Source organism: Brachybacterium tyrofermentans, from assembly GCF_039526165.1.
GTDB classification, from domain to species: Bacteria; Actinomycetota; Actinomycetes; order Actinomycetales; family Dermabacteraceae; genus Brachybacterium; species Brachybacterium tyrofermentans.
In genome coordinates, this window is record NZ_BAAAIR010000046.1 from 343,422 (window position 1) to 387,583 (window position 44,162).

The 44,162-nt window shown below is 70.6% G+C and carries 45 protein-coding genes and 1 riboswitch (1 of these 46 only partly in view); of the genes, 17 read left to right on the forward strand and 28 right to left on the reverse strand.

Translation table 11 applies throughout. The features are described 5' to 3' along the window. Positions 1-275, reverse strand: partial view of an ABC transporter ATP-binding protein gene (locus tag ABD093_RS15625; RefSeq protein ID WP_319021483.1) — the start only. Its footprint begins 1,528 nt before the window's first position; the window shows 275 of its 1,803 coding nt (coding positions 1-275); it begins with the start codon at positions 273-275; its stop codon lies beyond the left edge, outside the window. A 100-nt stretch (positions 276-375) separates the two neighbouring features. On the opposite strand from ABD093_RS15625, the gene ABD093_RS15630 reads away from it, so the two are divergent. The 5 genes from ABD093_RS15630 (at position 376) to ABD093_RS15650 (ending at position 4,290) form a co-directional block, all read left to right on the forward strand. Then, entirely contained in the window at positions 376-999 is a 624-nt protein-coding gene (locus ABD093_RS15630) for a mycothiol-dependent nitroreductase Rv2466c family protein (protein ID WP_193116183.1), read from the forward strand. 80 nt (positions 1,000-1,079) lie between these two features. After that, complete coding sequence (locus tag ABD093_RS15635) at positions 1,080-1,568, forward strand: ribose-5-phosphate isomerase (protein ID WP_193116182.1); 489 nt, start codon at positions 1,080-1,082, stop codon at positions 1,566-1,568. Continuing rightward, positions 1,568-2,623: an Fpg/Nei family DNA glycosylase gene (locus tag ABD093_RS15640; protein WP_193116181.1), complete on the forward strand. Its 1,056-nt coding sequence runs from the start codon at positions 1,568-1,570 to the stop codon at positions 2,621-2,623. Before ABD093_RS15635 ends, ABD093_RS15640 begins: the two co-directional genes overlap by 1 nt. Positions 2,624-2,632: 9 nt before the next feature. After that, positions 2,633-3,673 carry an alpha/beta fold hydrolase gene (locus ABD093_RS15645; protein WP_193116180.1) on the forward strand — a complete coding sequence of 347 codons (1,041 nt, stop codon included), beginning with the start codon at positions 2,633-2,635 and terminating at the stop codon, positions 3,671-3,673. A 101-nt stretch (positions 3,674-3,774) separates the two neighbouring features. Beyond that, positions 3,775-4,290, forward strand: a complete 516-nt coding sequence (locus ABD093_RS15650) for a GNAT family N-acetyltransferase (protein ID WP_193116179.1) — start codon at positions 3,775-3,777, stop codon at positions 4,288-4,290. Between the two features lie 28 nt (positions 4,291-4,318). On the opposite strand, the gene ABD093_RS15655 is transcribed toward ABD093_RS15650, so the two are convergent. The 6 genes from ABD093_RS15655 to ABD093_RS15680 form a co-directional block, all read right to left on the reverse strand. Then, the gene (locus ABD093_RS15655; RefSeq protein ID WP_193116178.1) at positions 4,319-4,732 is read right to left on the reverse strand and encodes an ankyrin repeat domain-containing protein; all 414 of its coding nucleotides are present in this window, start codon (positions 4,730-4,732) and stop codon (positions 4,319-4,321) included. 36 nt (positions 4,733-4,768) lie between these two features. Then, positions 4,769-6,901, reverse strand: coding sequence for an ATP-binding cassette domain-containing protein (locus ABD093_RS15660; RefSeq protein WP_343925646.1), 2,133 nt, complete (start codon positions 6,899-6,901; stop codon positions 4,769-4,771). Further along, a complete protein-coding gene (locus tag ABD093_RS15665; RefSeq protein WP_193116176.1) occupies positions 6,879-7,460 on the reverse strand; it encodes an ECF transporter S component in 582 nt (193 codons plus the stop codon). Before ABD093_RS15665 ends, ABD093_RS15660 begins: the two co-directional genes overlap by 23 nt. 48 nt (positions 7,461-7,508) lie before the next feature. Beyond that, a riboswitch (TPP riboswitch) is annotated at positions 7,509-7,616 on the reverse strand. Between the two features lie 65 nt (positions 7,617-7,681). After that, positions 7,682-8,248 (reverse strand): hypothetical protein, encoded by a 567-nt coding sequence (locus tag ABD093_RS15670; RefSeq protein ID WP_343925649.1) that lies wholly within the window; start codon positions 8,246-8,248, stop codon positions 7,682-7,684. 25 nt (positions 8,249-8,273) lie between these two features. Beyond that, positions 8,274-10,283: a M13 family metallopeptidase gene (locus ABD093_RS15675; protein ID WP_343925651.1), complete on the reverse strand. Its 2,010-nt coding sequence runs from the start codon at positions 10,281-10,283 to the stop codon at positions 8,274-8,276. Positions 10,284-10,364: 81 nt separating this feature from the next. After that, positions 10,365-11,216, reverse strand: coding sequence for a hypothetical protein (locus tag ABD093_RS15680; RefSeq protein WP_343925653.1), 852 nt, complete (start codon positions 11,214-11,216; stop codon positions 10,365-10,367). A 74-nt stretch (positions 11,217-11,290) separates the two neighbouring features. Between ABD093_RS15680 and ABD093_RS15685 the strand changes: the two genes are divergently transcribed. After that, positions 11,291-12,346, forward strand: coding sequence for an ADP-ribosylglycohydrolase family protein (locus tag ABD093_RS15685; protein WP_343925655.1), 1,056 nt, complete (start codon positions 11,291-11,293; stop codon positions 12,344-12,346). 50 nt (positions 12,347-12,396) lie between these two features. Continuing rightward, positions 12,397-13,119 carry an endonuclease/exonuclease/phosphatase family protein gene (locus ABD093_RS15690; RefSeq protein WP_343925657.1) on the forward strand — a complete coding sequence of 241 codons (723 nt, stop codon included), beginning with the start codon at positions 12,397-12,399 and terminating at the stop codon, positions 13,117-13,119. Positions 13,120-13,182: 63 nt separating this feature from the next. Here the strand turns inward: ABD093_RS15690 and ABD093_RS15695 are convergent, their stop codons facing one another. Next, positions 13,183-14,046 carry a PIG-L deacetylase family protein gene (locus ABD093_RS15695; RefSeq protein ID WP_343925659.1) on the reverse strand — a complete coding sequence of 288 codons (864 nt, stop codon included), beginning with the start codon at positions 14,044-14,046 and terminating at the stop codon, positions 13,183-13,185. Then, positions 14,043-15,269: a glycosyltransferase gene (locus tag ABD093_RS15700; RefSeq protein WP_343925661.1), complete on the reverse strand. Its 1,227-nt coding sequence runs from the start codon at positions 15,267-15,269 to the stop codon at positions 14,043-14,045. Before ABD093_RS15700 ends, ABD093_RS15695 begins: the two co-directional genes overlap by 4 nt. 136 nt (positions 15,270-15,405) lie before the next feature. Between ABD093_RS15700 and ABD093_RS15705 the strand changes: the two genes are divergently transcribed. After that, positions 15,406-16,005 (forward strand): class I SAM-dependent methyltransferase, encoded by a 600-nt coding sequence (locus tag ABD093_RS15705; protein WP_343925663.1) that lies wholly within the window; start codon positions 15,406-15,408, stop codon positions 16,003-16,005. Here the strand turns inward: ABD093_RS15705 and ABD093_RS15710 are convergent. The 6 genes from ABD093_RS15710 to ABD093_RS15735 all read right to left on the reverse strand — a co-directional run bounded on the left by ABD093_RS15710 (position 15,977) and on the right by ABD093_RS15735 (position 22,762). After that, positions 15,977-17,842, reverse strand: a complete 1,866-nt coding sequence (locus ABD093_RS15710; protein WP_343925665.1) for an HNH endonuclease — start codon at positions 17,840-17,842, stop codon at positions 15,977-15,979. The two genes, ABD093_RS15705 and ABD093_RS15710, sit on opposite strands and share 29 nt — an antisense overlap. A gap of 437 nt (positions 17,843-18,279) precedes the next feature. Then, positions 18,280-18,921 (reverse strand): response regulator, encoded by a 642-nt coding sequence (locus ABD093_RS15715; protein ID WP_343925667.1) that lies wholly within the window; start codon positions 18,919-18,921, stop codon positions 18,280-18,282. Next, entirely contained in the window at positions 18,909-20,228 is a 1,320-nt protein-coding gene (locus ABD093_RS15720) for a sensor histidine kinase (protein WP_343925669.1), read from the reverse strand. The genes ABD093_RS15715 and ABD093_RS15720 overlap by 13 nt, the downstream gene beginning before the upstream one ends. A 181-nt stretch (positions 20,229-20,409) precedes the next feature. After that, positions 20,410-21,135, reverse strand: a complete 726-nt coding sequence (locus tag ABD093_RS15725) for a DUF899 family protein (protein ID WP_343925671.1) — start codon at positions 21,133-21,135, stop codon at positions 20,410-20,412. Positions 21,136-21,235: 100 nt separating this feature from the next. After that, positions 21,236-21,736, reverse strand: a complete 501-nt coding sequence (locus ABD093_RS15730; protein WP_343925673.1) for an SRPBCC family protein — start codon at positions 21,734-21,736, stop codon at positions 21,236-21,238. A gap of 39 nt (positions 21,737-21,775) precedes the next feature. Continuing rightward, positions 21,776-22,762, reverse strand: a complete 987-nt coding sequence (locus ABD093_RS15735) for an NAD-dependent epimerase/dehydratase family protein (RefSeq protein WP_343925675.1) — start codon at positions 22,760-22,762, stop codon at positions 21,776-21,778. 108 nt (positions 22,763-22,870) lie between these two features. Between ABD093_RS15735 and ABD093_RS15740 the strand changes: the two genes are divergently transcribed. Continuing rightward, on the forward strand, positions 22,871-23,683 hold the full coding sequence (locus tag ABD093_RS15740) for a TetR/AcrR family transcriptional regulator (RefSeq protein WP_343925677.1): 813 nt from the start codon (positions 22,871-22,873) through the stop codon (positions 23,681-23,683). Here the strand turns inward: ABD093_RS15740 and ABD093_RS15745 are convergent. Continuing rightward, the gene (locus tag ABD093_RS15745; protein WP_343925679.1) at positions 23,670-24,002 is read right to left on the reverse strand and encodes a hypothetical protein; all 333 of its coding nucleotides are present in this window, start codon (positions 24,000-24,002) and stop codon (positions 23,670-23,672) included. The genes ABD093_RS15740 and ABD093_RS15745 overlap by 14 nt on opposite strands. 205 nt (positions 24,003-24,207) lie before the next feature. Here ABD093_RS15745 and ABD093_RS15750 point away from each other — a divergent pair, with 205 nt between their 5' ends. Together ABD093_RS15750 and fmdA are read left to right on the forward strand one after the other, a co-directional pair. Further along, a complete protein-coding gene (locus tag ABD093_RS15750) occupies positions 24,208-24,495 on the forward strand; it encodes an FmdB family zinc ribbon protein (protein ID WP_193116160.1) in 288 nt (95 codons plus the stop codon). Between the two features lie 57 nt (positions 24,496-24,552). After that, the gene (gene fmdA / locus ABD093_RS15755; protein ID WP_343925682.1) at positions 24,553-25,809 is read left to right on the forward strand and encodes a formamidase; all 1,257 of its coding nucleotides are present in this window, start codon (positions 24,553-24,555) and stop codon (positions 25,807-25,809) included. Between the two features lie 46 nt (positions 25,810-25,855). Here fmdA and ABD093_RS15760 read toward each other — a convergent pair whose 3' ends face one another. After that, the gene (locus ABD093_RS15760) at positions 25,856-26,617 is read right to left on the reverse strand and encodes a phosphotransferase (RefSeq protein WP_343925684.1); all 762 of its coding nucleotides are present in this window, start codon (positions 26,615-26,617) and stop codon (positions 25,856-25,858) included. Positions 26,618-26,650: 33 nt separating this feature from the next. Between ABD093_RS15760 and ABD093_RS15765 the strand changes: the two genes are divergently transcribed. From ABD093_RS15765 to ABD093_RS15775, 3 genes are read left to right on the forward strand one after another with little or no spacing between them, the layout of a single operon-like run. Then, the gene (locus tag ABD093_RS15765) at positions 26,651-27,259 is read left to right on the forward strand and encodes a class I SAM-dependent DNA methyltransferase (protein WP_343925686.1); all 609 of its coding nucleotides are present in this window, start codon (positions 26,651-26,653) and stop codon (positions 27,257-27,259) included. 32 nt (positions 27,260-27,291) lie between these two features. Continuing rightward, on the forward strand, positions 27,292-28,068 hold the full coding sequence (locus tag ABD093_RS15770; RefSeq protein WP_343925687.1) for a class I SAM-dependent methyltransferase: 777 nt from the start codon (positions 27,292-27,294) through the stop codon (positions 28,066-28,068). A gap of 1 nt (position 28,069) precedes the next feature. Further along, on the forward strand, positions 28,070-28,651 hold the full coding sequence (locus tag ABD093_RS15775) for a P-loop nucleotide/nucleoside kinase family protein (RefSeq protein ID WP_343925688.1): 582 nt from the start codon (positions 28,070-28,072) through the stop codon (positions 28,649-28,651). On the opposite strand, the gene ABD093_RS15780 is transcribed toward ABD093_RS15775, so the two are convergent. The 4 genes from ABD093_RS15780 to ABD093_RS15795 all read right to left on the reverse strand — a co-directional run bounded on the left by ABD093_RS15780 (position 28,638) and on the right by ABD093_RS15795 (position 34,389). Next, positions 28,638-29,375 (reverse strand): alpha/beta fold hydrolase, encoded by a 738-nt coding sequence (locus ABD093_RS15780; protein ID WP_193116156.1) that lies wholly within the window; start codon positions 29,373-29,375, stop codon positions 28,638-28,640. The genes ABD093_RS15775 and ABD093_RS15780 overlap by 14 nt on opposite strands. Positions 29,376-29,427: 52 nt before the next feature. Continuing rightward, positions 29,428-31,197 carry a dihydroxy-acid dehydratase gene (gene ilvD, locus ABD093_RS15785; protein WP_343925690.1) on the reverse strand — a complete coding sequence of 590 codons (1,770 nt, stop codon included), beginning with the start codon at positions 31,195-31,197 and terminating at the stop codon, positions 29,428-29,430. A 151-nt stretch (positions 31,198-31,348) separates the two neighbouring features. Next, a complete protein-coding gene (locus tag ABD093_RS15790) occupies positions 31,349-32,599 on the reverse strand; it encodes an alpha-hydroxy acid oxidase (protein WP_343925692.1) in 1,251 nt (416 codons plus the stop codon). A gap of 104 nt (positions 32,600-32,703) precedes the next feature. Next, a complete protein-coding gene (locus tag ABD093_RS15795; protein ID WP_343925694.1) occupies positions 32,704-34,389 on the reverse strand; it encodes an L-lactate permease in 1,686 nt (561 codons plus the stop codon). A gap of 206 nt (positions 34,390-34,595) precedes the next feature. Between ABD093_RS15795 and ABD093_RS15800 the strand changes: the two genes are divergently transcribed. Next, a complete protein-coding gene (locus tag ABD093_RS15800) occupies positions 34,596-35,372 on the forward strand; it encodes a FadR/GntR family transcriptional regulator (protein WP_343925696.1) in 777 nt (258 codons plus the stop codon). A 167-nt stretch (positions 35,373-35,539) separates the two neighbouring features. On the opposite strand, the gene ABD093_RS15805 is transcribed toward ABD093_RS15800, so the two are convergent. The 7 genes from ABD093_RS15805 to ABD093_RS15835 all read right to left on the reverse strand — a co-directional run bounded on the left by ABD093_RS15805 (position 35,540) and on the right by ABD093_RS15835 (position 42,719). Continuing rightward, the gene (locus tag ABD093_RS15805; protein WP_343925698.1) at positions 35,540-36,697 is read right to left on the reverse strand and encodes a bifunctional 2-methylcitrate synthase/citrate synthase; all 1,158 of its coding nucleotides are present in this window, start codon (positions 36,695-36,697) and stop codon (positions 35,540-35,542) included. A 52-nt stretch (positions 36,698-36,749) separates the two neighbouring features. Next, the gene (gene prpB, locus ABD093_RS15810; RefSeq protein ID WP_193116151.1) at positions 36,750-37,658 is read right to left on the reverse strand and encodes a methylisocitrate lyase; all 909 of its coding nucleotides are present in this window, start codon (positions 37,656-37,658) and stop codon (positions 36,750-36,752) included. Next, on the reverse strand, positions 37,658-39,175 hold the full coding sequence (locus ABD093_RS15815) for an MmgE/PrpD family protein (RefSeq protein WP_343925700.1): 1,518 nt from the start codon (positions 39,173-39,175) through the stop codon (positions 37,658-37,660). Before ABD093_RS15815 ends, prpB begins: the two co-directional genes overlap by 1 nt. Next, on the reverse strand, positions 39,172-39,894 hold the full coding sequence (locus ABD093_RS15820) for a GntR family transcriptional regulator (RefSeq protein WP_343925702.1): 723 nt from the start codon (positions 39,892-39,894) through the stop codon (positions 39,172-39,174). The genes ABD093_RS15815 and ABD093_RS15820 overlap by 4 nt, the downstream gene beginning before the upstream one ends. 121 nt (positions 39,895-40,015) lie before the next feature. Continuing rightward, positions 40,016-40,510 carry a PKD domain-containing protein gene (locus tag ABD093_RS15825; RefSeq protein ID WP_343925704.1) on the reverse strand — a complete coding sequence of 165 codons (495 nt, stop codon included), beginning with the start codon at positions 40,508-40,510 and terminating at the stop codon, positions 40,016-40,018. 649 nt (positions 40,511-41,159) lie between these two features. After that, positions 41,160-41,810 (reverse strand): DUF6318 family protein, encoded by a 651-nt coding sequence (locus ABD093_RS15830; RefSeq protein ID WP_343925706.1) that lies wholly within the window; start codon positions 41,808-41,810, stop codon positions 41,160-41,162. A gap of 69 nt (positions 41,811-41,879) precedes the next feature. After that, a complete protein-coding gene (locus ABD093_RS15835) occupies positions 41,880-42,719 on the reverse strand; it encodes a spermidine synthase (RefSeq protein WP_343925708.1) in 840 nt (279 codons plus the stop codon). A 77-nt stretch (positions 42,720-42,796) separates the two neighbouring features. Between ABD093_RS15835 and ABD093_RS15840 the strand changes: the two genes are divergently transcribed. Beyond that, positions 42,797-43,270, forward strand: a complete 474-nt coding sequence (locus tag ABD093_RS15840) for a GNAT family N-acetyltransferase (protein WP_343925709.1) — start codon at positions 42,797-42,799, stop codon at positions 43,268-43,270. A gap of 117 nt (positions 43,271-43,387) precedes the next feature. After that, positions 43,388-44,008, forward strand: a complete 621-nt coding sequence (locus tag ABD093_RS15845) for a TetR/AcrR family transcriptional regulator (protein ID WP_343925711.1) — start codon at positions 43,388-43,390, stop codon at positions 44,006-44,008. Positions 44,009-44,162 lie beyond the last annotated feature (154 nt).

Sequence of the window (44,162 nt, forward strand, 5' to 3'; positions counted from 1 at the left end):
GCCTCGAACATGACGGTCCAGGCCCAGGTGCTCAGCAGGCGCAGCGCGAAGATGCCGATCGCCCCGCCCACCGTGACCAGCAGGCTGCCCTGCACGATGCCGGCGTCGATGATCAGGCCCATGAGGACCGGGACGAGCATGTCCACGCCCTCGACGACGAAGGAGAGCGCCATGATCCAGGGGATCGAGCGGCGGTGGTTGCGGACGATCGAGCGCATCACCCCGCGCGAGGGAACGGGGGTGGTGGAGGGGGTGGGGGACGACGCGAGGAGCACCTGATGAATCCAACAGCCACGGGGCGGAAGGCGCAACAGCATTTCTCCGAGGGCGGTGAGAGAATGGTCCCGTCATTGCCCCGAGGGAAGGAAACCTGCCGTGAGTGCACGTGCTGTCGAGCTGTTCGTCGATCCCGTCTGCCCCTTCGCCTGGATGACCAGCCGGTGGCTGCTCGAGGCCGCGACGGTGCGCGATATCGCTCCGACCTACTCGGTCATGTCGCTCTCGGTGCTCAACGAGGGCCGCGACCTGGACGCGGGCTATCGCCGGATGCTCGATGATTCCTGGGGTCCGGCACGGCTCGCGGTCGAGATCGTGAGCACCCAGGGCTCCGACGCCTTCGCGCGCTGGTACACCGCCTGGGGTGAGCGGTATCACGTCGGCGGTCAGCAGGACGACCGCCGCGCGGTCGCCGTCGCCGCCCTCGAGGCCGCGGAGCTCCCCGCCGAGCTCATCGGCGCCTACGAGCCGGTCGCCGGCGACGCGACCGATGTGGCCCTGCGCGCCTCGCACGACGGCGCGATCTCCCGCGTCGGCGACGAGGTCGGCACCCCGGTGATCTCCTTCGGCGATGCGGGAACAGCTTATTTCGGCCCCGTCGTGTCCCCGGCGCCCAAGGGAGAGGACGCCGGCCGCCTCCTCGACGCCCTGGAGACCCTGTCGTCCCTCGAGGGCTTCTACGAGCTCAAGCGTTCCCGCACCGGCGGCGTCGACTTCAGCTGAACCTGCTGATCCCATCGCCGGCTGATCCCGCCGCCTGCTGATCCCGCCCGAATCCTCCCCAGAGAAAGAGACCTCTCCTGATGCATGTGCACATCGGTACCGACCACGCCGGCTTTGAGCTGAAGAACCGCCTGGTCGCAGCCCTGCAGAACAAGGGCCACGAGGTCACCGACCACGGTGCCCACGCCTATGACGCCCTCGACGACTACCCGCCGTTCTGCACCGATGTGGGCGAGGCGGTCGTGGCGGATGCCGGCTCCCTGGGGGTCGTCATCGGCGGCTCCGGCAACGGCGAGCAGATCGCTGCGAACAAGGTGACCGGGGTGCGCGCCGCCCTGGTCTGGAACGAGGACACCGCCCGCCTGGCCCGTCAGCACAACGACGCCAACGTGATCTCCGTGGGCGCCCGCCAGCACTCCGAGGACGAGCTGGAGTCGCTCATCGACCTCTTCCTCGCCGAGCCGTTCACCGGCGAGGAGCGCCATCAGCGCCGCATCGACCTCATGGCCCGCTACGAGGAGACCGGCGGCTACGGGTCCGACTCCGCAGCCGCGCCCACCGGCGCCTGATGCCCGAGGGGCACACCGTCCACCGGCTCGCAGCGGCGCTGCGGGCCGGTTTCGGTGATCAGAGGGTCCGCACGTCCAGCCCGCAGGGCAGGTTCTCCGAGGCGGCGGACCTCGACGGCTGGGTGCTCGCGGATGCCGAGGCCGTGGGGAAGCACCTCTTCCTCGCCTTCGTCCCGGACGCCTCCGTCGATCCCGGCGCCCCGGTGACCCGCTATGTGCGCGTGCACCTGGGTCTGTACGGCTCGTGGACCTTCGCCGGCGACGAGGGGTTCTCCTCGGCGCATGCGATCGGCGCCCCGCGGGTGCGGGTCGGGGAGCGCGAGGAGGGGCTCGACGGCGGGGCCGACGGCGATGGCGTTGGCGGCGATTCGGACTGGCGCCGGATCGTGCCGCGGCCGACGACTCGCCTGCGGCTCGCCGGCGCCCACGGGATCGCCGATCTCACCGGCCCCACCGCCTGCGAGGTCGTCGACGCCGCCGGCAGGCAGGCGGTGATCGACCGGCTGGGACCGGATCCGCTGCGGGCCGACGCGGACCCCCGCCGCTTCGTGGACCGGGTGCTCGCCTCCCGCACCGCGATCGGGGTCCTGCTGATGAACCAGGACGTCGTCGCGGGGATCGGCAACATCTACCGCGCCGAGGTGCTGTTCCGCGCCCGGCTGGACCCGACGGTCCCCGGCCGCGACCTGACCCGCGGGATGGTCGACGGGATCTGGGAGGATCTCGTGCCGCTCATGGAGTACGGGGCGCGCACCGGCCGCATCGTCACCACGCAGCCCGAGCACCGCGACATCGAGGCGCGGATCCTCGAGCGCTCCCGCGGCACCCGCCAGAACGGCGACGAGGACCCCGACGTGGTCCCGCGCGAGAAGTCGTTCTACGTCTACCACCGCCAGACCCTGCCCTGCCGTGCGTGCGGCACGGTGATCCGCAGCGCCGACATGGCCGCCCGCACCGTGTTCTGGTGCCCCCGCTGCCAGAGCGTCCGCACGCGCCGGGCCACCTGGACCCGGGAGCATCCGGCGGCGACCTGGGCGTTGCCCGCGCGTCCGTAGACTCCTCGGATGAGCTCCTCGGGCACCGACCCCCTTCCCGTCCTCGCAGAGGGTCTGCTCGCCGTCGGCGACGGCCACGAGATCTTCTGGGAGGAGAGCGGGAACCGCGACGGCGTGCCCGTCCTCTACCTCCACGGCGGCCCCGGCGGCCGCCTGAGCCCCGGCTACCGGCGCAGCGCCCCGGCGGACCGCTCTTGGATCATCGGTCTCTCCCAGCGGAGCGCGGGGCGCTCCACCCCGTCGGCCGGGATATCGGGGGCGGTGGACCTCGGGGCGAACACCACTGCGCACCTCGTCGCCGATCTCGAGCTGCTGCGTGAGCACCTCGGGATCTCCGCCTGGATCGTCGAGGGCGTCTCCTGGGGGAGCACCCTGGCGCTGGCCTACTCCCAGGCGCATCCGGAGCGGGTGCTCGGCGTGGTGCTGTTCGCGGTCACCAGCACCAGCCGTCGTGAGGTGGACTGGATCACCGAGGGGATCGGGGCCGTCTTCCCGGAGGGCTGGGACGCCCTGGCGACGTTCGCCGAGCGGCACGGCCCCTATCGTCGGGGCACGGAGCAGCGCCTGGTCGAGGCCTATCGTCAGCTGCTCTGCGCAGACGGTCCTGACGCTGACCCCGCACTCGTCGACGCCGCCGCGGAGGCCTGGATGACCTGGGAGGACGAGCACATCCGGATCGGCACCGGCGCGCTCGAGCGCTCGAGCCCCCAGACGCCTGCCGACGAGCAGCAGCGCATCGAGCGTCGTGCCTTCGCCCGGCTGGTCACCCACTACTGGGCGCACGACGGCTTCGTCGCCGACTGGGCGGTGCGCTGGGGCGCGGAGCCGGGCTCCGGACTCCTGGGCGGGATGTCCCGTCTGGCCGGGATCCCGGGCGTGCTGATCCACGGACGACGGGACGTCTCCGGCCCGGCGCTCACCGCCTGGGAGCTGCACCGGGCATGGCCGGGCAGCGAGCTGGTGATGATCGAGGATGAGGGCCATGGGGGTCCGCGCATGGTGGAGGAGTGGCGCGCGGCGATGACACGACTGGTCGCGCAGAACGCCTGAGCGGGAGCAGCGTGCCCACCTGCTGTCACGAGCATCTCGATGCTTCTTCCCGAGACCGCTACGAGACCGCTCCGTGACCGTCCGTCCCGTAGCGTGTCGCCATGACCGCAGCATCTCGCACCCCCGATACCCGCCTCCGGCTCCAGCAGTCCGCAGTCGCCGGCATCGACCCCCGCACCCTGTACCTCCTGGCCAAGCTGCGCCAGGACGTCTTCTCGATCGAGCAGAAGGCCACCGACCCGGACCTCGACGGTCGGGACCTGGAGCCCACCACCGCCCTGCTGTGGATCGAGGTGCCGGGCCCCGACGCCGACGCCGCGGGACTGGAGGGGGAGCCGGTCGCCCACGTGCGGGTGCTGCGCGAGGATGATGGGTCGATGCGTATCGGCCGGATGGCGGTGCGGGCGCAGGAGAGGCGCGCGGGATTCGGGCGCCGCATCATGCGCGCCGCCCTCGACCTCACCGCGCAGCTCGCCCCGGAGCAGCCTGTGCACATCGACGGCCAGGCCTACCTCGAGACCTGGTACCAGGGGATGGGCTTCGAGACCGTCGGCCCCGTGTTCCTCGAGGCCGGCATCGAGCACGTGCCGATGGTGTTCCGCCACCCGCACGACTGAGGGCGTTCCGCCACCGAACGGCTGAGCGTCAGCCGGCCTGCTCGAGCAGCGCGATGATCTCCGCGCGCTGGAAGTACTGCGCGGTCTCACGGGCGCTCGGGGCACCGAGGTCGGCGTCGGCCCCGGCCTGCAGCAGCACCTGCGCGACGGCGGTATGGCCCTTGAAGGCGACGCCCGCCAGCGGTGACTGACCGCGGTCGTTGGCCAGGTCCACGTCGGCGCCGCGGGCTGCGAGCTCGCGCACGAGCTCCGCATGCCCGTGATAGGCCGCGAGCATGAGCGGGGTGTTGCCGTCGCCGTCGCGCAGATCCACCGGGGCACCCTGGTCGATCACCGGCAGCAGCTGCGCGGAGTCCCCGTTCCGGGCGGCATCGAGCATCGACTGGGCGAGGGCCACGACGGCTTCGTCCTCGGGCATGGCGTCCTCTGAGTTCTCGGTCATCGTCCCAGGTTACGGCGAGCAAAGGGCCGTGTCGCCTCAGCGGGTGACGAGCAGCTCGGCCAGCAGCGGCCACGCCAGAAGTCCGATCGCGAGCAGCAGACCGAGCACGTCGGCCCGGCCGAACCGGCTGGGCTCCGCCCAGGTGCGATGCGTCGCCGTCGCGAAGCCGCGGGCGTCCATCGCGAGCGCCTGCTGCTCCGCGCCGCGCAGCGTGACCACCAGCAGGGCGAGGGTCGCGCTCGCGAGCAGCCGCGGGGAGGCCGCGGAGCCGAGCCCGCGCTGGATGCGGGTGCGCAGGATGATCTCCCACTGCCGGCCCAGGTGCCCCGCGCGGACCAGCGCGACCACGGCGGCGGCGACCGGCCGGGCGGGGAGTCGCAGGCGGCCGCCGAGGGCGTCCCCGAGGGCGGTCGCCTCGACGCTGCCCAGCGCCAGCACTCCCGGGGCGACGAACACCGTGATCCGCGCCGCCTCCCGCAGGCCCAGCAGCCAGGCCGGTCCGGACAGCGCGGGGGCATCACCGAGGAGGGCCGTGGTCCAGGCGAGGCCCGCGGCGGAGAGCAGGATCGGGGTGAGCCGGAGCGCCGCGCCTCGCACCGAGCGCACGGCCAGCGGCGCCAGCAGCACGATCGGCACGAGGGAGAGCAGCCCGCCCTGCCAGCTGTGCACGGCGAAGGAGCCGATCGCGGCGAGGATCCCGATCAGGCTCAGCGTCAGCGGGTTCAGGGCGTCGGCCGGGATCCGTCGGCGGGGGACCGGGGGCAGCTCATCCTGCGCGGAGCCCGGCAGCTCGAGGTGGTCATCGGCCCGCGCGATCAGCTCGGCGTCGTGGGTGGCGACCAGCACGGCGCAGCCTCGGCGGCTCGCCTCGTCCAGCAGGTCCAGCACGGCGCGTCGGCGGCGGGCGTCGAGCCCCACCGTCGGTTCGTCGAGCACCAGCAGGGACGGCTGCTGAGCCAGGGCTGCGGCGATCGCGACGCGGCGCTGCTCTCCGCCGGAGAGCCGGGAGGGATGGGCCCGGGCGAGATGGGCGAGGTCGGCGCGTTCGAGCAGCTCGTCGGCCAGCTTCTCGTCGTTCGCCCAGGGGGAGGCCAGCAGCTCGCCGCGCACAGCGGTGGCGACGAAGGAGTGCTCGGGGTCCTGGGGGACCGACGCGATCTTCTCGCGCGGCGGGCGGGCCACGGTGCCGCTCTCCGGGGCACCTGCCCCGAGCAGCGTGCGCAGGAGAGTCGTCTTGCCCGCCCCGCTGGGACCGGTGAGCACGGTCAACCGCCCGGCGTGGACCGCTAGATCGACCGGCGTGCGGAGGCCGTGCTGCGGCACCGTCACCCCGTGCAGTGACGCCACCGGAGCACCGTCTGGAGCCTCTGCCGGGGCCCCGTGCTGCGGTGCAGCCGACGTCGCGACGTCCTCCAGCGCCTCCGTCTCGACCAGCACCCCCGCCTCGACGAGCACCTCCCGCCGCTCCCGCAGCACCTCCTCCGGGTCCCCGTCGGCGAGGATCCGGGCCTGGTCGCCGAGCACCACCAGCCGGTCGACGTGGGGCAGCCAGGGCTCGATGCGGTGCTCGGCGAGCACGAGGGTGCGGCCCTCGGCGGCCTCGAGGATCGCCGTGCGCACCTCCTGTGCGGTCGCGGGGTCGAGCATGCTCGTCGGCTCGTCGAGCAGCAGCAGATCGGGACCCAGCGCGAGCGACCCGGCCAGGGCGATGCGCTGCTGCTGTCCGCCGCTGACATCCAGCGGGGCGCGGGAGGGATCCAGATCGACCCGGGCCGACGCGAGGGCGTCCTCGGCGCGGTGGTGGATCTCCGGGCGGTCCAGGGCGGCGTTCTCCGGTCCGAAGGCGGCATCCCTCGTGATGGTCGCGGCCACGAGCGCATGGGTGGGGTTCTGCAGCAGCAGTCCGCGCTCGCCGGGCCGTCGCGGGGGCGGGACCAGCTCGCTGCCCTCGCCGGTCTCCTCGTCCAGCAGACCCGCGAGGGCGCGCAGCACCGTCGACTTGCCGCTCCCGCTCGCCCCGGCCAGCAGCACGCGCTGGCCGGCAGGGATCACGAGATCCAGCCCAGCGATCGTCGGCTCCCGCCGGGTGAGCGGGCGCCAGGTGAGGCCGTCCAGCGCTGCCGGGGACGACTGCGCAGAGATCGTCTCAGGCCTCGGCGATGCGGGCATGCTCACGACCGGAGGGCAGGGAGTCCACCGCGCCGGTCGCCGCCAGGGCGCGGGATGCCGCCCAGCCCAGCACACCGCACAGCAGCGCCCCGGAGACCAGGAACGCCCCCAGCATGGCCAGGGAGAACGGCCAGCTCATCTCGGGGTAGTAGATGACCTTCTCCCAGCCCCATTCCAGGACGGCGGCGAGCAGCCCGCCGAGGATCGCGACCGGGAGCGTGAAGCGCCGATAGCGGGTGAGCAGGAACGCGAGCTCGACGCCGCCGCCCTGCATCAGCCCGGAGATCGCGGTGCCCCAGCCCCACGGGCTGCCCAGCAGCATCGAGAGCACCGCGGCCAGCAGCCCGGCGAACAGAGCGGCGCCCGGCTTGCGCACGAGCAGCGCGGCGAGGATGCCCGGCAGGAACCAGATCCCGGCGAGCAGCCCCTCGGCCGGCTTGAAGGCGGCGGTGAACGGACCGATCAGCGTGTACAGCTGCCCGTATCCCAGATAGGCGACCCCGAAGGCCGCCCCGATCAGCACGGTGACCATCAGGTCGAGGGTGCGGAAACGCGTCATCACTTCTCCTTCCATCTGCACGGAAGGGGCGCACAGGACCGGTGGCCCCGCGCGGATGTCCCGACTCCCTACGCCGGCGCGAGCCGGATCAGGTTCGAGGGTCTGCGCAGGTTCGCGCACTCTCAGCACCGTGGAGGTGCTCCCCTGTCAGTGGATGACCCCGCCAGTCTAGCCGTCTCACCGACGGGCGCGGTTCGCGTCACCGACGGGCGCGGTTCGCGTCACCGTCGGGCGCGGATCGCCTGGTCGATCGCGGCGGCGGTCGCCTCGGTGTCCTCGGGGGAGATCACATAGTTCGTCCCCGAGCGCCCGACGATCTCGACCATCTTCCCTGCGCGGGTCACCAGCAGCCGGTACGGCTGCTGCGCCTGGCCGGTCGTGTAGATCTTCCGGCTGCCGACGGGGGTGAGCTCCGCGGCCGTGGACGCGGAGGCCCGGCCCCGACGCCAGCCGTACCCGCCGAGCGTCACCCCGACCGTGGAGGCCCCCAGCGTGCGGTACTGCACGGTGCGGAAGTCCGCCAGCGGCCAGGGCTTGCGCGGCAGGAAGCCGCCGAGGCTCACCGTGAGGCCGCGCTCGTCGACCACGAACCGCGCATGCTGACCCATCCAGGTCCACAGCGTGAGCAGGACGAACAGGAACGCGATCAGCAGGCCGGCGGCCACGCTGCTGCGCGAGGACATCAGCAGCGTGGCGATCACGCCGGCCAGCACCGTCAGGCCGATGCGGGTCCAGCCGATCCGGGAGGGCCGGGTGGTGCCGACGTAGAACGGGGCGTCGGGCCTCACAGCACGCCCGTCGAGAGGTCGATGATCACCAGATCGTCACCCGGTCCTCGGGGGCGCGGTACATCCCGTCGCCCTCGCGCACGTCGAAGGCCTCATGGAACTCGGCGAGGTGGCCCACCACCGTGTTGCAGCGGAACTCCATCGGGGCGTGCGGGTCCACGGCGAGGCGACGGATGCCCTCCTGCGGGCGGTTCATGCCGCGCCACACGGTGGCCCAGGACAGGAACACCCGCTGCAGGCCGGTGAAGCCGTCGAGCTCCGGGGCGTCGGCGCCGGTGGTCGCGAGGTACGCCTTCACGGCGATGGACAGCCCGCCCAGATCGCCGATGTTCTCGCCGATGGTGAGCGCACCGTTGACACGATGGGAGTCGTCGAGCTCGCGCGGGGAGAGCTCGGAGTACTGCGCGATGAGGGTCGCGGCGCGCTCGTCGAACGCCTCGCGGTCCTCCGGGGTCCACCAGGAGGCGAGGTTGCCGTCGCCGTCGTACTTCGAGCCCTGGTCGTCGAAGCCGTGTCCCACCTCGTGGCCGATCACGGCGCCGATGCCGCCGAAGTTCACGGCGTCCTCGGCCTCGGCGTCGAAGAAGGGCGGCTGCAGGATCGCGGCGGGGAACACGATCTCGTTGCGGCCGGGGTTGTAGTACGCGTTGACCGTCTGCGGGGTCATGTGCCACTCGGTCTCGTCGATCGGGCCGCCCACCTTGGCGTACTCGAACTCGGCGTCGAAGCGGCGCGAGGCGCGCACCGTCGCGACCAGATCGCCGGGGACGATCTCGAAGCCGTCGTAGTCGCGCCAGGAGTCGGGGTAGCCGATCTTCGGGGTGAACTTCTCGAGCTTCGTGAGCGCCTTCTCGCGGGTCGCCGGGGTCATCCACTCCAGCTGCTGGATCGAGCTGCGGTAGGCGTCCATGAGGGCGTCGACCAGCACGCTCATGCGCTCCTTGTGGGCGGGCGGGAAGTGACGGCTCACGTACTCCTTGCCCACGGCGAAGCCGACGGCGCCCTCCACGAAGGAGACGCCGCGCTTCCAGCGCTCGCGCAGCTCCTCGGCGCCGGAGAGCACCCGCCCGGCGAAGGCGAAGTCCTCCTCGACCAGAGCGGCGGGAAGGTAGGGGGCGTAGCCGGAGACCGTGTGGACGGCGAGCCAGGTGCGCAGCACGTCGAGGTCCTCGCCGGCGAGCAGCTCGGCCGCGGCGGAGACGAACTCCGGCTGGCCGACGGAGACGACCTCGAAGGCCGTCGTCGGGGCGCCGGTGCCCTCGACGAACGCGTCCCACTCGAAGGAGGGGGCGAGCTCGCGGCGCTGGGCGGCGTCCATCGGGTTGTAGGACTTCTCGCTGTCGCGCAGGCGCACCACGTCGACGTGGCAGGCGGCCAGGCGGGTCTCGAAGTCCATCACCGCGGCGGCGAGGGCGGCGGCGTCCCCGGCGAGCAGCCCCTCGCGGCCCGGCAGGCCGCCGAGAGCGGCGAGGTTCGCGAGATGGGCGACGTAGGCCTCCCGGATCTCGGCGTAGTGCTCCTCGCGGTAGTAGGACTCGTCCGGCAGGCCCAGGCCGCCCTGGTGGAGCTTCACCTGGTAGCTGGTGGAGTCGTGGTCGTCGGTCCAGACGTAGGCGAGCAGGGCGCTGGCACCGGAATCCGGGGCGGCCATGGTGCGGGTGATGGCCGCGAGGTCCCCGCTCGCGCCGATCGTGGCCAGCAGCTCCTCGAGCGGCGCGATGCCCGCGCTCTCGATCGCCGCGGTGTCCATGAACATCCGGTACAGGGCGCCGACGCGGGCGTGGTCGGTGCTCGGCACGCTCTCGTCGCCGTCCAGGTCGGCGGCGGCCTCTTCGATGATCTCGCGCACCCGCTCCTCGGAGAGGTCCCGCAGCTGGTGGAAGGCGCCGTCGCTCGAGCGATCGGCGGGCATCTCGTGGGTGGCCAGCCAGTGGCCGTTGACATGGCCGAAGAGGTCGTCCTGGAGGCGGATGTCGGGGTCGACCTCGGTGAGGGCGAGTCCCGAGCGGGTCGGATCGGTGGGGGCAGCGGTCATCATCGGCTCCTGCGTGGTCGAGGTGTGGAAGAAGTACAGGTCTGAGAACTACGGGTCAGAGAACTTCGGGTCAGAGAGGGATCAGAGGGTGATCAGGCCCAGCGATCCGAGCGCCAGGGTGAGCAGCCCGATCGCGAGCGGGGCGTACGCCCACGGGGTGCGGGCGCGCTCCGCCGGGGACCGCCGTTGGAGCACCAGGGTGGACAGGCCCGAGGCGATCGAGAGCACCGCGGTGCCGATCACCAGGACGGGGGAGAGGATCACCAGAACCGTCGCCCCGACCTGGAAGGCGACGGTGCCGACGACGTCCAGCAGGCGCATCACCACGGTCGAGCGAGCGCCCACGCGCTCGCTGAGCAGCGTGGACACGGCCTCCTTGGACCAGTCCGAGGGCCGGGCGATGCGTCGCCTGGTGGAGACGGTCTGGGCGGTCGCGAGGGCGACCCAGACCAGGGCCGCGCCGGCGCCGATCCACACGCCGAGCTCGGCGCGGATGTCGCCGGGCCAGAGCAGCAGGGCCAGCAGCACGGCGGCGAGACGCAGAGCCTCCTCGACCCCGCTGCGCACGGCGAGCAGGCCGGGGTTCACGGCCAGCTGCTTGCGGGTGCGGGCCACGAACAGGCTGGTCGCGACGAGGGAGGCGAGGTGGGCGGCGCCCAGCGCGATGCCGAGCAGGAGCACCACCGGGCTGGTGGGCGCGAACGGGAGGATCGCGATCAGCAGGAGCACCCCGATCACGGGAATCACCAGGGCGAGCACCGACAGACCCTTGACGAGGTCCCGCACGAGGTCCGCCCCGGTGGGCGGGTGGTCGTGCCCGGTGTGATCATACGGATCGGCATGGGGATCAGCCTGGGGATCGGCCAGCGGATCGGCATGGGTATCGGCGCAGTGCGGATCGGTGGATCCGGGGGTGCCGGGGGTGTCGGTCATGGAGCTCCTTCGAAGTCCTCACCAGGGTACTGGGGTCAGGGTGCCCCAGGACGGTGTGGAACGATGATCAGGTGATGATCAATGCCGCACCGCACACGGAGACGGGCCTGACCCCTGAGCAGCGTCGGCGCGCCGCCGGTTCCGTGATCGCCGCGGCCACCGGGGATGCGCTCGGCGCCCCCTATGAGTTCCAGGCCCCGGTGGTCGAGTCCGAGGACATCGACATGATCGGCGGCGGCATCCTCGACTGGCAGCCGGGGGAGTGGACGGACGACACGTCGATGGCGATCGTGGTGCTGGAAGCGGCGGTCTCGGCCTCGGACCGCCATGACCTGCGGGTCGAGTCCGCGCAGGACCAGATCGCCCGCGAGTGGTACTCCTGGTCGCTGGGCACTCCCGATATCGGTGCGCTCACCTCGCAGGTCATCCGGCGGGCCACCGACCGCGCCCGTACCGAGGACCACTACGCCCCGCGGGCCCGCGACTTCCGAGCGGCGGCGATCTCGGCGTACGAGGAGCTGGAGGCCTCGGCGGGCAACGGTTCGCTCATGCGCACCCATGCCGCGGTGATGCCCTATCTGCTGGCCTCGGACGACGACGCAGCCGCGGGAATCGACGCGGTGTGTCGTCTGACACATGTTCATCCCGATGCGACCGAGGCCTGCATGCTGTGGGGTTTCGCGGTGCGACACGCGGTCCTCACGGGCGAGATCGACGTGCGCCGCGGCCTGGATCGGCTGGATGCGGAGCGCCGGGACCTGTGGACCTCGCGGATCGAGGAGGCCGAGCGGGGCACCCCCGCGTTCTTCCGACGCAACGGCTGGGTGGTCGGGGCGTTCCAGGCGTCCTGGGCGGCGATCGCCGGGGTGATGCCGCTGCCCGAGGACAAGTTCGCGCAGCGGGACACGCTGGTCGCGGCGCTCGAATCCGCGGCCCGCGCCGGCTACGACACGGACACGGTCGCGTGCATCACCGGGGCTCTGATCGGTGCTGCGCTGGGACCGAAGGCCGTGCCGCCGGAGTGGCGCCGCGTGCTGTTCGGCTGGCCCGGCTACGAGACCGACGAGCTGAGGGGCCTGATCGACCGGCTGCTCGGATCGTTGACCGCCCCGGCCGACGACGAGGACTGAACAGCACGCGAACTGAGCTGCACGCGGATCGACCAGGAAGAGGACTGAGCATGCTGAGCACATCGGGCCCGTGGGATCTGCGGATCGTGTCCTGGAACCTCTGGGAGCTGCGGGGGGACCTGCCGGCCCTGATCGAGGCGGTGCAGGACCTCGAGCCCGATGTGCTGCTGGTCCAGGAGGCGCCCCGGTTCGTGCTGCCGACCACGCGCCTGTCCTGGTTCGCGCGGCAGATCGACCGGAAGATCCTGCTGGGTGGGTTCGGGGGTCGAGGCCTCGCGATCCTCGCGACCGATGAGGTCGCCGCGCAGGTGATCCGCCGGGGGACCCACGCGGTCGAGCAGACCATCACGGACCTGAACTCGACCTACCCCCGCGGGGTGGCCGCAGTACGGCTCTCGGTGCCCGGCGGCAGGTCGGTGATGGTCTCCTCGACGCATCTGGCCCTGCAGGAGGACAACCGCCTGCGCCATGCCGCCCATCTCGCGCAGCTCGTGCGAGGGGCGGGGACGCCGGCGATCGTCGGCGGGGATCTCAACGAGACGGCCGACGGTCCGGCCCGCTCCGCGCTCGAGCCGCTGCTGACCGATCCGGCTCCGCAGAGCGAGCACACCTTCCCGGCCCGTGGGCCGGTGCGACGCATCGACGCCATCCTCACCACGCAAGGGGTGACGGTGCGCGACGCGCGGGCGGTGACCTCGACCCGCCGGGTCGATGAGGACCGACTGTCCGGGGCATCGGATCACCGCCCGACGCTGCTGGACATCACCCTCTGAGAACACTCGCTCCCGCAGGCTGAGTTCACCCCCGCAGGCTGAGCTCACCCCCGCAGGCTGAGCTCACCCCCGCACACGGAGTCCCGTCCGCAGCAGCACGACGTCGTCCTGGCCGCCGACATGACGGATCGAGATACCCGTCTTCTCGCCTGCGGTCGTGCTCTTGTTCTCGCCTGCGGTCGTGCTCTTGATTCCGCCGGCGCTCTCGGTCCCGCCGGCGCTCTGCTCCTCGTCGGCCCAGCCCACGACCGTGAGCTGGGTGCGGTACGAGTCCACGGCGCGGCGGACGATGTCGGCCACGCGAGGGTGATCCCGCCAGGTGAAGCCGGCGTCGGCCGCGGGATCCGGTGCGCTGGAGACCTCGATCATCGGAGTCCCGGTGCGCGCGCAGGCCGCCGCGGTGACGTGATGGGCGCGCACGTGATCGGGATGCCCGTAGGTGCCCTCGTCGTCGTACCCGATGACGGCATCCGGCCGGCGCTCCTGGATCAGGGCCACGAGGTCGTCGACCGCCTCCTCGAGCGGTCGATGGGTGAAGCTGTCCGCGCCGGCGGTGTCGGAGGGACCGGCGAGCCCCTCGCGGATCCACTGCATGCCCGAATCGCGGTAGGTGCGCGGTGCGACGCCCGCGGCGAGGGCGGGCGCGGTGCCGAGCATGCAGCGGGCCGCGATCCCGAGGATCGAGGTGGCGGCGTCGATCTCGGCGTCGCGGATCTGTTCGAGCGGCCGGGTGTCCTCGGGCGGCACGGAGCCGGGGACGACCTCCCCTTCCTCGCCGCGGGTCGCGGTGAGGAGCTCCACGCGTGTCCCGGCGCCGGCGAGCGAGGCCAGCAGAGCTCCGGTGGAAAGGGATTCGTCATCAGGATGGGCATGCACGGCGAGCACCGTGGCGGCGTCCTCGAGGAGCATCCAGGGATCAGTGGTCATGCGGTGCCTCCCACGACGGGATCGGTGTCGAGCACGCTGGTGTACAGCGCGGAGAGGGTCTCGGCCGCGGCGTCCCAGGTGCGGGAGGCGGCGAACTCGCGGGCGGAGCGCACAGCGCTCGCGTAGGTGTCGGCGTCGGCCAGCAGATTCTGGACGGCTTCGGCCCAGACGTCGGGGTCACGGCTGCCCAGCACGACCCCTTCCGGGCCGACCGCCTCCTGCACCCCTCCGGCGCAGCGCCAGGCGATGACCGGGGTCCCGCTGGCCTGCGCTTCGAGAGCGACGAGGCCGAAGGTCTCCGACCAGCTCGTCAGCAGCAGGGCCCCGGCGCAGCGCATCGCCTCGGCGAGCTCGTCGCGGCCCAACGAGCCGACGAACTCGACGCGGTCCTCGAGGCCCAGCTCGCGGGCCCGGTCCTGGAGCTCGGCGAGGTAGTCCTCGAAGTCCTGGGAGACGCCGCCGGCGAGCACCAGGCGTGCTCCGAGATCGGGGTCGAGATGGGCGAGCACCTCGAGGGCGAGATCGGGGGCCTTGAGCGGCTGCAGGCGTGCGGTGAACAGGAGGGTTGGCCGCTCCCGACGGGCGTCGACGTCGTCGCAGGGACGGAAACGGTCCACATCGACCCCGGGCCGGACCACCGTGAGGCGGTCGCCGGGTACGCCATAGCGCTCGGCGACGGTGCGTGCCTCCGCCTCGGAGACGGCGACGACGAGGTCGGAGCCCTGGGCCACGAAGCGTTCGCCGGGGATGCGGCCGACGGATTCTGCGGGCTCACCGGCGTCGAGGCCCTCGGAGCCGTCGGGGGCGGCGACGGAGTGGAAGGACTGCAGGTGGGGGAGTCCGAGCTCGCAGGCGACGGGCAGCGCCGCGACACCGCTGAACCAATGATGGGAATGGACCAGGTCGTAGGACCCCTCGGCGAGCGCCGAGCCGAGGGCGTCACGGAAGGGCCCGATCGCCTGTTCCATCGCGCTCTTGGCGATCGGTCGCGCCGGACCGGCATCGAGATGGTGCAGACGGATGCCGGCTTCCACCTCGACCACGGCGGGCGCGTCGGGATCCCGACGGCGGGTGAACAGATCGATCTCGTGGCCGAGCCGGGCCAGCGCTCGGGCCTGCTCGAGGACCACGACGTTCATCCCGCTTGCGTCGGCTCCACCAGGCTCCTCGAGAGGCGAGGTGTGCAGGGAGATCGCGGCGATGCGCAAGGGGACGACAGACATGGGAGCATCCTAGGCGGCGACATGGGGTGCTGACGGTGTGACCTGGGGGCGCCGAATGTTCGCCCGTGACGAAACACAGGGCGTCCTGCGTCACGGGAAGTTGAAACCGGGCTAACGGTCGTCCAGCCTGAGAAGCATGGATACGGCGGAGAAAGTGGATTGGGCTGCATTGAACGTCCACGCGGCGGGCCGTCCTGCTCGCCGTCTCGTAGCGAAAGCGATCGCTGCGGCTGGTGGCGATCGACAACCCGGCACCGTCCTCGACCTCGGTGCTGGTGCCGGAGCGGATTCGCTGCAGTTCGCGCGACGCGGCTGGACCGTGCACGCCTATGACACCGATGACACGATCGCGGGTCGCCTCATCGAGAACGAGCGGATGAGCGGCTCGGTGGACTTCCATCATGTCGATATCGCCGACGTCGAGGAATTCCCGACCGCGCAGATCGTGTACTCGACCTACACCCTCGGCCTGCTCGGGCGTGACGCCCTGGCACGGACCTGGACGAAGCTGGTGGCGGCGCTCCCTCGCGGAGGAGTGATGGCTGTGGACCTGTTCGGCACGAACGACACCTGGGCCGACCGTCCCGACATCGCGACCCTCCCGCTGCACGAGATCGACGCGATGTTTCGCGGCTTCCAGATCATCGACCGCACCGTGCGCGATGAGGACGGCCGTTTCCTGGCCGACAAGAAGCACTGGCACGTCATCACGACCCTCGCCCGGAAGCTGGGCTGACTCTCAGTGACCCTGGCGGACCAGGTCCCCCACGCGGGCCAGGCCTCCCACGCGTTCTAGGTCTCCGAGGCCTCATGGCGACCCTTCGGCCGTCCGGAGGCTCTGTCGATGGACAGTTCCGCACTGCGATGCGGTCGCGGTTGCGACTCCGGCCGCCCTGGCCCCCAGGATTCGTATCAATGGTGGCCGTGGCTTGGGATTCCCTTCGGTGGAAGGCGGCGACAGGAGCCGGAGGGCTCTCCGGCGGCTCCGAGGGTCCTGACCCTGCTGCGGGATCCGGCGGGTCGGGGTCCTCCGTCGGGGGTGTCGTGGCAGGTGGATTCGCCGGAGGTGGGGTGCCGGCTGGTTCCTGCCGGTCGATCAGTCGAGGCATGGGGGATAGACCGTACGCGCCGTGGGGACTGCTCCAGGCCCAGCCGGCTCCGGGAGATTCCGGTGCCGGGGGCGTGTCGCAGGGTGTCAGCGTCCAGAGCCCGAGCTCCTTGGCGAGATTGCATCGTGTGCACAGCCCCTGGCCGTTGGCATAGCTGGTCGGGCCGCCGCGGTGATGCGGCTCGACATGGTCGATCTGGCGGATGATCGCGGTGCACCAGGGCGTGCGACAGGTGACGTCGCGCCACCGGATCATCCGGGCCAGTCCAGCCGGGAAGGCGCGGGCCCGGGACTCCATCCCCACCAGCTCACCCGTGCTCGGGGAGGTGTAGAGGCGCCGGTAGAAGGCGCTGACCTCCTCGTCGGGATGGTCCTCTGCGGAACTGCGCAGGTGGCCCGGGGGAGTACCGCGCAGGGTGTCGGTGATGACGTGGGCCGGGATCGTACCGTAGCCCTCGAGCTGAGCGGATTCGGCCTCGTTGTTGCGACCCAGCAGCGCGGTGTCCGTGATGACGATGCCGAGCTCGAGACCGGGTGACCTGCGAACGCGCTCCTCGCCAGCGGGCGGAGGGTCGGAGCGCTCGAGCACGGCGCCCACGAGGAGGTCCGCTTCGAGCGCGGGCACGGAGTGCTTGGACCCTGCGGCGCGCAGGGACTCGGCGCCTCGCTGCAGGGACTTCATCAGACCGGCCGCGTCGACACCACGCAGCACCGCGTTCACACGGGCCATGCCGTCGGCCAGCGGAGTCATCGTGACGTGCCGGGCGCGGGCGGCGCGCTCAGCACGATCGCGGGATCTCTCCGGTTCCAGCTGCTGGATCATGCGTTGGAGGTCGGACCGCAGCTGACGGTCGCCCTTCCCGGCCAAGGACAGCGGGTCCTCGCTGATCAGCTTGTCGATAGCCGCGCAGGTCTCCGGATCCGCGGCGGCGAGCGTGCTCGCCACCGTGGCAGCCTGACGGACCGGCAGCCGCCCGTCCCAGAGCCGGCCGAAGGTGCCCGGCAGGTGCTGCACCAATCTGTGGGCCGACGCGAGGGAGAAGGACGCCGACGCCGGGGAGACACGGCCGGCGATCCCTACCTCGGACGCCGCACCCTTCCCTTGGGCGGCGGTGGAGGCCCCTTCACGTCGATCCGCCTCACGGATCCTCTGCTCGGCGTGGACCTGCCAGGTGGCCTCGATGGCGGCCAGCGACGATCGCAGGTGATCGAGACCGCCGAGGATCGCGAGCGATTCCTCCGCGGAGTGCGGCGCCGTGGCGGGCAGGGGTTCACGGACCGAGGTGGTCCGAGTGAAGGCCTGCAGCGTGGCCGCGAGGATCTCGGAGAGAAGGTTCCGGGCCCCGGGACTCGCCTCGAGGGCGGCGACATGGGCGGCGACGTCGCACAGGAGATCGCCGGCCGACGGGTCATCGCCCGATCCGGGCTCCTCGTCGGCCTGCTCTCCTGCGGGTCGTTCTTCCATATCTCGAGCGTAGGTGTTTCTTGGGGGCGAAGGAAGTGCTCGAGCCGGAATGTGGATGACGAGATTGATGTGGATAGAGTTTGTGGATAACAGGGGTGTGTGGAGGAAAGATCAGAGCGCTGTGCAGAGCGAGGTGACACGGGATCAGGAGCGCCGGATCCACCTAATGGGCGATCTGCCTGCATGAATGTCCTGTCTATGCATCGCGTATGTAAGTGTGTGTTTTGTGGGTCACCCGCACCGCCCCAGGGAGCTGGTGCTTTTCTCCGCGCGGGATCACGGGGATTTGTGGATAACTTCTGGTGGGGAGGAAAGAATGCCTGAACGAGTGACGCCCTTGGTGCCGCGTATGGCCCGTAGATCGCCCCGGAGGATCTGCAGTTCGCCCCGGAAGATCTGCAGGGCGGCCCGACGGGTGAGCTCTGAACGGGCTGGGGTCACTGCCCCAGCAGCGTCAGCACGGCCGTGACCCGCCGGTGCACGCTCGACCCTTCGCTCAGGCCGAGCTTCGCGAACAGCCGCTGGGTGTGCTTCTCCACGGCTCCGCCGCTGATGAACAGCCGCTCGGAGATCCCGGCGTTGGTGAGGCCCTCGCCCATGAGCTCGAGCACCTCTCGCTCGCGCGGGGTGAGGTCGTCCAGCGGCGTGCGCCGGCGTGACGAGATCACCTGGCCCACCACGTCCGGGTCGATCGCCACTCCGCCGGCGGCGACGCGCTCGATCGATTCCAGGAACGAACGGATGTCGAACACGCGGTCCTTGAGCAGGTAGCCCGTGGCGCTCTCGCCGGTCTCGATCAGCTCGGTCGCATAGCTGACCACCACGTACTGGCTGAGCAGAAGGATCGGCGCCTCCGGCCAGGAACGTCGGATCTCCTGCGCGGCCCGCAGTCCTTCGTCAGTATGGCTCGGGGGCATCCGGATATCGGAGATCACCAGGTCCGGGCGGATCTCCAGGGCGCGCACCACCAGCTCGGTGCCGGTGGCGGCCGTGCCCACCACCTCGTGCCCGGCATCCTCTAGCAGCAGTCTCAGGCCCTCGCGCAGCAGTGCGGAATCATCGGCGATCACGATGCGCACGGGATCACCGCCTCCACCCGGGTGCCGTGACCCACGGGAGAGTCGACCCGGAACGTGCCCTCGAGGGAGGCGACCCGGCCGGCCAGCCCGGCCAGCCCGCCGCCGGTGCGCAGCTCGGCCCCGCCGCGGCCGTCGTCCTCGATCCTCACCCGGGCATCATCCCCGATCCGAGCCACCTCCACCTGGATCTTCTGCGCCTCGGAGTGCTTCGCGGCGTTCGTGAGCGACTCCGAGACCACGTAGTAGATGCCGATCTCGACATGCTCGGGCAGCTTCAGGTCCGGGCACTCGATCGTGGTGCGCACCGGGGAGATGGCGGCGAGCTCGGTGAGCGCGGCGGCGAGGCCCCGGTCCACGAGGATCGGCGGGGCGATGCCGCGCGAGAGCCGCCGCAGGTCATCGAGCGTCAGACCCAGCTGCTCGCGGGCCCCGCGCATCACCTCGCCGGCCTTCTCGGGATTGTCGGCGGCGAGGGACTCGGCGCGGGCCAGGTCCATCGTGGCCCGGACCAGGCGCTGCTGAGGACCGTCGTGCAGGTCGCGCTCGAGGCGACGCAGTGCGGTGGACTCGGCAGTGCGCCCGGCCGCGCGGGACTCCTGCGTGCGCAGCAGGCGCTGCTGCGTCTCGTAGCGGGAGCTGAGCAGGCCGCGGGCGAGCCCGGCGTGGGCGGCGCCGAGTCCCCGCATCACCAGGCCCACGGTGAGCAGGAAGAACAGGCCAGCCGCGAACTGCACGGCGATGTCGGCGGCGAGGGCGGACTGACCGGTGAACCCCATCAGCGCGCCGAGACCGTTGTTGCCCGAGTTCGGCAGCGTGCGGTCCAGGACCAGCGCGGAGACCGGGCCGCCGACGACGGCGATCGACCCGAGGGTCCACAGCAGTGCGAGCGGGAAGGTGATCAGGGACAGCAGGAAGTTCGTCAGGATCCACAGCGCATCGAGCCAGGACTGAGGGTCGGTGAGCGGGGTGACCAGACGTCGGCCCCAGCCAGCACCTTCCGGTGCCTGCTTGGGCGCCGGCGCCGGCAGGTCCGTGCCGAGCAGGCTGGAGCCGAGGGTGCGGCCGGCGGCGGCGAAGCCGCGGGCCGTGAGCACGGCGCCGACGAGGATCGGCAGTCCGATCCAGATCACGGCGGTGCCCGCGCCGAGAGCCAGCAGGGTGAGGACCACGCTGAACCCGAGGGTCCCGAGCACGAAGGAGATGATGACGTAGAGCAGGACGCGGCCGATCCGCGCCGCCCAGCGGCCGACGGACCAGCGTTGGGCCGACGGGGCGTCGACAGGTGGGGTCATGGTCATGGTGTTCATGTCTCAACTCTGTCGTCGGACCGTCGTCGGCCCCATCCTGTCACCCGGTCAGGAATTGTCGGGCTGGCCCGACACCTGCCGACATGACCCGCCAGCATCGCGGCGGCCTCCCGTAGTCCGCGGCCCGCGGGCCCGCGGCCCGTAGTCCGCCGCCCGCAGCCGTATCCCGCCCCGGGGGTGCTCACCCGTAGGTGGGGTACTGGGGCCAGCCGGCGGGGGAGTCCTCCCAGGCCTGCTGGCGGCCGTAGACGGTGCGATCCATGATGTGCGGGACCGGCAGGATCGCCTCCGTGCCGCGGGCATAGGTCGCGTACGTGAGGTAGACCGTCCCCTCACGCAGCAGGAAGTACGAGTAGCCGGGGACGGGGCCCGAATAGCTGCCGTCCTCGCTGGTCAACGTCCATCCCCAGTCCCCGTGGTAGCCGGTTCCGGCCGAGGAGACCCAGGTGTGCGGCCAGCCCTGCTTCTCTCGCCAGGCGCGGAGCTTGTCGATGGGCGCCTCGGAGATCATCGCGAAGGAGATCTCCTCCTCGTCCAGGCGTCCCATGTTCGCCGGCAGGTTGTCCACCGCCGAGGTGCAGCTCGGGCAGCCCTCGTCCCAGTCGGTGCCGTACATGACGTTCTGCACCAGCAGGAGATAGCGCCCGGCGAACAGCTCCGAGAGGCGCACGGGACCGTCCTCGCCGGTGAACTCGTAGTCGGGGACCTCGACCATGGGTAGGCGGCGACGCGCGGCGGATGCACGATCGTTCGCCCGGGTCACCTCCTTCTCCAGAGTGACCTGGGCGGCGAGCGCTTCCTCGAAGTCGTCGCGGCCCACGACAGGGGGCGCGGCGGCGGGCTGCTGGGCCTTGGGGCGCGCCGGCTGGTCGATCGGCTGCGCCGGCGTCTCGATGCAACGGGCCATCAGGATCATCCTCCTTGCGAGGCGGCGTCTCTCGCCGTCCTCACCCTGTCGTCGAACGGGATCGGCAGGATCGACAGCGGCCCGGAGCTCCGAGCTGCCCTCAGCTCGTCTCGAGGATGCTCTTCAGCGTCGAGAGGTCCGCCGCGACGGCCTCGGCGTCGTCGGCGAACTCTGCATCGGTCATCGTGCCTCGACGCAGGGTGAAGACGACTTCGCTGCGCTGGTCGTCCAGCGGCAGCACCCGCACCGGGTTCAGCACGGACTCGCCGGTGGGGAGGGTGACCGTGTGATCGAGGACCCCGTACTCGTTCTCCGGCACGAAGCTCACCAGCACCCTCCCCATCGGGGAATTCATCGACCACTGGGAGACCTCGCGCTGCACCTCGCTGCCGGCGAGGCCGGCGGCCCAGCGGGGGAGGTTCCGCGGGTCGCTCGCGTACTCGAAGACGGCGCGCCAGGGGCGCTCGATGAGGACGTCGAGGTGGCGGTAGGTGCTGCCGCCCGAGGGGGTCACGGAATCGTCGTGCGTCGCGGATTCGTCGTGCGTCACGCTGTCTCGAGTCGTCGCTGCGTCCGCTGTGGTGCCGGTGTGCTCGCTCATGGCCGTGACGCTAGCAGTCGCCTCCCTCGGGCGACTGGTTCACGAGGCCAGGGGAGCGCTTGAGGAGGTCTGTGCCGTGACGGCCCCGGACGTCACCGCTGCGGCACGCTCTGCTGTGGCCCGCACGGCCTCGGGCCACGGCGTCGGCTCGAGGCCCTCCTGGGTGGTGAGGATGCCGGGCTGCAGCACGGAGGGCTCGTACCAGAGCTTCGCGATGCCGGACAGCTCCCGGGCGAAGGTGACCACCCCGGACAGCGCGCGCAGGGCGAACAGCGGGATCCGCAGCGGCCGACGGACCGGCTGGTCCAGCAGGTCCGAGGCGAGGGCGATGAGCTCCCGCGGGGAACGTGCTGCGGCCGACGGGGCGTGGAGCACCGCGTCCCCCGTCGGGGCGAGGCGCTCGGCGTGCCGCGCCGCGTGGAGCATGGCGCGCGCGAGATCTGGGATGTGGGTGAGCGTGTGCGGGGCGTCGGGAGCGCCCGCCACGATCGGACGGTGCCCGGCGGCGATCCGCTCGATGACCATGGCGCTGGCCACGGCGGCGCCGGTGCCCACGGCGGTCGGGCCCACGAGGTCCGAGGCGACGAGGCTCAGGGTGCGCGCGGTATGGAGCCGGCGCTGTTCGAGCAGCGCGACGCGCACCTCGCCCTTCGCATCCAGCGGCGTGCGATCCGCCCCTTCGACGAGATTCGAGGCTCCGCCCTGGAAGGCGTACATCGATTCCGGGAAGACGACGGGGATGCCCCGTTCGGCGGCGGCCTCGAGCACGGCGAGCTCGCGCGGCGGCAGGTCACGGCGCCAGACGCGGGCGTCGTAGGCGGCGTGGAAGGTGGCGTGGACGGCGTCGGCCCCGAGGAGCGCGGTCTGGAGGGCGGCCGGGTCGAGCACGTCGCCCGCGACACGGTCGATGCCCGGGGCCGGGGCGACCTCGCTGCGTCGCAGCACGGTGACGCTGTCGCCGTCCGTGAGAGCGCGCTCGATGATCGCGCGGCCGATCTGTCCTTCTCCGATGACGAGATGATGCATGGTGACTCCTCAAGTGTGAGCACTGCTCTCGGTGCTGTCGAGAACAGTGAACACCGCTCTCGTTTGAGAGTCAAGAGCAGTGCTCTCGATGTGTGGCAGGATGTCGACATGACTGCTGACGGGACTGCGACGACGGCCGACGGGACTGCGACGAGAAAGCCGGCCACGCCGCGAGCGGTGGCTCGGGAGCGCACGATGGCGCGCATCGTCGAGCTCGGGAACGCCCAGCTCGCCGAGTGCGGGGCGGGGGAGCTCAGCGTGCGCGAGATCGCGCGCGGCCTGGGCATGGTCTCCTCTGCGGTTTACCGCTACGTGTGCAGCCGCGACGAGCTGCTCACACTGCTGATCGTCGACGCCTACGCCGACCTCGCCGACGCCGTCGACGGCGCGCTCGCCGAGGTGGATACCGGATCGGAGAAGGGGATAGGCGCTGGTCCGCGGGCGCGCTTCCATGCGCTGGCCACGGCGATGGTCCGCTGGGCCCTTGCGCACCCCGAGCGCTGGACCCTGCTGTACGGCACACCGGTGAGCGGCTACGACGCCCCGGCGGAGAGCACCAACACCGACGGCACCCGGGTCATGGCGCGCATGCTCATGATCGCGGCAGACGCAGACGCAGACGCAGGCGCAGACGCAGGGGCAGCGGACGTGGGGGCGTCGGGCGCTGGAACTCCTGCCGACAAGCACCGCACCCTGTACGTCGACCCCGAGGTGCGGGCACTGCTGGGAGTCCACTTCGCCGAGTTCGGCGTGCAGGCCGACGCCGAGGTCGGCGTGCGGGCCGTGACCGCGTGGAGCAGCCTGGTCGGAGTCATCAGCGCCCACGTGTTCCGCCAGCTGGGGGCGGATGCCGCCGCCGTGGGCGAGCAGCTGCTCGCGAGCCAGGTCGAGCTGCTGGCGGACCTCATCACCGGACGCTGAGGCGCCCGCCCGACTCCTGATCCCACGCGGCGAGGGCGATGCGCGCCGCGGCCAGCACGGACGCGGGTTCCCGCAGTCGTGCCCCGTCGGCCTCGGGTACCACGACGACCCAGCGCGCCCGCCCCCGCCGGCGCATCCTCCCGATCTCGATCCCGCGACCAGCCGCCATGGGCAGGAGGAGGGCGCCGCTCGGGCCGACCTGCAGGTATTGGGCGAGCTCCGGACGCCGCTCGAGGAGGAGGGCGCGAATCTGCTCCCGCTCGTCCTGAGCGGTGCCGCCTGTCGAGGGGTGCGCGAGGACCGGTCCTGTCGTGGTCATATCGCGAACCTACGCAGGGGGTCCGACAGACGAACGGGTCCGACAGACGAACGGGGCTGGCAGGCGAGCGATGCTGGCAGGCGAGCGGTGCCGACAGGCGTGCGGGGCTGGCGGGCGAACGGTGCCAGCGCCGAATCCCGCCCGGCACCGACCCGGACGGGCTACGGTGGGCGTCATCTATGAACTGCATCACATGGAGGTCGTCGTGCCCCTCTACGAATTCCGCTGCGAGAACTCCCACCTGCATGAACTCCTGCTCTCGATGACAGCGGCGGACCGCAGCGCACCATGTCCCGAGTGCGGCGGCGCGGCGACCCGCCTGATCAGCTCACCGGCGCTCGGCCACCTCGGCTCCGCGCGAGCCCAGCTCATCGACCGCACCGAGTCGAGTGCGCACGCGCCCACGGTCGTCGACCAGGTGCCCGGCCGCGGAGCCCCGCGCCCCGCCCGCACCACGCACGATCCGCGCCACGCGCGGCTGCCGCGCCCCTGAGGCGCCCCTGGACCTGATGGCGCCGGCCCGCGGCCCATCGCTGTGGAAGGAGAGATCATGCCCGAGAACGTCTTCCCGCTGGATTCCACCAAGCCCTTCACCGACCAGAAGATCCTGGGACACAACCGCTGGCACCCCGACATCCCACCCGCGGTGAGCGTGCGCCCCGGGGACACCTTCCGCGTGGACTGCCGCGAATGGTTCGACGGCTACATCAAGAACGACGACTCCGCCGAGGACATCGCCTCGGCCCCGCTGCACACGGTCCACACCCTCTCCGGCCCGTTCCGCATCGAGGGCGCCAAGCCCGGCGACCTGCTCGTGGTGGACATCCTCGACGTCGGCCCGATCCCGCAGGAGGACTCCGGGCTTCTGGCCGGTCAGGGCTGGGGCTACACGGGCATCTTCGCCAAGCGCAACGGCGGCAGCTTCCTCACCGACGAGTTCCCCGATGCGTACAAGGCGGTGTGGGACTTCCGCGGCGACCGCACGACCTCCCGCCACGTCCCCGGGGTCGAGTTCACCGGCATGATCCATCCTGGGCTCATGGGCACCGCGCCCTCCCCGGAGCTGCTGACAACCTGGAACACGCGCGAGGGCGCACTGATCGCCACCGAGCCGGACCGCGTCCCCGCTCTCGCCCTGCCGCCCGAGCCGAACGGCGCGATCCTCGGCGGCGTGAGCGAGGGGGACCACGACCGGGTCGCCGGGGAGGGCGCCCGCACCGCCCCGCCGCGCGAGAACGGCGGCAACCAGGACATCAAGAACCTCACCAAGGGCACCAGGATCTTCTACCCGGTGTTCGTGGACGGCGCGAACTTCTCCGTGGGCGACCTGCACTTCAGCCAGGGCGACGGCGAGATCACCTTCTGCGGCGGCATCGAGATGGGCGGCTTCCTCGACCTCCATGTCGACGTCATCAAGGGAGGCATGGAGAAGTACAACGTCTCCGAGAACGCGATCTTCATGCCCGGCAACACGGCACCGCAGCACAGCCAGTGGCTCTCCTTCTCGGGCACCTCGGTCACACTCGACGGTGAGCAGCGCTACCTCGACTCGCACCTCGCCTACCAGCGGGCCTGCCTGCACGCGATCGACTACCTGTCCATGTTCGGCTGGTCGAAGGAGCAGGCCTATCTGCTGCTGGGCGCCGCACCCATCGAGGGCCGGTTCTCCGGGGTCGTCGACATCCCCAACGCGTGCGCCACGGTGTACCTGCCGCTGGACATCTTCGACATCGACATCCGGCCCGGAGCGGGCGAGGTGCCGCAGATCGATCCGGGGATCGGGGCGCCGCGGGCGAGCGTGGGCTGAGGGCCGACGGGCCCTGCGGTGCTGAGCGCCGCAGGGCCCGTCGGTCTCAGCCGTTCAGGGCGCGAGCCCAGCGGTCCTGATGCTCGGCGACATGGTCCGCGGCCCGGCGCCAGTGCTCGCCGTGGCCCTCGGTGAACATCGATCCCCAAGGCTCGCGACCGGCGATGTTCGAGCTCCGCAGCAGCTCGAACATCGCCTCGGTGCGCTCCGCCATCGCGCGGGGGAGGGCGGCACGCAGCTCCTCGCCCGCTCCATAGCCGTCCACGAGGGCCGCGAGGCGCACGGCAGAATCCTCGGGATCGGCGGAGGCGTCGTTGAGGGTGAAGGCCTGTGCCGAGTACGCGAGATCCCAGAGTCGAGTGCTCGGCGCCGCCCCGTCCCAGTCGATGAACACCCAGCGCTCGCCGAGGATCAGGTTCCACGGGGTGAGGTCCCCGTGGCACACCAGATCCGTCGCTCCACCGCGCACGGGGAGCAGCGGCTCCCAGGGGGCGGGGGCCGACGGCGCGAACCCCTCGCAGGCATCGTGGATCGCGCGGATCAGTGCGCCGACGCGGGCCAGCCCGGCGAGCGTGAGCGGAGGGGAGTGCAGGGCGAGAGATCCGGGCACGAACTCCTGGATCTGTCGCCCGCGATCGTCGCGACCCCGCGGCTCGGGCACGTCGATCCCCGCCGCCGCGACGGTGCGCATCAGCTCGTGGACGGCGGGAGTGGTCGGCTCCCAGGGCTTGCGCACGGTGTCGCCGACGCGCACCACGCCCTCGGTCGCATTGCCGCCGTCGAGCGGGAGCTCCTCGTCGCTGGTCACCTCGCTACGGTATCCGCCCCGTACTCTTCCGGGGTGACCACGACCGAGGCCTACGGTGCCCGCGCCCAGGAGTACGCCGACCTGCTCGGCACGATCGAGGCGATGGCGCCGCAGGACAGGTTGTGCATCGAGTCCTGGGCGTTGGCCGTCGAGGGGCCGATCCTCGATGCCGGTTGCGGGCCCGGGCACTGGACCGCGCACCTGGCCGCCCTCGGTCACGAGGCCCGGGGGATCGATCCGGTCCCGGAGTTCGTCGAGATCGCACGACGCAGCCATCCTGGGGTCGGGTACGACGTCGGGTCCTTCGCGGAGCTGACGGGTGGGTCCCTGCGCACCGCGCACGCAGGATCGTGGGGCGGGGTCCTCGCCTGGTACTCGTTGATCCATCTCGAGCCGGGAGAGCTCCCGGACGTTCTCGCGCAGCTCCGCGCAGCGCTGCGGCCTGCGGGATCGCTGCTGCTGGGCATCTTCGACGGCCGCCGTCAGGAATCATTCGCGCATGCGGTGGCCCCGGCGTGGCTCTGGCCGGCGGAGACGATGGCGCAACTGCTCGAGGACGCAGGCTTCGACGTCGTCTCCCTCGAGCGCCGCGAGGACCCCGGTGCCCGCCCCCACGCCGCACTCATCGCCGAGCGCCGCTGACTGCGCGGGCCCTGATCGCTACTGTGAGCGGTATGGGCACACGAGCGAGGGACGGCAGCGCAGGCGACGCGGACTACGGGGAGATCGGCTCCTCGTACTCCAGGTACCGTCGGCCCGACCCGCGGATCGCCGCGGTGATCACGGAGGCGCTCGGGGAGGCGCGCACGGTGCTCAACGTCGGCGCGGGAGCGGGGTCCTATGAGCCGGTTGGCCGTGAGGTGACCGCGGTGGAGCCCTCGGCGGCGATGCGCGCGCAGCGCCCCGCAGACCTGCCCTCCGCAGTGGACGCCACCGCCGAACAGCTGCCCTTCGCCGACGACTCCTTCGATGCCTCGATGGCCACGTTCAGCGTCCACCAATGGCGGGACGTCAGCGCGGGACTGCGCGAGATGCGTCGCGTGACCCGTGGCCCCGTCGTGATCCTGACCTGCGATCCGACCCTGGTCGAGACGTTCTGGGTGCGCGAGTACGCCCCCGAGGTGCTCGCTGTCGAGGCGCGTCGCTATCCTTCGCTGGAGGCACTCGCCGAGGGGCTCGGCGGAAAGGTCTCGAGCAATGTGATGGCGATCCCTCAGGCCTGCACCGACGGGTTCACCGAGGCCTACTACGGCCGCCCGGAGCGTCTGCTCGACGTGGAGGCGCAGCTCGCCTGCTCGGCGTGGAGCTTCGTGGAGCCTGCGGTCATCGCCCGCTTCACGCAGCAGCTCACCGTGGACCTCCTCGAGGGCACCTGGGATGCGAAGCACGGCGAGCTGCGCACCCTTCCGCAGTACGAGGGGTCGCTCGTGCTCGTGGTCTCGGAGGCGTGAGGTGACTCAGGATTCTCCGGCACCGGCACCGGCACCGGCACCGGCACCGGCCCTGGTGCTGCTCAACGGTGCCCCCGGCAGCGGGAAGTCGACCCTCGCCGCGCTGCTCGCGGCCCAGCGCCCGCTGGCCCTCGCCCTGGACATCGACACGCTCAAGCATTCCCTCGGCGCGTGGGACCAGGATCTCCAGGCCTCCGGGTTGCAGGCCCGACGGCTCGCGGTCGCACTGATCCGGCAGCACCTCGCCGACAGGCATGACGTGATCATCGGGCAGTACCTCGCGCGCACTACGTTCCTCGAGGAGCTCGAGCAGCTCGCCACGGACTGTGGTGCGCGGTTCGTGGAGGCGGCGCTCGTGGTCGACGAGGAGACCCTCGCGCAGCGGCTCGCGGGCCGACGGGCGGCGCCGGACCGTCCCGAGCAGGCGGCGAACGACCGCTTCGTCGGGCCGGCCGACGCCCCGGAACTCGTGCGGTCCATCGAGGTGGTGCTCGCTCAACGTCCCGCGACGCGACGCATCGACGGGCGGCGGAGTCGCGACGACGTGCTCGCGGCTCTTATCGCCCTGCTCAGCGCAGGCTGAGCTCCAGCGCAGCGGCCAGCTGCCGGGGATGGCTGAGCATGGCGCAATGGCAGCCCGGGATCTCCTCGGCCTCGATCCCCAGCCGCTCGCGGGTCACGCGGCGCAGGAAGTCGGCAGGGAAGAAGCGGTCGTCCCGGGCCACGAGGGCGCGGGTCGGCACCTGCGGATGCGCGGCGAGCGGCCAGGGCGCGGCGGAGGATGCGTCGGCCTGCCCGCGGGACCGGCGCATCGCCTCCTGCGCGAGCTCCTCGGGCACCCCGCCCAGGAAGCTGACATAAGGGTCTTCGTTCCCGGTCAGTCCGCCGTCGAGGGCGGCCTGCTCCGCGACGGCGGCCTCGTAGCCCGTGTGCGCCCACCAGCCGGCGGGGCGCTCGCCGGGGGACGGGATCATCGCGGCCACGTAGATGAGTTCGGTGACCGGCAGTCGGTCCGCGATCAGCGGTGCGGTGAAGCCTCCGAAGGAGTGCCCCACGACGACGAGGTCGCGGCGGGCGCCGGGCGACACATCGCGGGCCAGCACATCGCCGGTCGACGCGCCGACAGCCTTCTCCACGGCATCGGCGAACTCCGGCAGCCCGGCGCTCTCATCGTCGCAGGGCAGGTCCGGCGTGATGACCTCGTGGCCGTGCGCGCGCAGCTCCTCGGCCACGAGGTGCCAGGACCAGCCGACGTCGGCCGCCCCGTGGATCAGCACGAATGTGGATGTGGTGGTGCTCGCGGTCATGGCCGTCGGCTCATGTCGGAGTCCTCATGTCGGAGTCCTCATCGTGGAGCCCTCAGTCGCCGAGGATCGCGCCGGTGGAGGCGGACTGCACGAGCTTCACGTACTTGCCCAGCACGCCCTTGGTGAACTTCGGGGGCAGGAGCTCCCAGCCCTCGCGACGGGTCTCGAGCTCGGCCTCGTCGACCAGCAGGTCCAGCGCGCCGGAGCTCACGTCGAGCCGGATGCGGTCGCCGTCGCGCACGAAAGCGATCGGGCCGGCATCCACGGCCTCGGGGGCGATGTGGCCCACGCACAGCCCGGTGGTGCCGCCGGAGAAGCGGCCGTCGGTCATCAGCAGCACGTCCTTCCCCAGGCCCGCCCCCTTGATCGCCCCGGTGATCGCGAGCATCTCGCGCATGCCCGGCCCGCCCTTGGGGCCCTCGTAACGGATCACCACCACGTCACCGTGGGTGATGGTCCCGTCGTTCAGGGCGTCCAGCGCATGCTGCTCGCGCTCGAACACGCGGGCGGTGCCCTCGAAGACGTCCTCCTCGAAGCCGGCGGACTTCACGACCGCCCCCTCGGGGGCGAGCGAGCCGTGCAGGATCGTGATCCCGCCGGTGGGTGCGATCGGCGCCGAGGCCGGCCGCAGCACCTTCCCATCGGCCGGGCGGGGGGCGAGGACCTCGAGGTTCTCCGCGATCGTCCGACCGGTGACGGTGAGGCAGTCGCCGTCCAGCAGGCCCTCGTCCAGCAGAGTCTTCATGACCACCTGGATCCCGCCCACATGGTCGACATCGCTCATCACGTAGCGGCCGTAGGGCTTCAGATCGGCGAGATGGGGGACCTTCGCGCCGATGCGGGCGAAGTCCGCGAGGGTGAGATCCACATCCGCCTCATGGGCGATCGCCAGCAGGTGCAGCACCGCGTTGGTGGAGCCGCCGAAGGCCTGGACCACCGCGATCGCGTTCTCGAACGCGGGCTTGGTCATGATGTCGTGGCTGGTGATGCCCTGCCGGAGCATCTCCACCACGGCCTCGCCCGCGCGGCGGGAGTCGGCATCGCGGCGGCGATCGGCCGACGGGGGAGTCGCGGAGCCAGGGATCGACATCCCGATCGCCTCGGCGGCCGTGGACATGGTGTTGGCCGTGTAGAAACCACCGCAGGCACCCTCGCCCGGGCAGATCGAGCGCTCGATGCGGCCCACGTCCTCGCGGCTCATCAACCCGCGGGCACACGCGCCGACCGCCTCGAAGCCGTCGATGATGGTGACGTCCTTCTCCTCGCCGCTCTCGAAGGTGACGCGGCCGGGCATGATCGTGCCCGCATAGACGAACACGCTGGCCAGGTCCAAGCGCGCGGCGGCCATCAGCATGCCGGGCAGGGACTTGTCGCATCCGGCCAGCAGCACGGAGCCGTCGAGGCGCTCGGCGCTCATCACCGTCTCGACGCTGTCGGCGATGAGATCGCGGGACACCAACGAGTAGTGCATCCCGTCGTGCCCCATGGAGATGCCGTCGGAGACGGAGATGGTGCCGAACTGCAGGGGATAGCCGCCGCCGGCGTGCACACCGTCCTTCGCCGCCTGGGCCAGCCGGTCCAGCGACAGGTTGCAGGGGGTGATCTCGTTCCACGAGCTCGCGATCCCGATCTGGGGCTTGTCCCAGTCCGCATCGCCCATCCCCACCGCGCGGAGCATCCCGCGGGACACCGTGGCGCCGAGCCCGTCGGTGACGGTGCGGCTGCGGGGTTTGATGTCCGGGGCGGAGAACGTGGCGTCGGCGTCGGTATCGGCGTCGGGGAGAGAGGTCTCTGCGGTGCTGAGGGCGTCGTCGGCGTTCATGGCCCGACTCTATGCCGGGTCCTCGTGGCGGGGAAGGGGCCGCCTCTCGGCGGGAAAGGGCCGACCCCTCGGCGGGGAAGGGGCCGCCCCTCGGCGGGGAAGGGGCCGACCCCTCGGCGGGAAAGGGCCGAGGGGCCGGGTGGGCGCCGGTTCAGCGGATCCGCGCGCCGTCCCCGATCCGCGTGTAGCGGCTCAGCTGGGTGACGTGCTCCGGCGTGAGGTCCTTCAGGGTCGGGACCTGCAGCAGCTTCATCGTCCGCTCCACCTCGTCGGAGAGGATCTCGATGGTGCGGTCCACTCCCTCGCGGCCTCCGGCCATCAGGCCGTAGAGATAGGCGCGACCGATCAGGGTGAAGTCGGCGCCCAGTGCGATAGCGGCGACGATGTCGGCACCGCTGCGGATGCCGGTGTCCAGGATGATCTCGAGGTCGCTGCCGACCTCACGGGCCACCTGGGGCAGCAGATGGAAGGGCACCGGGGCGCGGTCCAGCTGTCGACCGCCGTGGTTGGACAGCACGATCGCGTCGACCCCGAGGTCGGCGAGCCGCTTCGCGTCCTCGAGGGTCTGGACGCCCTTGACGGCCAGCTTGCCCGGCCACATCGCGCGGATCTCCGCGAGATCGTCGAAGCTGATCGTCGGGTCCATCGCGCAGTCGATCAGCTCGCCGACCGTGCCGCCGGTGGACGAGAGGGACGCGAACTCGAGCTTCGCCGTGGTGAGGAAGTCCCACCACCACCAGGGCCTCGGGAGCGCGTCGAGCACCGTGCCGACGCTCAGCTGCGGCGGGATCGAGAAGCCGTTGCGGGTGTCGCGCAGGCGCGCCCCGCCCACGGGGGTGTCGACCGTGAAGAACAGGGTGTCGAAGCCGGCGGCAGCTGCACGCTCGACGAGCCCGTAGGAGACCTCTCGCTGCCTCATCACGTAGAGCTGGAACCAGTTGCGGCCCAGCGGGTTCGCGGCCTTGACGTCCTCGATCGAGGTGGTCCCGAGCGTGGAGAGGGTGAACGGGATCCCGGCGGCGCCGGCCGCGCCCGCGCCGGCGGTCTCGCCCTCGGTCTGCATCAGGCGGGTGAAGCCCGTCGGGGCGATGCCGAACGGCTGGGCGGAGCTGCCTCCGAGGATCTGGGTGGTGGTGTCCACGTGGGAGACGTCATTGAGGATCGCGGGATGGAACTCGATGTCCTCGAAGGCCTCGACGGAGCGCTGCATCGAGATCTCGCCCTCGGCGGCACCGTCGGTGTAGTCGAAGGCAGCAGCGGGCGTGCGGCGCTTCGCGACCTTCCGCAGATCGTCGATGGTCAGTGCCGAGGAGAGCCGGCGATGCTTCGGATCGAGGTCGAGCTTCTTGAACTTCATGAGCTCGAGGAGCTCGGCGGGACGGGGGACCTGGCGCTTGACCAAGGGGTGCTCCTTCACGAGAGACGGTCGATGGGTGGCAGTGGATGTCAGGGGGATGTCAGCGGGCCGGCAGGGGCTGGCAGTGCGGGGCAGCGGGTGGTGGCGGGTCAGAGCGTGGGGATCATCCAGGACAGCACGGTGGACTGCAGGCCGACCAGGAGGCACAGGCCGGCGAGCATCCCGAGGCTCCACCAGATGACCTTGCGGAAGATGGCGGACTCCTGGCCGAGCAGCCCGACGGCGGTGGCCGCGATCGTGAGGTTCTGGGGGCTGATCATCTTGCCCACCACGCCACCGGAGGTGTTCGCCGCGACGAGCAGCGCCGGATCCAGGCCGGCCTTCTCGGCGGCGGTCTGCTGCAGCGTGGCGAACAGGGCGTTGGCGCTGGTGTCGGAGCCCGTGACCGCGGTGCCCAGCCAGCCGAGGATCGGGGAGAGGAAGGCGAAGGCGGCGCCGGTGCCGGCGATCCAGGTGCCGATGGTGATCGTCTGCCCGGACAGGTTCATCACGTAGGCCAGGGCGAGGACCGAGGCGACCGTGAGGATCGAGTAGCGGAGCTTGACGAGGTTGGTGAGGTAGACGTCCGCGGCGTCGCGGAGGGACAGGCGGTAGACGATCGCGACGATGATGCCGGTGATCAGCAGCAGCGTGCCGGGGGAGGAGAGCCACTGGAAGGCGTAGACCGTGCTGCCGGCGAGCTCGCCATCGGCGGTGAGCACCTGGCCGTCCAGGCCCGGCCAGGGGATCTTGATGTCGGTGGCCGCGAGGGCGGAGCTCAGCACCGGGATCAGCTTCGAGGCCGAGAAGATCGCGATCACCAGCAGGTAGGGGAACAGCGCCATGAGCACGCGGCCCGGGGTGAGACGGACGTCGGTGCGCGCCGTGGTGGCCACGGCGCCTCCCGCGGAGGTGGTACCCACCGGTCCTGCCTGCTCGGTCTCGCGCTCGCCGCGCATCTTCTCCAGGGCGTCCTTGCCTCCCTCGGGCGTCCAGAACTGGAGCATGATCACGGCGGCGGCGAGGCCGGCGAGCGACGCGATGATGTCGGTGAGCTCGACGGAGATGAAGTTGGAGGAGACGAACTGGCTGATGGCGAAGGTGAGGCCGACCACGAGGGCGAGCGGCCACATCTGCTTCACGCCGCGCTTCCCGTCCACGAGGAAGACCAGGAACAGCGGGACGACAGCGGCGAAGAACGGGGCCTGATGCCCGATGATCGCGCCGATGTGCTGGTAGGGGATCCCCGTGAGGTTGCCGGCGGTGATGATCGGGATGGCGATCGCGCCGAAGGCCACCGGTGCCGTGTTGGCCAGGAGCACCACGGTCGCGGCGCGCATCGCGGTGAAGCCGACGGCCATCAGCATCACGCCGGTGATCGCGACGGGGGCGCCGAAGCCCGCGAGCGCCTCGAGCAGGCCCCCGAAGCAGAACGCGATGATGATCGCCTGCACGCGCGGATCGTCGGAGATCGCGTCGATGACCAGGCGCAGATCCTCGAAGCGACCGCTGCGCACGGTCAGCTCGTACAGCCAGATCGCGTTCAGGACGATCCACATGATCGGGAACAGGCCGAAGGCGAGGCCCTCGGTGGCGGAGAGGGCCACGAGGTCCACCGGCATACCGTAGACGACGGCGGCGACCAGCATCGCGACGACGAGTGCGGCCAGGCCGGCCCAGTGGGCCTTCCAGCGCAGCACGCCGAGCGTGAGGAAGATGGTCAGGAGCGGAAGCAGCGCGACGAGCGAGGACAGCGTCAAGCTGCCTGCGAGTGGTGCGAGGTCAGGGGTGTACATGGGAACCTCCGACACACATCAGCCGCGGTGCTGCACAGCATCGCCGTCGATGTCGTGCCTCGTGAGTCGGTGGGAACAGGGATGGCAGACCGTGCTGTGGTCTGACCACATGGTGGGTGGGTCGAATGCTAGGCCCTGGAACGCCGGAGAGCAAGATCCCCCGAGCCTTCCGGCGTCACCTGTGCTAGAACGGGGCAATGGTCGACATGGCGAACAACGATGAGGTCCGACCGCACAGAGGGCGTGCCACCGGCGCGGATGCCGCGTGGGCCCCGGTCACCCGCAGCAGTACCTACGAGCTGGTGATCGACGCGATCGAGGACCAGATCATGACCGGCGCGCTCGTGGTCGGGGACCTGCTGCCGCCGGAACGTGAGCTCGCCTCCCGGCTCCAGGTGAGCCGGGCGGGCGTGCGCGAGGCGATCCGGGCGCTCGAGGCGTACGGGGTGCTGCGCTCCGAGGTCGGATCCGGTCGGGGAACAGGTACCTTCGTCTCCGCGCTGCCCAGCGCGGCCCTGGAGCAGTTCCTGCGTCTCCACGTCGCCCTGTCGAACTTCCGCCTCGAGGAGGTCATCGAGGCGAGGATCCTGCTGGAGCGGACCAGCGCCTCGCTCGCCGCGGAGCGCGTCGACGCAGCCGCCCTGGCCGAGCTCGAGCGGATGCTGGCGGTGATGGACGCACCCGACGTGAGCCGGGAGGCCTTCAATGACGCCGACACCGCCTTCCACGTCGCGATCGCCCAGGCCGGCGGCAATGCGCTGTTCTCCGATATGACCGGGGCGATCCGCGCCTCCCTGCGCGCTCCGATCCTGGAGGCGTTCACCAAGGTCGCGACGTGGGAGGACATCGCGGGCACCCTCCGCGAGCAGCATCATGGGATCTTCCGGGCGATCGCGGACGGCCGGGCCGACGAGGCGGCGGAGCTGACCGCCACCCACATCCGCGCCGCCTCGGACATGCTGCCGGGCCTGTCCACCGACTGACCGTCCATCGACTGGCTGTGCACCGACCGGCTGCCCACTGACCGGCTGCCGACTGACTGGCTGCCCACCGACTGGCTGCCCACCGGCCGGCCCGTCCCGCGAACGCGACGGCGCCCCGACCGGACGACGAGGCGCCGGGCGGCCGGGCGGGGCACCGGACAGCGCGCTCAGACCCCGGGGACCTGACGCTCGTCCGGTCCGTCGTAGGCAGACAGCGGACGGATCAGGGAGTTCGCGGCGCGCTGCTCCATGATGTGCGCGGTCCACCCGGTCACGCGGGCGGCGATGAACAGCGGCGTGAACATCTCCGTGTCGAAGCCCATCAGGTGATAGGTGGGGCCGGCCGGATAGTCCAGGTTCGGCTTGATGGCCTTCGCCTCGTCCATGGACTGCTCCAGCCCGTCGTACAGCCCCAGGATCTCGGAACGCCCGGCGTAGGCGATCATCGCATCCATCGACGCCTTCATGGTCGGTACCCGTGAGTCGCCGTGCTTGTAGACGCGGTGCCCGAAGCCCATGACCTTCTTCTTCTGCGCGAGGGCATCGTCCATCCAGGCCTTCGCCCGGGCGCGGGCCTCTTCCTGGGACTCCTCGGGCCGGATGCCGATCTCGTCGAAGGTGTGCATCACGGCCTCGTTCGCTCCGCCGTGCAGGGGGCCCTTGAGCGCACCGATCGCGCCGGTCACCGCGGAGTGCAGATCGGCCAGGGTCGAGGTGATCACCCGGGCGGTGAAGGTCGAGGCGTTGAAGGAGTGCTCGGCGTACAGCACCATCGAGACCCGGAAGGCGTCGGCCACCTCGTCGGCCGGCTCCTCGCCGAAGGTCATCCACAGGAGGTTCCGGGAGTAGTCCAGGTCCTCCCGCGGCGGGATCGGCTCCGTGGGGCCGCCGGCCCGACGACGACGCTGTTCATAAGCGACCACCGCCGGCAGCTTCGCGAACAGCACCTTCGCCTTCTCCAGCTCGGCCTCCGGCGAGGAGTCCTGCGCGGTGGGATCCAGCGCCCCGAGCACGGAGACCGCGGTGCGCACCGCGTCCATCGGATGGCACGTGGTGGGCAGCGAGTCCATCGCCGCCTTCACCTCGGGGTCCAGGGCGCGATGGGAGCGCTCGTGGCGGGTCGCTGCGGCGACCTCCTCGGCGGCGGGGAGCTCCCCGGTCCACAGCAGATGCGCCACGGCCTCGAAGGACTGTGTGGCGGCCAGCTCGGGGACGGGGTATCCCCGGTAGAGGAGGGAATTGGTCTCCGGGTTGACCTTGGAGACGGCGGTGACGTCGGCGACGACTCCGTTCAGTCCCTTGCGGATCTCGGTGGTCTCGTTCATGTCTCGCTCCTGGGGTCGACGTCGGTGTCGGGCGCGTACTGGTGGGACGTGCTCAGGGGTGGGAGGTGGGCACCTCGACATCGAAGACCGAGGCGTCGAAGCGGTTGTAGCCCTCGTAGTCCACCAGCTCGTAGAGCCTGGCGCGAGTGAGCATCTCATCCACCTGCGAGGCCTGGGTACCCTCCGAAAGGAGCGTCTCCAGCACCCGCTCTGCGGCGCCCATCGCGGCGCGCAGCAGCGTGACCGGGTAGATCACCATCGCCACGCCCGTCTCGGCCAGCTGGTCGCGTGTGAAGAGGTCGGACTTGCCGAACTCCGTCATGTTCGCCAGCACGGGCACGTCCAGGGCGGCGCAGACCTGCTCGAACTCCGAGAGGTCCGCGAGGGCCTCAGGGAAGACCGCGTCGGCCCCGGCATCGACCAGGGCCTTCATCCGTTCGATCGCGGCGTCCAGCCCGGAGGTGGCGCGCAGGTCGGTGCGGGCCATCACCAGGAATCCGTCGTCCCGGCGTCCGTCGGCCGCGGCCCGGATCCGCTGGGTCGCAGTCTCCAGATCCACCATGGACTTGCCGTCGAGATGACCGCAGCGCTTGGGGTTGACCTGGTCCTCGATGTGGCAGCCGGCCAGGCCCGCATCCTCGAGCTCCTGGATGGTGCGGGCCACGTTCATCGGTTCGCCGAAGCCGGTGTCGGCGTCGATCAGGCATGGCAGGTCGGTGGCGGCGGCGATCTGTCGGCCGCGGGTGGCCACTTCGCTGAGCGTGGTCAGTCCGATATCGGGCAGGGCGAGCTCGTTGGCGATCACCGCCCCGGAGATGTACGCACCGGGGAAGCCCTTCTCCTGGATCAGCTTCGCGGAGAGCGGCGTGAAGGCCCCGGGGAAGGGCTGGGCCGCTCCCGGTTCGAGCAGGGCGCGCAGGTCCTGGCGCTTCTGTGCGGGGGTCCTGGTGGAGTTCAGCATCAGAAGAGTCCCTTGGGTCCGGTGGCGAGGTCGACGATGCCGGCAGCGGCGCGGACGTTGAGCTGTCCGAGCTCTCCGGCGGCGAGGTCCGGCAGGTTCGCCGCGGTCTCCAGGAAGCGGTCGATCTCCGCGTCGTCCACGAGCCCGTCGGCCAGCGAGCGGAACTTCTCGATGTACTGCGCCCGGGCGAAGGGCCGGGCGCCGAGCGGATGGGCGTCCGCCACAGCGATGCTGTCCTCGATGACGGTGCCGTCGGTGAGAGTGATGCGCACGTCGCCGCCGAAGGCCTTCTCCTGCAGGTCCAGGGAGTGGTAGCGCCGGGTCCACTCCGCATCCTCCTGCGTGGTGACCTTGTGCCACAGCGCGACGGTGTCGCGGCGACCGGCGCGCTCCGGCGCGTAGGAGCGCTCGTGATGCCAGGTCCCGTCCTGCAGGGCGACGGCGACGATGTACGGGATCGAATGGTCCAGCGTCTCGCGGGAGGCGGTGGGCTCGTACTTCTGCGGGTCGTTGGCCCCGGAGCCGATCACGAAGTGCGTGTGATGGGAGGTGCGGATCAGGATCGAGTCGACCTTCTCCGGATCGCCGGCCTCCGGGTGCTCGGTGTGCAGGCGGCGGGCGAGGTCGATCCACGCCTGGGCCTGGTACTCCGCCGAGTGCTCCTTGGTGTACGTGTCCAGGATCGCGCGCTTGGCCTCGCCGGGCGCCGGCAGCGGGACCGTGTAGCGGGCGTCCGGGCCGTCCAGCAGCCACGCGATGACGCCGTCCTCGCCCTCGTAGATCGGGACCGGGGAGGTCTGCCCGCGCATCGCGCGGTCGACGGATTCGACGGCCATCTTCCCGGCGAACGCGGGGGCATGGGCCTTCCAGGTCGAGATCTCGCCCTTGCGCGACTGCCGAGTGGCAGTGGTGGTATGCAGTGCCTGCCCGATGGCCTGGAACACCGTCTCGGTGTCCAGTCCCAGCAGGGTCCCGATCCCGGCGGCGGACGACGGGCCCAGGTGCGCGACGTGGTCGATCTTGTGGGCGTGCAGGCTGATGGCCCGCACCAGATCGACCTGCAGCTCGTAGCCGGTGGCGACGGCCCGTACGAGGTCATGTCCGGAGCCGCCCGCGTGCTCGCCGACGGCGAGGATCGGTGGGATGTTGTCCCCGGGATGGGAGTACTCCGCGGCCAGGAAGGTGTCGTGGTAGTCGAGCTCCCGCACGGCCACGCCGTTGGCCCACGCCGCCCATTCGGGAGAGCTCTTCTCGGCGATCCCGACGATGCTCGCGCCGCTGCCGCCGGTGGCGACGGGATGGCTGAGCGCCTGCGACCGGGCCGAGACGATCGGCGCGCGGTTCAGGGACGCGACGGCCACCGAGGCGTTGTCGATGACGCGGTTGATGATCATCTCCTGCACCTCGGTCTCGACCTCTACCGGGTCGGTGGCGACCTCGGCCATGGCCCAGGCCAGCTGGTCCGGCCGGGCGAGGTTCTCGTCGGAGCGGTGGGTGCGGACGTCGTGGTTCCTCATGCGGTGGTCTCCTTCAGCGGCGCGGAATCGATCCGGTCGGGGTGGGTGAGAGTGCTCGGCGGGGGAGTCTGGCTGTCGAGGTCGGTGCGGAGATGGGCGAGCGCCTGCTGGAGGTGCACGACGGTCGCGGCCGCGGCGAGCTCCGGGTTGCCGTCGGCGATGGCGCGGGCGATCGCGGCATGCTCCCTGGCGGTCTCCGCGAGGCGCGCGGGGGAGTGGCGGGAGAGCCGACGGAGCCGTGTGAGGTGGACTCGCACTCCGCGCAGCGTGTCCGCGAGATAGGTATTGCCACAGGTGGAGTCCACGGCGGAGTCCAGTTCCTGGGTCAGCGCGTAGTAGTCGCTGGGGTCGGCACCTTGTGACAAGGGGGAGGCTGAGCGATCGAAGCTGCCTGCGAGGTCCGAGAACCGGTCATGCGCCGCAGGGTCGTGCGCCGCGGTCTCGGCTGCACGGCGTACGGCCAGCACTTCGAGGGCGATCCGCAGATCGAACAGCTTGCCCGCATCGGCGAGGGAGGCTGCGGTGACCACCATTCCTCGCCCTGCGGAGGGTGCGGCCAGGCCGTCGGCGACCAGCCGGCCCAGGGCCTCGCGCAGGGGTGTGCGGGAGATGCCGAGGCGCGCGGACTGCTCGATCTCACCCAGTACGGTCCCGGGCTCGAGGGTGCCTTGGAGGATGTCCTCACGGAGGGTGCGGTAGGCCCGGTCACTTGCACGCATACGAGCACTGTATACACAGAGTCCCGGTTTGCGCCGACCTCAGGTCGCATCTGCGAGAAGTGAGCCTGAAATGTATACAGAGACGACGGTGTGTCTCGAGGTGTCGCGTGATCGTGCGGGGTCAGACGGTGCGGTGCGTCGCGTGGGGGTCCTGGGCGCCCTCGGTGTCGGCTGTGCGCTCGGGGATCCAGGGGTCTTCGTCGTCGACGGGGACGTCGCCGTCGACCAGGCGTGATTCGAGGGATTTGGAGTAGACCGGCACGGGCTCGGAGTCGACGTCGATGCTGCCTGCGATGTCCTGCCAGGGTCCGCCGTCGACGGCGAACTGACCGGTGAAGGTGGTGGTGAGGGTGATGTCGTACCAGCCCTCGGTGCTGTAGGTGCCCGAGACGACCTCGGAGGGGTACGGCTTGCCGGGGTTGTCCGTGGTGATGGTGTTCCCGTCGCCGAGGTCCCACTCGTAGGAGATCGGCGTGGCGCGGATGGCGACGGGAGTATCGAGCAGCTCGACCTCAAGCTCCTGAGCCTTGGTGTCCGTGTACAGCACGTTGGGCATGTTGACGGGGAGCCAGCCGTCCGCCGGGCCGGCATGAGCCGCGAGGGGCTTGATCGGCATGTCGGCGAAATCGCTCAGTGAGACCGTGATGACGATCGGGGCGGGAGCGTCTGCCGTGGGCGCGTTCGTGCCAGCTCTGGTTCCTGCGGCGGGGGCGGCAGTACCGGGTGCGCGGCAGTCGTACCCCAGGAGTTCGCGCGACCCATCCGCTGAGTCGACGCGATTGATTTCGAGCGTGACCTTATCTTGGCTGCCGTCTTGAGTTCGGCGCGACGAGGGCGCTGCGAGAACATCTCCATTGCTGTTGATGTTGTAGTCGGTGCCGGCCTGGCAGGCGTTGCGTGACGAGTTGCAGTTCGTTCCACCCGCGCTTGTGTTGCAGGAGTAGCCAGTTTGGGTTTCTGCTGTAGTCGATTCGATGAAAAAATCAGGGACTGGCGGTCGCGACTTTCGATTACCTTCGTTTCCGCTGTTGCGAGTTGGTGTATTTTCGCCGGAACTAGCTTTTTGTGTGGCACTGTTAGTGCCAACACTGGGATTTGATCCGCCGATTGGCTTGTCCCATGATGTTTCGGCATGGGTGCCGAAAGCATCGTCCGTAACCCCTCCCGAGGTCTCGCCGGCGAATGCCAATGGAACTATTGTGAAAGTGGTCAGTGTGACCAGTGTGGCAACACCGAGAGCACTTCTCAAAATGCTCCTTAAAGCCTCACGAGAAAGCATCTTCGCCCCACTTTGCATCCACGCCCTCTGTTACCCACCGATCGGATTCCCAGGTCATCCCGCCGACTGCGATGTACTGAATCTCGTCGACGTCAAAGCGATCGTCGAAAGTTTCGACTGGACGTGAATGCGGGCTCGTGGTGAAGTAGTATCCGATTTCGTGATCAAAATTTACGGATTCGTGAATTTTTGACCCATTGTCAGTTATGGTGAACGGACTCCAGTACTCGTCATGTTCGACAAGCATCGGGACATCCTTGTTGAATTCATCGCAGCTCTCGCAGTCATCCGATTGGAGCGAGCCCAGCAGTTCGGTCTCTCCCGTCTGGTGTGCCCACATGGAGACGGCGATGTAATACCGGAATGCTTGTGTCGCGCCGTCCGCGGTGTGCTCGTCCATGCCGGCGTAGTCGGCGGGATCGGGGGCAGGGATGTCAGATGCCGCGACTGTCTGGTCGTCGTCGCCGCCATCGCTCGGCGCTGCTCCGCCACCGTCGCTGGGGGCTGCGCCGCCGCCATCGCTCGTGCCGACCTGCTGGGGAGGCTCCGTGACGGGTCCGTCGCCTCCGACGTCGCATGCAGCGAACGTGAAGGTCAGGGCGGCGGCGGCCGCGATGGCGAGGAGGCGTCGGGACATGAGGAGGCTTTCCGGGAGTGCGTCGGGTCACCTGAACGCTATACACAACCACCGCTCGCCGCCCCCGGATCACCGAGATTGTGGATGACCGATGGACCGGAACGCCTCGATGGTCTCGGCCGGATCCAGGACCGCGGCAGGGTGGGGACCCTCTCTCTTCCAGGCGCTCCGCCACGTCTCGACGTCCGGGGACGAGAGCGCTCCTCCGGCCAGGAGCACCATGTTCCCGTCCGCCGGGCGGGTCAGAAGAGACGCGTGGGTCAGAGTCCAGACGCCGGAGAGTCCACGCTCCGAGGTGGCATTCTCCAGCTCTCGGACCTGCTGGGCCACGAAGCGCTGGCCGGCGTCGTCGCCGATGTTCACCAGCAGCATCCCGTCGGCCTCGAGGTGGTCGAGAGCCTCGAGATAGAAGTCCTTCGCAGCAAGGTGCGCGGGGGAGGATTCGCCGGAGAACACGTCGATCACGAGCGCGTCGAAGCGTCGGTCGCCGAGCTCGGCGAGCTCTTCGCGCGCGTCACCGATCATGACCGTCAGCTCCGTGCCGGGCGGCATCGGGAGGGCGGTGGTGACCAGCGTCGGCAGTTCGCGCTCGATCTCGATCACCAGCTGCGGTGATCCCGGGCGGGTGGCCTGCACGTACCGGGCGAGGGTGAGGGCGCCGGCACCGAGATGGGCGATCCGGATCGGCTTCCCCGGGGGCCAGGCCTGATCGAGAACGTTCGCCATGCGGCGCAGGTACTCGTGCACGATGTGGGTGGGGTCGGCGAGATCGACGTGGGACTGCTCCACGCCGCCGATCTGCAGCACCCAGCCGCCGTCGACCTCGTCCTTGATGATCCACGCGGGCTGATCGGAGAAGCTCAGCTGCGCGCTGCGCTGCGAGCCGGGAGTGAGTTCCGAGGCGGTCATGGCTTCATTGTGGTCGATGCCGTGCGCGGTCATGGCCGATCGGCGTCGGGCCTGAACCCAGCGGGGACAATGGCTCGATGCAGACTCTCGACCTCGACGGCCGGACTTTCACCCTCCACCGCGCACGCGCCGACGACGTCCCGGCTCTCGTGGCCCTCCTGGCTGACGATGTGCTGGGCCGCGAACGGGAGGGCGCCGACCTGGCGCCCTACGAGAGCGCCTTCGCCCGGATCGACGCCGACGAGAACCAGCTCCTGGTCGCCGTGCGCGACGAGACCGTGAAGATCATCGCGACCCTGCAGCTCACGCTGATGCCCTCCCTCTCCCGCGGCGGAGCCACCCGCCTCCAGATCGAAGCCGTCCGTGTGGAGACGTCCACCCGAGGATCCGGGCTCGGCGGCGCCCTGTTCGAGTGGGCGCAGAACTGGGGACGGGAGCAGGGGGCGACGCTCGCCCAGCTGACCACCGACGTCGCCCGCGTCGACGCGCACCGGTTCTATGAGCGCCTCGGGTATGTCCAGAGCCACGTGGGGTTCAAGCGTCCTCTGTGAGGATCCGGTCCTGTGTTGCCGTCACGATCGGCCTGTGGCGAGATCGTGACGCCTGCGCTGGGGCTGTGGGGCACGACGTCTGTTGCGATACGGTTCTGTACTGTATTGTTTCGACCCATGAATGAGAGAGAAGCGCCGCGTCCCGGGCGCCCGCGCAGTGTCGAGGCGGATCGGGTCGTGCTCGAGAGCGCACTGGACCTGTTCGTCGAGGGAGGCGTCGAGGCTGTGAAGACGGAGACTGTCGCGAAGCGATCCGGGGTCACCCGCGCGACCGTCTATCGGCGGTATCCGCGGCGGGAGGATCTGGTGATCGCTGCCCTCGCAGAGGCATATCGCGTGCACTTGGAGCAGCCGGCTCCGGAACACCCCACCCTGGCGGACACGGTCGCCGGGATCGCAGGCGCCCTTGCCGACGCACGCGTGCGTCGGGTGCTCCGACGGTTGATGTCCGTCCCCCATGACCATCCGAAGCTGTTCGCGGAGTACCGCGCGGCGACCGGTGCGACGGGCCGGGACGAGATCATCCATCAGGCACTCGAGCGGGAGTCGCTCCACGGGAACTTTCCCGCACACGGCGACCTGGAGATGGTCCAGACGCTGTTCGCGGCATCGATCAGCTCGCACCTGCTCACGCGTCCCGACGACGAGCCCGCCGAGCAGATCGTGGCCTTCCTGTACCGGGTGCTGGCTGCCCTCGGCCATCGCCAGAGCGCAGACGACGCATCGAAGGAGTTCTGATGACCACCGCCATCACCGTCGAACGACTGGTGAAGCACTTCGGGCGGAATCGTGCGCTGGACGGGCTTGACCTGGGGCCTACCCCCGGTTCGTGGACACGGGGGTGTTTACGCTGCGAGCGCTAGCTTAGCGGTGTAGGCGCGCTCGTAGGCGT

What these genes read in the sequence shown, in the direction of transcription:
- ABD093_RS15635 (WP_193116182.1), top strand. Translation starts at nt 1,080, where the DNA reads ATGCATGTGCACATCGGTACCGACCACGCCGGCTTTGAGCTGAAGAAC.
- ABD093_RS15640 (WP_193116181.1), top strand. Translation starts at nt 1,568, where the DNA reads ATGCCCGAGGGGCACACCGTCCACCGGCTCGCAGCGGCGCTGCGGGCC.
- ABD093_RS15645 (WP_193116180.1), top strand. Translation starts at nt 2,633, where the DNA reads ATGAGCTCCTCGGGCACCGACCCCCTTCCCGTCCTCGCAGAGGGTCTG.
- ABD093_RS15650 (WP_193116179.1), top strand. Translation starts at nt 3,775, where the DNA reads ATGACCGCAGCATCTCGCACCCCCGATACCCGCCTCCGGCTCCAGCAG.
- ABD093_RS15655 (WP_193116178.1), bottom strand. Translation starts at nt 4,732, where the DNA reads ATGACCGAGAACTCAGAGGACGCCATGCCCGAGGACGAAGCCGTCGTG.
- ABD093_RS15660 (WP_343925646.1), bottom strand. Translation starts at nt 6,901, where the DNA reads ATGCCCGCATCGCCGAGGCCTGAGACGATCTCTGCGCAGTCGTCCCCG.
- ABD093_RS15665 (WP_193116176.1), bottom strand. Translation starts at nt 7,460, where the DNA reads ATGACGCGTTTCCGCACCCTCGACCTGATGGTCACCGTGCTGATCGGG.
- ABD093_RS15675 (WP_343925651.1), bottom strand. Translation starts at nt 10,283, where the DNA reads ATGACCGCTGCCCCCACCGATCCGACCCGCTCGGGACTCGCCCTCACC.
- ABD093_RS15680 (WP_343925653.1), bottom strand. Translation starts at nt 11,216, where the DNA reads ATGACCGACACCCCCGGCACCCCCGGATCCACCGATCCGCACTGCGCC.
- ABD093_RS15685 (WP_343925655.1), top strand. Translation starts at nt 11,291, where the DNA reads ATGATCAATGCCGCACCGCACACGGAGACGGGCCTGACCCCTGAGCAG.
- ABD093_RS15690 (WP_343925657.1), top strand. Translation starts at nt 12,397, where the DNA reads ATGCTGAGCACATCGGGCCCGTGGGATCTGCGGATCGTGTCCTGGAAC.
- ABD093_RS15695 (WP_343925659.1), bottom strand. Translation starts at nt 14,046, where the DNA reads ATGACCACTGATCCCTGGATGCTCCTCGAGGACGCCGCCACGGTGCTC.
- ABD093_RS15700 (WP_343925661.1), bottom strand. Translation starts at nt 15,269, where the DNA reads ATGTCTGTCGTCCCCTTGCGCATCGCCGCGATCTCCCTGCACACCTCG.
- ABD093_RS15705 (WP_343925663.1), top strand. Translation starts at nt 15,406, where the DNA reads ATGGATACGGCGGAGAAAGTGGATTGGGCTGCATTGAACGTCCACGCG.
- ABD093_RS15710 (WP_343925665.1), bottom strand. Translation starts at nt 17,842, where the DNA reads ATGGAAGAACGACCCGCAGGAGAGCAGGCCGACGAGGAGCCCGGATCG.
- ABD093_RS15720 (WP_343925669.1), bottom strand. Translation starts at nt 20,228, where the DNA reads ATGAACACCATGACCATGACCCCACCTGTCGACGCCCCGTCGGCCCAA.
- ABD093_RS15725 (WP_343925671.1), bottom strand. Translation starts at nt 21,135, where the DNA reads ATGGCCCGTTGCATCGAGACGCCGGCGCAGCCGATCGACCAGCCGGCG.
- ABD093_RS15730 (WP_343925673.1), bottom strand. Translation starts at nt 21,736, where the DNA reads ATGAGCGAGCACACCGGCACCACAGCGGACGCAGCGACGACTCGAGAC.
- ABD093_RS15735 (WP_343925675.1), bottom strand. Translation starts at nt 22,762, where the DNA reads ATGCATCATCTCGTCATCGGAGAAGGACAGATCGGCCGCGCGATCATC.
- ABD093_RS15740 (WP_343925677.1), top strand. Translation starts at nt 22,871, where the DNA reads ATGACTGCTGACGGGACTGCGACGACGGCCGACGGGACTGCGACGAGA.
- ABD093_RS15745 (WP_343925679.1), bottom strand. Translation starts at nt 24,002, where the DNA reads ATGACCACGACAGGACCGGTCCTCGCGCACCCCTCGACAGGCGGCACC.
- fmdA (WP_343925682.1), top strand. Translation starts at nt 24,553, where the DNA reads ATGCCCGAGAACGTCTTCCCGCTGGATTCCACCAAGCCCTTCACCGAC.
- ABD093_RS15770 (WP_343925687.1), top strand. Translation starts at nt 27,292, where the DNA reads ATGGGCACACGAGCGAGGGACGGCAGCGCAGGCGACGCGGACTACGGG.
- ABD093_RS15780 (WP_193116156.1), bottom strand. Translation starts at nt 29,375, where the DNA reads ATGACCGCGAGCACCACCACATCCACATTCGTGCTGATCCACGGGGCG.
- ilvD (WP_343925690.1), bottom strand. Translation starts at nt 31,197, where the DNA reads ATGAACGCCGACGACGCCCTCAGCACCGCAGAGACCTCTCTCCCCGAC.
- ABD093_RS15795 (WP_343925694.1), bottom strand. Translation starts at nt 34,389, where the DNA reads ATGTACACCCCTGACCTCGCACCACTCGCAGGCAGCTTGACGCTGTCC.
- ABD093_RS15800 (WP_343925696.1), top strand. Translation starts at nt 34,596, where the DNA reads ATGGCGAACAACGATGAGGTCCGACCGCACAGAGGGCGTGCCACCGGC.
- ABD093_RS15805 (WP_343925698.1), bottom strand. Translation starts at nt 36,697, where the DNA reads ATGAACGAGACCACCGAGATCCGCAAGGGACTGAACGGAGTCGTCGCC.
- prpB (WP_193116151.1), bottom strand. Translation starts at nt 37,658, where the DNA reads ATGCTGAACTCCACCAGGACCCCCGCACAGAAGCGCCAGGACCTGCGC.
- ABD093_RS15815 (WP_343925700.1), bottom strand. Translation starts at nt 39,175, where the DNA reads ATGAGGAACCACGACGTCCGCACCCACCGCTCCGACGAGAACCTCGCC.
- ABD093_RS15820 (WP_343925702.1), bottom strand. Translation starts at nt 39,894, where the DNA reads ATGCGTGCAAGTGACCGGGCCTACCGCACCCTCCGTGAGGACATCCTC.
- ABD093_RS15825 (WP_343925704.1), bottom strand. Translation starts at nt 40,510, where the DNA reads ATGCCGATCAAGCCCCTCGCGGCTCATGCCGGCCCGGCGGACGGCTGG.
- ABD093_RS15830 (WP_343925706.1), bottom strand. Translation starts at nt 41,810, where the DNA reads ATGTCCCGACGCCTCCTCGCCATCGCGGCCGCCGCCGCCCTGACCTTC.
- ABD093_RS15835 (WP_343925708.1), bottom strand. Translation starts at nt 42,719, where the DNA reads ATGACCGCCTCGGAACTCACTCCCGGCTCGCAGCGCAGCGCGCAGCTG.
- ABD093_RS15840 (WP_343925709.1), top strand. Translation starts at nt 42,797, where the DNA reads ATGCAGACTCTCGACCTCGACGGCCGGACTTTCACCCTCCACCGCGCA.
- ABD093_RS15845 (WP_343925711.1), top strand. Translation starts at nt 43,388, where the DNA reads ATGAATGAGAGAGAAGCGCCGCGTCCCGGGCGCCCGCGCAGTGTCGAG.